This is a genomic window from Flagellimonas algicola, assembly GCF_005937185.1.
Classification (GTDB): Bacteria; Bacteroidota; Bacteroidia; order Flavobacteriales; family Flavobacteriaceae; genus Flagellimonas; species Flagellimonas algicola.
On the sequence record NZ_VCNI01000005.1, the window covers coordinates 1 to 57,671 of the forward strand.

The 57,671-nt window shown below is 42.2% G+C and carries 48 protein-coding genes (1 of these 48 running past the window's edge); 37 read left to right on the forward strand and 11 right to left on the reverse strand.

Features of this window, described 5'->3' with window-relative positions; translation table 11 throughout:
- From FGG15_RS18585 to FGG15_RS18635, 11 genes are all read left to right on the forward strand, one after another.
- A partial coding sequence (locus FGG15_RS18585) for a T9SS type B sorting domain-containing protein (protein ID WP_202619597.1) occupies positions 1-1,324 on the forward strand: 1,324 nt, incomplete at its 5' end.
- Positions 1,325-1,338: 14 nt separating this feature from the next.
- On the forward strand, positions 1,339-2,289 hold the full coding sequence (locus FGG15_RS18590; RefSeq protein WP_138839172.1) for a PorP/SprF family type IX secretion system membrane protein: 951 nt from the start codon (positions 1,339-1,341) through the stop codon (positions 2,287-2,289).
- A gap of 10 nt (positions 2,290-2,299) precedes the next feature.
- Positions 2,300-4,255, forward strand: coding sequence for an OmpA family protein (locus FGG15_RS20465; RefSeq protein WP_138839174.1), 1,956 nt, complete (start codon positions 2,300-2,302; stop codon positions 4,253-4,255).
- Positions 4,256-4,402: 147 nt separating this feature from the next.
- Positions 4,403-8,878 (forward strand): beta strand repeat-containing protein, encoded by a 4,476-nt coding sequence (locus FGG15_RS18600; protein ID WP_237561877.1) that lies wholly within the window; start codon positions 4,403-4,405, stop codon positions 8,876-8,878.
- A 331-nt stretch (positions 8,879-9,209) separates the two neighbouring features.
- Positions 9,210-18,005, forward strand: coding sequence for a beta strand repeat-containing protein (locus tag FGG15_RS18605; protein WP_138839176.1), 8,796 nt, complete (start codon positions 9,210-9,212; stop codon positions 18,003-18,005).
- A 21-nt stretch (positions 18,006-18,026) separates the two neighbouring features.
- Positions 18,027-20,048 (forward strand): T9SS type B sorting domain-containing protein, encoded by a 2,022-nt coding sequence (locus FGG15_RS18610; protein ID WP_138839178.1) that lies wholly within the window; start codon positions 18,027-18,029, stop codon positions 20,046-20,048.
- Between the two features lie 26 nt (positions 20,049-20,074).
- Positions 20,075-21,007, forward strand: a complete 933-nt coding sequence (locus tag FGG15_RS18615; protein WP_138839344.1) for a PorP/SprF family type IX secretion system membrane protein — start codon at positions 20,075-20,077, stop codon at positions 21,005-21,007.
- Positions 21,008-21,080: 73 nt separating this feature from the next.
- A complete protein-coding gene (gene idi / locus FGG15_RS18620) occupies positions 21,081-21,620 on the forward strand; it encodes an isopentenyl-diphosphate Delta-isomerase (RefSeq protein ID WP_138839180.1) in 540 nt (179 codons plus the stop codon).
- Complete coding sequence (locus tag FGG15_RS18625) at positions 21,610-22,017, forward strand: 6-pyruvoyl trahydropterin synthase family protein (RefSeq protein ID WP_138839182.1); 408 nt, start codon at positions 21,610-21,612, stop codon at positions 22,015-22,017. Before idi ends, FGG15_RS18625 begins: the two co-directional genes overlap by 11 nt.
- A 1-nt stretch (position 22,018) precedes the next feature.
- A complete protein-coding gene (locus FGG15_RS18630) occupies positions 22,019-22,987 on the forward strand; it encodes a type I phosphomannose isomerase catalytic subunit (RefSeq protein ID WP_138839184.1) in 969 nt (322 codons plus the stop codon).
- A gap of 24 nt (positions 22,988-23,011) precedes the next feature.
- Positions 23,012-23,284 (forward strand): hypothetical protein, encoded by a 273-nt coding sequence (locus tag FGG15_RS18635; protein WP_138839186.1) that lies wholly within the window; start codon positions 23,012-23,014, stop codon positions 23,282-23,284.
- 3 nt (positions 23,285-23,287) lie between these two features.
- Here FGG15_RS18635 and FGG15_RS18640 read toward each other — a convergent pair whose 3' ends face one another.
- From FGG15_RS18640 to FGG15_RS18655, 4 genes are read right to left on the reverse strand one after another with little or no spacing between them, the layout of a single operon-like run.
- Complete coding sequence (locus FGG15_RS18640) at positions 23,288-23,983, reverse strand: DUF4369 domain-containing protein (RefSeq protein ID WP_138839188.1); 696 nt, start codon at positions 23,981-23,983, stop codon at positions 23,288-23,290.
- 45 nt (positions 23,984-24,028) lie between these two features.
- Positions 24,029-25,291 (reverse strand): DUF819 family protein, encoded by a 1,263-nt coding sequence (locus tag FGG15_RS18645; RefSeq protein ID WP_138839190.1) that lies wholly within the window; start codon positions 25,289-25,291, stop codon positions 24,029-24,031.
- Between the two features lie 34 nt (positions 25,292-25,325).
- On the reverse strand, positions 25,326-26,123 hold the full coding sequence (locus tag FGG15_RS18650) for a Cof-type HAD-IIB family hydrolase (protein WP_138839192.1): 798 nt from the start codon (positions 26,121-26,123) through the stop codon (positions 25,326-25,328).
- A 1-nt stretch (position 26,124) separates the two neighbouring features.
- Positions 26,125-28,323, reverse strand: a complete 2,199-nt coding sequence (locus FGG15_RS18655; RefSeq protein WP_138839194.1) for a DUF5916 domain-containing protein — start codon at positions 28,321-28,323, stop codon at positions 26,125-26,127.
- 164 nt (positions 28,324-28,487) lie between these two features.
- Here FGG15_RS18655 and FGG15_RS18660 point away from each other — a divergent pair, with 164 nt between their 5' ends.
- A complete protein-coding gene (locus FGG15_RS18660; RefSeq protein ID WP_138839196.1) occupies positions 28,488-29,258 on the forward strand; it encodes a S1/P1 nuclease in 771 nt (256 codons plus the stop codon).
- A 3-nt stretch (positions 29,259-29,261) separates the two neighbouring features.
- Here FGG15_RS18660 and FGG15_RS18665 read toward each other — a convergent pair whose 3' ends face one another.
- Both FGG15_RS18665 and FGG15_RS18670 read right to left on the reverse strand, forming a co-directional pair.
- Positions 29,262-29,858, reverse strand: coding sequence for an alpha-ketoglutarate-dependent dioxygenase AlkB family protein (locus FGG15_RS18665; RefSeq protein ID WP_138839198.1), 597 nt, complete (start codon positions 29,856-29,858; stop codon positions 29,262-29,264).
- A gap of 1 nt (position 29,859) precedes the next feature.
- Positions 29,860-30,729: an AraC family transcriptional regulator gene (locus tag FGG15_RS18670; protein ID WP_138839200.1), complete on the reverse strand. Its 870-nt coding sequence runs from the start codon at positions 30,727-30,729 to the stop codon at positions 29,860-29,862.
- Between the two features lie 210 nt (positions 30,730-30,939).
- Here FGG15_RS18670 and FGG15_RS18675 point away from each other — a divergent pair, with 210 nt between their 5' ends.
- Positions 30,940-31,290 carry a hypothetical protein gene (locus tag FGG15_RS18675; RefSeq protein WP_138839202.1) on the forward strand — a complete coding sequence of 117 codons (351 nt, stop codon included), beginning with the start codon at positions 30,940-30,942 and terminating at the stop codon, positions 31,288-31,290.
- 636 nt (positions 31,291-31,926) lie between these two features.
- On the opposite strand, the gene FGG15_RS18680 is transcribed toward FGG15_RS18675, so the two are convergent.
- Positions 31,927-32,562: an MOSC domain-containing protein gene (locus FGG15_RS18680; RefSeq protein WP_138839204.1), complete on the reverse strand. Its 636-nt coding sequence runs from the start codon at positions 32,560-32,562 to the stop codon at positions 31,927-31,929.
- Positions 32,563-32,624: 62 nt separating this feature from the next.
- Positions 32,625-32,978, reverse strand: coding sequence for a DUF6249 domain-containing protein (locus FGG15_RS18685; protein ID WP_138839206.1), 354 nt, complete (start codon positions 32,976-32,978; stop codon positions 32,625-32,627).
- A gap of 320 nt (positions 32,979-33,298) precedes the next feature.
- Here FGG15_RS18685 and FGG15_RS18690 point away from each other — a divergent pair, with 320 nt between their 5' ends.
- Together FGG15_RS18690 and FGG15_RS18695 are read left to right on the forward strand one after the other, a co-directional pair.
- A complete protein-coding gene (locus FGG15_RS18690; protein WP_138839208.1) occupies positions 33,299-33,883 on the forward strand; it encodes an RNA polymerase sigma factor in 585 nt (194 codons plus the stop codon).
- Complete coding sequence (locus tag FGG15_RS18695) at positions 33,870-34,271, forward strand: hypothetical protein (RefSeq protein WP_138839210.1); 402 nt, start codon at positions 33,870-33,872, stop codon at positions 34,269-34,271. Before FGG15_RS18690 ends, FGG15_RS18695 begins: the two co-directional genes overlap by 14 nt.
- 97 nt (positions 34,272-34,368) lie before the next feature.
- On the opposite strand, the gene htpG is transcribed toward FGG15_RS18695, so the two are convergent.
- Complete coding sequence (gene htpG / locus FGG15_RS18700; protein WP_138839212.1) at positions 34,369-36,255, reverse strand: molecular chaperone HtpG; 1,887 nt, start codon at positions 36,253-36,255, stop codon at positions 34,369-34,371.
- Between the two features lie 378 nt (positions 36,256-36,633).
- Here htpG and FGG15_RS18705 point away from each other — a divergent pair, with 378 nt between their 5' ends.
- The gene (locus FGG15_RS18705) at positions 36,634-37,641 is read left to right on the forward strand and encodes a 3-oxoacyl-ACP synthase III family protein (protein ID WP_138839214.1); all 1,008 of its coding nucleotides are present in this window, start codon (positions 36,634-36,636) and stop codon (positions 37,639-37,641) included.
- A gap of 1 nt (position 37,642) precedes the next feature.
- Positions 37,643-38,182 (forward strand): pyridoxamine 5'-phosphate oxidase family protein, encoded by a 540-nt coding sequence (locus FGG15_RS18710; RefSeq protein ID WP_138839216.1) that lies wholly within the window; start codon positions 37,643-37,645, stop codon positions 38,180-38,182.
- Between the two features lie 96 nt (positions 38,183-38,278).
- On the opposite strand, the gene FGG15_RS18715 is transcribed toward FGG15_RS18710, so the two are convergent.
- A complete protein-coding gene (locus FGG15_RS18715) occupies positions 38,279-40,732 on the reverse strand; it encodes a TonB-dependent receptor (RefSeq protein ID WP_138839218.1) in 2,454 nt (817 codons plus the stop codon).
- A gap of 347 nt (positions 40,733-41,079) precedes the next feature.
- Here FGG15_RS18715 and FGG15_RS18720 point away from each other — a divergent pair, with 347 nt between their 5' ends.
- The gene (locus FGG15_RS18720) at positions 41,080-41,439 is read left to right on the forward strand and encodes a CoA-binding protein (protein ID WP_138839220.1); all 360 of its coding nucleotides are present in this window, start codon (positions 41,080-41,082) and stop codon (positions 41,437-41,439) included.
- On the opposite strand, the gene FGG15_RS18725 is transcribed toward FGG15_RS18720, so the two are convergent.
- Positions 41,423-42,904, reverse strand: a complete 1,482-nt coding sequence (locus FGG15_RS18725) for a sodium:solute symporter (RefSeq protein WP_138839222.1) — start codon at positions 42,902-42,904, stop codon at positions 41,423-41,425. The genes FGG15_RS18720 and FGG15_RS18725 overlap by 17 nt on opposite strands.
- Before the next feature lie 76 nt (positions 42,905-42,980).
- On the opposite strand from FGG15_RS18725, the gene recR reads away from it, so the two are divergent.
- The 19 genes from recR to FGG15_RS18820 form a co-directional block, all read left to right on the forward strand.
- Positions 42,981-43,601 (forward strand): recombination mediator RecR, encoded by a 621-nt coding sequence (gene recR / locus FGG15_RS18730; RefSeq protein WP_138839224.1) that lies wholly within the window; start codon positions 42,981-42,983, stop codon positions 43,599-43,601.
- A 93-nt stretch (positions 43,602-43,694) separates the two neighbouring features.
- The gene (locus FGG15_RS18735; RefSeq protein WP_138839226.1) at positions 43,695-45,035 is read left to right on the forward strand and encodes a dihydrolipoamide acetyltransferase family protein; all 1,341 of its coding nucleotides are present in this window, start codon (positions 43,695-43,697) and stop codon (positions 45,033-45,035) included.
- Between the two features lie 65 nt (positions 45,036-45,100).
- Entirely contained in the window at positions 45,101-45,883 is a 783-nt protein-coding gene (locus FGG15_RS18740; protein ID WP_237561879.1) for a carboxylesterase family protein, read from the forward strand.
- 6 nt (positions 45,884-45,889) lie between these two features.
- The gene (locus FGG15_RS18745) at positions 45,890-46,666 is read left to right on the forward strand and encodes a 3'-5' exonuclease (protein WP_138839228.1); all 777 of its coding nucleotides are present in this window, start codon (positions 45,890-45,892) and stop codon (positions 46,664-46,666) included.
- 18 nt (positions 46,667-46,684) lie between these two features.
- Entirely contained in the window at positions 46,685-47,296 is a 612-nt protein-coding gene (locus tag FGG15_RS18750; protein ID WP_138839231.1) for a fumarylacetoacetate hydrolase family protein, read from the forward strand.
- The gene (locus FGG15_RS18755; protein ID WP_138839233.1) at positions 47,296-47,634 is read left to right on the forward strand and encodes an Hpt domain-containing protein; all 339 of its coding nucleotides are present in this window, start codon (positions 47,296-47,298) and stop codon (positions 47,632-47,634) included. The genes FGG15_RS18750 and FGG15_RS18755 overlap by 1 nt, the downstream gene beginning before the upstream one ends.
- Positions 47,635-48,882: a competence/damage-inducible protein A gene (locus FGG15_RS18760; protein WP_138839235.1), complete on the forward strand. Its 1,248-nt coding sequence runs from the start codon at positions 47,635-47,637 to the stop codon at positions 48,880-48,882.
- Positions 48,883-48,955: 73 nt separating this feature from the next.
- Positions 48,956-49,183, forward strand: coding sequence for a 50S ribosomal protein L28 (gene rpmB / locus FGG15_RS18765; protein ID WP_138839237.1), 228 nt, complete (start codon positions 48,956-48,958; stop codon positions 49,181-49,183).
- A 26-nt stretch (positions 49,184-49,209) separates the two neighbouring features.
- Positions 49,210-49,392, forward strand: coding sequence for a 50S ribosomal protein L33 (rpmG, locus tag FGG15_RS18770; protein ID WP_014033526.1), 183 nt, complete (start codon positions 49,210-49,212; stop codon positions 49,390-49,392).
- Positions 49,393-49,436: 44 nt separating this feature from the next.
- Positions 49,437-49,589: a DUF4295 domain-containing protein gene (locus FGG15_RS18775; protein ID WP_073181591.1), complete on the forward strand. Its 153-nt coding sequence runs from the start codon at positions 49,437-49,439 to the stop codon at positions 49,587-49,589.
- Positions 49,590-49,678: 89 nt separating this feature from the next.
- On the forward strand, positions 49,679-50,635 hold the full coding sequence (gene ftsY, locus FGG15_RS18780) for a signal recognition particle-docking protein FtsY (RefSeq protein WP_138839239.1): 957 nt from the start codon (positions 49,679-49,681) through the stop codon (positions 50,633-50,635).
- Between the two features lie 3 nt (positions 50,636-50,638).
- Positions 50,639-51,037, forward strand: coding sequence for an RDD family protein (locus FGG15_RS18785; RefSeq protein ID WP_138839241.1), 399 nt, complete (start codon positions 50,639-50,641; stop codon positions 51,035-51,037).
- A 19-nt stretch (positions 51,038-51,056) separates the two neighbouring features.
- Positions 51,057-51,827: a hypothetical protein gene (locus FGG15_RS18790; RefSeq protein WP_138839243.1), complete on the forward strand. Its 771-nt coding sequence runs from the start codon at positions 51,057-51,059 to the stop codon at positions 51,825-51,827.
- A gap of 44 nt (positions 51,828-51,871) precedes the next feature.
- Complete coding sequence (locus FGG15_RS18795; RefSeq protein ID WP_138839245.1) at positions 51,872-53,275, forward strand: sialate O-acetylesterase; 1,404 nt, start codon at positions 51,872-51,874, stop codon at positions 53,273-53,275.
- Between the two features lie 7 nt (positions 53,276-53,282).
- Complete coding sequence (locus FGG15_RS18800) at positions 53,283-54,158, forward strand: DUF2911 domain-containing protein (RefSeq protein WP_138839247.1); 876 nt, start codon at positions 53,283-53,285, stop codon at positions 54,156-54,158.
- Positions 54,159-54,277: 119 nt separating this feature from the next.
- Complete coding sequence (locus FGG15_RS18805) at positions 54,278-55,882, forward strand: amidase family protein (protein WP_138839348.1); 1,605 nt, start codon at positions 54,278-54,280, stop codon at positions 55,880-55,882.
- Between the two features lie 99 nt (positions 55,883-55,981).
- Positions 55,982-56,827 (forward strand): sigma-70 family RNA polymerase sigma factor, encoded by an 846-nt coding sequence (locus FGG15_RS18810; protein ID WP_138839249.1) that lies wholly within the window; start codon positions 55,982-55,984, stop codon positions 56,825-56,827.
- A gap of 14 nt (positions 56,828-56,841) precedes the next feature.
- On the forward strand, positions 56,842-57,225 hold the full coding sequence (locus FGG15_RS18815; RefSeq protein ID WP_138839251.1) for a RidA family protein: 384 nt from the start codon (positions 56,842-56,844) through the stop codon (positions 57,223-57,225).
- Positions 57,226-57,293: 68 nt separating this feature from the next.
- A protein-coding gene (locus FGG15_RS18820) for an FMN-dependent NADH-azoreductase (RefSeq protein ID WP_161992010.1) crosses the window boundary here: on the forward strand, positions 57,294-57,671 show its 5' portion. 246 nt of this gene lie beyond the right edge of the window; only the first 378 of its 624 coding nucleotides appear in the window; it begins with the start codon at positions 57,294-57,296; the stop codon falls past the right edge of the window.

The window sequence follows — 57,671 nt, forward strand, 5'->3', positions numbered from 1 at the left end:
CACGGATGGGACGGAGGACGTGAACTACCGCGACCTGGACGACGACGGGGACGGTATCGACACCCCGGATGAGGACGTGGACGGTGACGACGACCCCACCAATGACGATACCGACGATGACGGTACTCCTGACTACTTAGATCCTGATAGTCCCAAGACCATTGTTGCGGTAGATGACTCATTTACTACGAATGGGGATGAAGGTGAGATTCCTAATAGCGATGTACTTGCCAACGATACCTTGGATGGAGAATCTGTAACCTTGGAGGATGTCATTTTAATTTCCACACCAACAGATGTATTAACGATTCTTGAGGATGGAACTATTAGAGTGGAGCCGGGAACCCCTGATGGTATTTATACAATAGACTATACCATCTGTGAGCTAGCTAATATGGATAACTGCGACACGGGTACTGTAACCGTTGAGGTGGGCCCTGCAATGATGAATGAAATTATCGCAATGGATGATTCCTATAGTGCTGATACTTCTGGAGGTGAGATTCCGAATAGTAACGTACTTGACAATGATACCCTGGATGGTATGCCTGTATCTTTGGAGAATGTTATCCTAAGTTCCACCCCTACGGAAGAACTCACAATTCTTGAGGACGGGAGTATTCAGGTGACTCCAGGAACAGAAGAGGGAACCTACACCATTGAATACACCATCTGTGAGATGGCTGATGTGGAAAACTGCGATTCGGGTACAGTGACCATAGAGGTAGGCCCAGCCATGGTGAATGAGATTGTAGCTGTGGATGATGCATATGGTTCAACAAGTGCTGGTGGATTGATTACCGGCAGCGATGTGCTCTCCAACGACACCTTAGATGGCGAACCTGCGACGATAATCAATGTGATTCTCACTTCCACTCCAACTGGTGCTTTAACCATTAACCCAGACGGAAGTGTTGACGTGACTCCAAATACTTCTGATGGCATCTATACCATTGAATATCAAATTTGTGAGGCAGATGACCCTGACAATTGTGACACTGCCGTGGTTACAGTATCAGTGGAAAATATTGAGGTGAACCAAATGCTGACACCCAATGGGGACCTAAAAAATGACTTCCTGTTTATAAGGGGGGTAAGAAATATAACAACCAGTACCCTGCGCATCTTCAATAGATGGGGCGTGGCGGTTTATGAAGGAAAGGATTACGACAACATCAACAATGTATTTGATGGTCGATCACGAGGTAGGTCAACCCTAAGTGTGAACGATTATCTTCCGGCAGGGGTATATTTTTATATCTTTGACTATCAAACGGAAGAAGGAAGTTTTACCGACTCCGAATACATTTATATAAGTAGGTAACATATTGAAACAGAATGATTAAAAAGCACTTTTTAATTCCGTTTTTACTTATTGGAATCACAATTCAGAGTCTTGTTGCCCAACAAGATGCCCAGTATACCCAGTATATGTTCAATACGCTGACGGTGAACCCAGCTTATGCAGGTTCTCGGGGGCAATTGAGCTTTGCCGGTTTGTATCGTTCCCAATGGATAGGTTTGGACGGCGCACCAGAGACTTTTAGCCTCAACCTTCATTCACCCATTAGAAACAGTAGATTGGGTTATGGTATTTCCGTAGTCAATGACAATATTGGGGATGGGGTGGTTCAAGAGACCTATTTAGATGCTGTTTTATCATATACCATAGACGTAGCCCTGGATGCCAAGCTTTCTTTTGGACTAAAGGCTGGTGGAAATATGTTGAGCCTGGATTTTAATGGATTGCGGAACTTTGATCAAGAGGTAGTGCAACAGGATAATATTGATAACCAGTTCAACCCTAATTTTGGGTTGGGCATTTACTACCACACGGATAAGTTTTATGCTGGGGTATCGGCTCCCAATATTTTGGAGACAGAGTATTTTGATAACAATGCCAACGATGCCAATTCCGTAAACTTTTTGTCCACGGAACGCATTAACTTCTATTTGATTACGGGTTATGTTTTCGATTTGAATGCAGATTTGCAGTTCAAACCTGCATTGTTGACCAAGGCAGTGGGTGGAGCTCCTTTGCAAGTGGATATTTCGGCCAATTTCCTTTATGCGGATAAATTCTACTTTGGTGGAGCCTATAGACTGGATGCGGCCGTGAGTGCTTTGGCTGGGTTCCAGATAACGGATCAAATAATGATTGGTCTGGCATATGACCGGGAGACAACTGAGTTGGGAGGTACCCAATTCAATGATGGGTCTTTTGAAGTGTTTTTACGACTGGAATTGTTGAAGGCATTCCAAAGAACGGTTTCACCTAGATTCTTTTAATACCTGAACTATGCAAAAAAGAATACTAATCCTTGTAATTGTTTTTCTAGGATATTCTAGCCCATTTTGGTCTCAGGAAGAGGTAAAGGTGAATGAAAAACAAGGGGCCAAAGCCCAAGCAAAGGCGGACGAACGCTATAACGAATACTCTTTCAGTCCGGCCATTGATATTTATAAAAAAGTATTGGACAAAGGATATGTATCCCAGGATTTGTTGAAACGTTTGGGAAACGCCTATTACTTCAATGCCAAATATGAAGAGGCCGCAAATGTTTACAAAAGGTTGGCTGAGGCCTATCCTGATGAAACAGAACCGGATTACTTCTTCAGGTATGCCCAGAGTTTAAAAACCCTTGGAGAGTACGATGCGGCATCTGATATGATGTCCAAGTTCAAGCAAATGACTGCCCAAGGAGAGTTCCCCTCAGATGAGGATTACTTGGCCAAGATAGAGAAGAACTCAGGAAGATTTAGTGTCAAGCCATTCGCTTACAACAGCAAATACTCGGATTTTGCAGCAGCATTCTACGAAAAGGGACTGATATTTTCTTCCGACAGGGATACTGGAAATTTGGCCCGGTATAGACATACATGGAACTCCAAGGACTTCTTGGATTTGTATAAGGTCAATGCAGATAGTGTTTCCAATGATCGTGTGGTCAAGGTTTCTGGAGATGTAAATACAAGATTGCACGAATCCACTTCGGTGGTTTCCAAAGATGGAACGACGATGTATTTTACGAGAAACAACTTCTTGGATGGCAAAAAATACAAAGATGAACAGGGGATTATCAGGCTTAAAATCTATAGCGCGGAATTAATTAATGGCGAATGGACGAAAATAATAGAATTGCCATTCAACAGCGATTCTTATTCTGTGGCACATCCTGTATTGAGTCCGGACGGGAAGAAACTTTATTTTGTTTCGGACATGCCAGGCGCAGTAGGAGAGTCCGATATATTTTATACAGAAATCATTGGTGATGGAACATACGGACCTATCATCAATCTGGGCAAAAATGTTAATACTAGGGCAAGGGAGACCTTCCCTTATATTACCCAAGAAGGGGTGTTGTATTTTTCTTCGGATGGACATCCCGGCTTAGGAGGCTTGGATGTTTTTGCGACCAAAATCACCTTTGGAAACTTCAATGAACCTGTGGTAAATGTGGGGAAACCCATTAATGGAAATCAAGATGATTTTGCATTTATCTTGGATAACGAAACCAAGATTGGCTACTTCTCATCCAATCGGGAAGGCGGATTAGGTGAGGACGACATTTACGAATTTACGGAGAACGAACCCTTGGTCTTGGATTGTATCCAAGAAGTGACCGGAACGGTAAGGGATAGAATTTCAAATGAAGTTTTGGCAGGTGCAACAGTAATGATCATTGATGAGGAAAACAAAGAGGTATCGTCTACCTTAACGGACTCCCAAGGCAATTATGTGTTAAGTTTGGATTGTTCCAAAGGCAATTTTGTGCGGGCTTCAAGAGATGGATATGTACCGGCCGAAGAGTATCTCAATAGGTCTTATGGCAAACCACGAATTGTGGACTTTTATCTGGAGCGTGATGTGGTCACAGGAGGATTCGGCGATGACTTGGCTAAATTACTACAACTAAGTACTATTTACTTTGATTTGAACAAGTACAACATTCGTTCAGATGCCGAAATTGAGATTCAAAAGGTCATTGTGGCCATGGAGAAGTATCCCAGCTTAAAAATCAAGGTGAATTCCCATACGGATAGTAGAGGTAATGATGCATACAACCTGTGGCTGTCCCAGAAGAGAGCGGAATCCACAGTAAATTATATGATTTCCAAAGGCATAGCTGCAGATAGACTGCAAGGAGAAGGCTTTGGAGAAAAACGATTGGTAAACAACTGTAGTAATGGAGTGCGTTGTTCTAGCGACGAGCATCAGTTGAATCGAAGATCGGAATTCATCATATTCGAATAGCGTAATATTTTTACGTAAAATGAAAAAAGGAACCTCAATTGGGGTTCCTTTTTTTGTATATATAGCAATAATCTGTTCCTCCTCACCCCACATTTGTACCTGTTCACTTTATCGATAAGCCCTTTCACAACAATTATTTAGAGGCGCATGGAACTACGGTTACATTTGGTAAAAGTATATTCCACTAACTATATGCTTACCAAAATAAAACCTCAAAAAAGAACAGTTGCGCTAAGTGCAATACTATTTGTATTTGCCTGTTTCTCCATGACGGGACAGGATACCTATCGTGATAACTTTAGTTCCACCTCATATTCCAATAACGATGGTACGCAAAATTTTGCAACCAGTTGGGATGAAACTAACGATGATGACAGCCCAAGTTCGGGACGTATTGAAATTGTTGGGAATGAACTGGAATTCAATAATATAGATAGTAGGACCATTTTCCGGGACTTGGATCTCTCAGGAGCTTCCAGTGTAACCTTGGATTTGGATTATGATGCAACATCTAGGGGTAATGAATCCCTGTTGGTACAACTCTGGAACGATAATACTTCGTCTTACCAAACTGTTTCAACAATCAATAGTACAGCAACAGGTTCGGTTTCCCATAATTTAACAGGAGATCAGATTTCGGCTAATTCATCCATTCGTTTTGTGGGGGGAGACTCCAATTGGAGTGGTGGTGAGACCATTTACATAGACAACGTACTGTTTACCGCTACCTTCAGCCCTACTATCATTGTCAACGACATTACTTTTGATGAGGGAACGGGTAATGCGGTTTTTACCGTTACACATACGGGCGCCAATGCATCAGGGGCATTTACCGTTAATTTTCAAACTGTCGATGGAACGGCAACTTCTGGAAGTGATTATACCTTTACTAGTGGAACCCTTAACTTTAATGGGACCAGTGGCGATACGGACACGATAACGGTACCCATTACGGATGATAGTACGTTGGAAAGTACCGAAACTTTTACCATTCAATTTACCGCTTCTTCAGATGGTTCGGTAGATTTTTCAGATACAGCTACAGGGAACATTACAGATAATGATGGTTTGATCATAACTGATGGTGTTACAGATAATACCTGTAGTGATACCTTTCTGGATACAGGAGGTCAATCTGCAGCATACTCAAACAATGAAGACATAACGTACACCATTTGTCCCGATACAGGCGGTAGTTTTGTCCGTATCAACTTCACTAGCTTTGATGTGGAGGACGGATACGACTTTCTTTATGTTTATGAAGGTACCACCACAGGAGGAACCTTAATAGGACAGTATCACAACGGGAATACTCCACCAAGTACTATCACCTCAACAGATGGTTCTGGTTGTCTAACTTTCCGTTTTACTTCAGATTTTAGCGTTACCAATAATGGTTGGGAGGCTGCGGTTTCTTGTTATGTACCGGGTCCAACTATGACCATCTCGGATGTTTCAGTAGATGAGGATGCGGGCAATGCCGTTTTTACAGTTACACACACGGGAGCAAGCGCCTCTGGAGCGTTTACAGTAAACTTTCAAACTGTGGATGGAACAGCTCTAGCAGGCAGCGATTATACAAGCACCACAGGAACCCTGAATTTTAATGGTACGGTTGGGGATATGGAAATTATTACTGTTCCAATTACCGATGATTCGGTTATAGAATCCGATGAAACCTTTACAGTAGAGTTTACAGCTTCCTCAGATGGAACCGTCGATTTTACGGATACGGCAACGGGAACCATCAACGCACAAATTTCTTCGGATGCGCCGCTGGTGTTATATGAGGAATTCCATGGAAATGTGGATTATGTGGTTACTGGAAACACGTTGAGAACCGCAAACAATGGTACGGATCCCTGTGCAGTTACAAATACCAGTTCAGGTACGTTAATAGCACCCATCCCTGGTACCGCTACCATTAGAAAAGCTTATTTGTACTGGGCGCATTCCAGCTCTACCATGGATGCGGATGTCACCTTTGAAGGACAAGCCATTACTGCAGATTTGGCCTACAACGCCTATTCTGCAACCTATTGGAGTTATTTAAGTGATGTAACATCCATCGTTACAGGCTTGGCAGACCCTTCCACAAACACATACGATTTTGCCGATTTGACTATTGACACCACAAGTAGCTGTGGTAGTCAAGGTGTACTGGGCGGTTGGGCATTGATGGTCTTTTATGACGACCCTACCTTACCTGCATCCAGTATCAACCTGTACCAAGGTTTTCAAAGACTAAGGAATTCTAGTGACTCGTTTACCTTGGATTCCTTTTACGCCATTGCAGGTTCGGGTGCCAAAGCCACCTTCTTGTCTTGGGAAGGAGACGATACCCTTTCTGGTGCTTCGGAAACACTTTCTATTACTAACCAAGCGACTACTACATTTACCTTGAGCGGAGATGGTGGTCAAACCGGAAATAACGCATACAACGGCACCATTTATGATGATACTCAGGCACCTGTCTATAATGATGCTACCACCTATGGTGTCGATTTGGACACTTACGGGATTTCCTCTTACATATCACCAGGGGATTCCCAGGTAACGGCCAATGTTTCAGTAGCTTCGGATGCTGTATTTTTTAACGCAGTTTTAATACGGGTTCAATCCAATTTGGTAGACGGAACTGTCTTTGAGGATGTCAACTACCCTGGAGGTTCAGGTAGGGACATGGCAACCGCATCAGGGGTAGGGGCAAACAATGCTACCCTGGAAATTTATGATTCATCAAACGTTTTTATTGAGAGTACCACCACAGATAGCAATGGTGACTATACCTTTGGAGGAATGGCGGATGGGGATTATACCATTCGTGTGGTAAACTCTACTGTAAGATCTTCAAGAGGGGGCGGAATTGGCTGTACCTCTTGTATTCCAGTTCAAACTTATAGAAATTATAATACCTCAGGTTCCTTTGTAGATGTAACCGGTGAGATTGGCGGTGCTGATCCTTCTGCCGAAGATGTAGGGACGGGAACCTTGACAGGAGCTCAAACCACCTCCGCAGTGACAATTAACAGTGGTGGTATTGTTGGATTGGATTTTGGTTTCAACTTTAATACCATTGTTAATACCAATGAAGATGGACAAGGTTCCTTGGAACAGTTTATTGTAAACTCCAACAACTTGGATGAAACAGGATTGGACATTGAGGCCAATGCAATTTTCAATCCAGCAGCTGGGGATGACACCTCTATTTTTATGATTCCACCTAGCTCGGACGCCTTGGGTAGAACTGCAGATTCCAATTATTCTAGTGGCTTTTTTGATATCACCATAGGCAATGGTAATCCTTTGACCGCAATAACTGGTGACAATACCATTGTAGATGGTCGTACCCAAACAGCTTATTCCGGAGATACCAATTCAGGAACTGTAGGCTCTGGAGGTAGCACTGTGGGAACTTCCGCAATTAGCTTACCAATGTATTCCAGACCTGAGATTCAGGTATATAGAAATCAAGGTGATGTTTTTGATGTACAAGCCAATGCAACTATTAGAAACTTGGCTGTATATGCAAACAATAATGCTGCAGTCCAGATAAATAGTGGTACTGCTAACATTACCTCCAACCTTTTGGGCGTCAATGCCCAAGGTTCAAATGGTGGTAACGTAGATTACGGTATTGAAATTTTGGGAGGAAGCCTAACAATAGATGGCAATTATATTGCCACCAATACAGATACCGGCATACGAATTAATGGAGGAACAAGCAGTTTAATTCAAAACAATCATATAACCTCCAACGGAGACCAAGCCTGTGATGGTAATATTGAGATTTTGGGAGGAAATGGAATTACCATTCAACAAAACCTAATTGAAAACGCCGCTGCTTCAGGCATAGATGCCTCTGCAAGTTCTGGAGCATTGACCATAACGGAAAATGCAATTACGGCCTCGGGTCAAGATGGTGGTAATTGCTCAGGAAATGTGGAAAATATGGGCGTTCTTGTTGCTGGTGATAACTCTCAACTGACCAATAATCAAATTTATAGCAACGGAGGCGCTGGAATAGTTGTAATAGGCGGAACGGGCAATCTAATCAGTCAAAATTCCATTTACGCCAATGGAACTTCCACAGCTGCTCTAGGCATTGATTTGGATGCTACAGCAGGGGATGGAGATGGAGTTACCGTAAACGATAATGGAGATGCAGATAGCGGACCCAATAACTTGTTGAACTTCCCGATTATCGAATCAACCTACCTTTCAGGTTCAAATCTCGTGGTAAAGGGTTGGTCACGACCTGGAACAACCTTGGAGTTTTTCTTGACGGATGTTAGCGAAGGAACCGCTACAAGTGGGGACAATCAATTGGGTCTATCCATAGATTACGGAGAAGGTCAGACCTATCTGGGTAGTGCTGATGAAGGTGGTGGTTCCGATACGGATGACAGTGTTTCAGCCTATTCGGATGCTGATGGAAATACAGATAATACCAATGCATTTGAGTTCTCAATTCCCTTGACGGTTATACCTTCTGGTGGAGATTTGATTACCGCTACGGCTACCTTGATCAACTCAACTTCAGAGTTTTCACCTAGGTCCGTTTTAAACATTCCTACAGTAATAACCAATCGCGGAATTACGTACAGGGTCAATAGGGATTAGACTTTTTTTACATCCAATTCTTACAGCCATTTTATCCAATTTAAGAGCCGAAAAACCATTTTCGCTATGCGCTTTAGCCTTTTACTGTCTTGGTTTAATCGACCAACTACCTCGATTTTTTTACCTCAAAAAAAAAAGTAACCTCAGAATTTAAACCCTATACCGTCGGATTTCAAGCGTACACAACAAATATTTTCCCCCCCTAGAGGTAAAGGTAATTTTGTAAAGTGTAGAAATACTATGCAAAAAGAACAACTGATTTAAAAGCTTTAATAAGCTCTAACAAATACAATAATTCAACCCAGACCCGATGTCTACTAATCATAACCCCATGAAAAAGAGCATCTTAGTTGCAGTCCTAATGCTTTTCACAGGAATTGCATTTTCCCAAACCACAGTAACCCTACAAGATCAATGTAACTGCGAAGTCTTGAGCGGAACTGCGGTCACTACGGCCGGAGCAATAACTCCTGCAGGTGCGGATACAGGAGACGTTTATGTCAATACCAATACAGGAACTATTTATTTCTGGGATGGTGATTCTTGGGAATTGACATCAACAGATGATCAGCAGTTAACTGGGTTTACTTTGGATGGAGCTACGAACGAATTGACACTAACATTGGAAAATGGGGGAAATGTAAGTGTCGATTTAAGCAGTTTAAGCGATACACTTACCGACACCAATACAACAATTACTTCTTTCGGAATTGATGGAACTAACACCAACCTTGAAATTATAGATTCCGAGGCGAACACGTTTTCAGTTGCCTTGGCAGCCTTGGCAGCTTTGATAGATACAGACACCGATGACCAGACCTTGAGCATTACAGGGACAGATTTGTCAATTGCTGATGGAAACACCGTTGATATTTCAGGTGTGAATACAGATTCACAAACGCTTTCCTTAACTGGAAATGACCTTTCCATCAGTGGTGGCAACACCATCGATATTAGCAGCATCGATACCGATACGGATGACCAAACATTGAGTTTGACAGGAAACACCTTAGCTATTGCCGATGGAAACTCTGTTGATTTGAGCGGTTTTGTGGATACTGACGACCAGACCTTGAGTCTTTCAGGTACAGATTTAAGTATAGCAGATGGAAATACGGTAGACATTAGTACGATTGATACCGATGATCAAACCTTGAGCATAACGGGATCAGACCTGACTATAGCTGATGGCAACACTGTGGATATCTCCGGTGTGAACACGGATTCACAAACGCTTTCCTTAACTGGAAATGACCTTTCCATCAGTGGAGGAAATACCGTGGATATTAGCAGCATCGATACCGATACGGATGACCAAACATTGAGTTTGACAGGAAATACCCTTTCCATTGCGGATGGGAACTCGGTTGACTTGAGCGGTTATGTGGATACTGACGACCAGACCTTGAGTCTATCAGGAACAGATTTGACCATTGCAGACGGAAATACAATTGACATCAGCTCTATTGATACGGATACGGATGATCAAACATTGAGCATTACTGGAACGGATTTGAGCATTGCCGATGGCAACACTGTGGATATCTCCGGTGTGAACACGGATTCACAAACGCTTTCCTTAACTGGAAATGACCTTTCCATCAGTGGAGGAAATACCGTGGATATTAGCAGCATCGATACGGATACGGATGACCAGACGTTGAGTTTGACAGGAAATACCCTTTCCATTGCGGATGGGAACTCTGTTGACTTGAGTGGATATGTTGACACGGATGACCAGACCTTGAGTTTGTCGGGTACTGATTTGACCATTGCCGACGGAAACACGGTAGACATCAGCTCTATTGACACAGATACCGATGACCAGACCTTGAGTTTGTCGGGTACAGATTTAACCATTGTTGATGGAAACACCATTGACATAAGCTCCATTGATACGGACACGGATGATCAAACATTGAGCATCACTGGAACGGATTTGAGCATTGCCGATGGCAACACTGTTGATATCTCCGGTGTGAACACGGATTCACAAACGCTTTCCTTAACTGGAAATGACCTTTCCATCAGTGGAGGAAATACCGTGGATATTAGCAGCATCGATACCGATACAGATGACCAGACTTTGAGTCTATCCGGTACAGATTTGAGCATCGCAGATGGAAATACGATAGACATTAGTTCCATCGACACGGACACGGATGACCAGACGTTAAGTTTATCAGGAACTGATTTGAGTATTGCCGACGGGAATACAGTTGATTTAAGCGGTATCGATACCGATAATCAGGATGCTAGTGAAGTAAGTTATGATCCTAGCACAACTACCCTGGTATCAAATAATGTTCAAGACGTAATTGAGGAATTGAAAGCGGAAGTGGATGCCTTTGCAGCTACTTCTGGACAAACGAATACCGCCTCTAATGCTGGGGCAGGGGGTGTTGGACTTTATGCCCGTAAGACTGGGGCAGATCTCGAGTTCAAAAACATCAATGCAGGATCTAATCTTATCAGTATAACTGACGATGTTGCAAATGATGAGGTGGATATTGACTTCAATGTGGCGAACCTTACCATAACAGAAAGCCAAATATCTGACCTTTCCCATACTGTTGATACTGATGATCAAACATTGAGCATCACTGGAACAGATTTGAGTATTGCCGATGGCAACACTGTGGATATATCCGGTGTGAACACGGATTCACAGACACTATCCTTAAGTGGAAATGACCTTTCCATCAGTGGAGGAAATACCGTGGATATTAGCAGCATCGATACCGATACTGATGACCAGACGTTGAGTCTATCCGGTACAGATTTGACTATCGCAGATGGAAATACGATAGACATCAGTTCTATAGATACCGACACAGATGATCAGACCTTGAGTTTGACAGGAAACACGTTAGCTATTGCCGATGGAAACTCTGTTGATTTGAGCGGTTTTGTGGATACAGATGACCAAACCTTGAGCATAACGGGATCAGACCTGACTATAGCTGATGGCAACACTGTGGATATCTCCGGTGTGAACACGGATTCACAGACGCTATCCTTGAGTGGAAATGACCTATCCATAAGTGGTGGGAACACGATCGATATTAGTTCAATTGATACCGATACTGATGACCAGACCTTGAGCATTACAGGTACAGATTTGTCAATTGCTGATGGAAACACGGTTGATATTTCAGGTGTGAATACAGATTCACAGACACTTTCCCTGAGCGGAAATGATCTATCCATCAGTGGTGGCAACACCATCGACATCAGTTCCATAGATACCGACACTGATGATCAGACCTTGAGTCTGACAGGAAACACCTTGGCCATTGCCGACGGTAACTCCGTTGACTTGAGCGGTTATGTGGATACTGACGACCAGACCTTGAGTCTATCAGGAACAGATTTGACCATTGCCGACGGAAATACCATTGACATCAGTTCCATTGATACGGACACGGATGATCAAACATTAAGCATCACTGGAACGGATTTGAGCATTGCCGATGGCAACACTGTGGATATATCCGGTGTGAACACGGATTCACAAACGCTTTCCCTGAGCGGAAATGATCTATCCATTAGTGGTGGCAACACCATCGACATCAGTTCCATAGATACCGACACTGATGATCAGACCTTGAGTCTGACAGGAAACACCTTGGCCATTGCCGACGGTAACTCCGTTGACTTGAGCGGTTATGTGGATACTGACGACCAAACATTAAGCCTAACTGGAACGGATTTGAGTATCGCTGACGGAAATACAGTGGACATTAGTTCAATTGATACCGATGACCAGACCTTGAGTTTGACAGGAACCGACTTGAGCATTGCAGATGGAAATACAGTTGATATCAGCTCCATAGATACCGATGACCAGACCTTAAGTCTGACAGGAAACACCTTGGCCATTGCAGATGGTAACTCCGTTGACTTGAGCGGTTATGTGGATACCGATGACCAAACCTTGAGCATTACAGGTTCGGATTTGACAATTGCTGACGGAAACACAGTTGATATTTCAGGTGTGAACACAGATTCACAGACACTTTCCCTGAGCGGAAGTGATTTATCCATTAGTGGTGGCAACACCATCGATATTAGCTCCATTGACACGGACACGGATGACCAGACCTTGAGTCTGACCGGTAATACACTGGCAATCGCTGATGGAAATTCGGTTGATTTGAGTGGATATGTTGATACCGACGACCAAACATTAAGCCTAACTGGAACAGATTTGAGTATCGCAGATGGTAACACGATAGACATCAGTTCCATTGACACGGACACGGATGACCAGACCTTGAGCATCACGGGCACAGATTTGTCAATTGCCGACGGGAATACAGTTGATTTAAGCGGTATCGATACCGATAATCAGGATGCTAGTGAAGTAAGTTATGATCCTAGCACAACTACCTTGGTATCAAATAATGTTCAAGACGTAATTGAGGAATTGAAAGCGGAAGTGGATGCCTTTGCAGCTACTTCTGGACAAACGAATACCGCCTCTAACGCTGGAGCAGGGGGTGTCGGACTATTTGCTCGTAAAATTGGCGCTGATTTAGAGTTTAAGAATGTAAATGCGGGATCTAATCTTATCAGCATAACTGACGATGTTGCAAATGATGAGGTGGATATTGACTTCAATGTGGCAAACTTAACAATTACAGAGAGTCAAATTTCTGACCTTTCCCATACTGTTGATACTGATGATCAGACATTGAGTCTTACGGGGAACACCCTTTCCATAGCAGATGGAAATTCCGTTGATTTAAGTGGATTTATTGACACGGACGACCAAACCTTGAGCATTACGGGTTCGGATTTGACAATTGCCGACGGCAACACGGTTGATATCTCCGGTGTGAACACGGATTCACAGACGCTATCCCTGAGCGGAAATGACCTGTCGATAAGTGGTGGGAACACCATTGATATCAGTTCCATAGACACCGACACTGATGACCAGACCTTAAGTCTGACAGGAAACACCTTGGCCATTGCGGATGGTAATTCCGTTGACTTGAGCGGTTATGTGGATACCGATGACCAGACCTTGAGTTTATCAGGAACCGACTTGAGCATTGCAGATGGAAATACTGTAGACATTAGTTCAATCGATACAGATGACCAAACTTTGAGTCTGACAGGTAATACGCTTGCCATTGCTGACGGAAATTCCGTTGACTTGAGCGGTTATGTGGATACTGACGACCAGACCTTGAGTTTGACAGGAAACACCTTGGCCATTGCAGATGGTAATTCCGTTGATTTGAGCGGTTATGTGGATACAGACGATCAAACCCTGAGCCTATCCGGTACCGACTTAAGTATAGCAGATGGAAATACAGTAGACATTAGTTCAATAGATACTGATGATCAGACATTGAGTCTAACAGGAAACACCTTGGCCATTGCAGATGGTAACTCCGTTGATTTGAGCGGTTATGTGGATACGGACGACCAGACCTTGAGCATCACGGGTACGGATTTGACAATTGCCGACGGCAACACAGTTGATATTTCCGGTGTGAACACGGATTCACAGACGCTTTCCCTGAGCGGGAACGACCTTTCCATCAGCGGCGGTAACACCATCGATATCAGTTCCATCGATACCGACACTGATGATCAAACATTGAATCTAACAGGAAACATCTTGGCCATTGCAGATGGTAACTCTGTTGATTTGAGTGGATATGTAGATACCGACGACCAAACATTAAGCCTAACTGGTACAGATTTGAGTATCGCAGATGGCAACACGATAGACATCAGTTCAATTGATACCGATACTGATGACCAGACCTTGAGTCTGACAGGGAACACCTTGGCCATTGCAGATGGTAATTCTGTTGATTTGAGCGGTTATGTGGATACGGATGATCAAACATTAAGCCTAACTGGAACAGATTTGAGTATCGCTGACGGAAATACGGTGGACATTAGTTCAATTGATACAGATGACCAAACCTTGAGTTTGTCAGGAACCGACTTGAGCATTGCAGATGGAAATACTGTAGACATTAGTTCAATAGATACAGATGACCAGACTTTGAGTCTATCCGGTACAGATTTGAGTATCGCTGACGGAAACACAGTGGACATTAGTTCAATAGATACTGATGATCAGACATTGAGTCTAACAGGAAACACCTTGGCCATTGCAGATGGTAACTCCGTTGATTTGAGCGGTTATTTGGATACTGACGACCAAACCTTGAGCATCACGGGTGCAGATTTGACAATTGCCGACGGCAACACGGTTGATATCTCCGGTGTGAACACGGATTCACAAACGCTTTCCTTAACGGGAAATGATCTATCCATTAGTGGTGGTAACACCATCGATATTAGCTCCATTGACACGGACACGGATGACCAAACCTTGAGTCTGACCGGTAATACGCTTGCCATCGCTGATGGAAATTCCATTGACTTGAGCGGTTATGTGGATACCGATGACCAGACCTTGAGTTTGACAGGAAACACTTTGGCCATTGCAGATGGTAATTCTGTTGATTTGAGTGGATATGTGGATACCGATGACCAGACCTTGAGTTTGACAGGAAACACTTTGGCCATTGTAGATGGTAATTCGGTTGATTTGAGCGGTTATGTGGATACCGATGACCAGACCTTGAGTTTGACAGGAAACACCTTGGCCATTGCAGATGGTAATTCTGTTGATTTGAGCGGTTATGTGGACACGGACGACCAGACCTTGAGCATCACGGGTACAGATTTGACAATTGCCGACGGCAACACGGTTGATATCTCCGGTGTGAACACGGATTCACAGACACTTTCCCTGAGCGGAAATGATCTATCCATCAGTGGTGGCAACACCATCGATATTAGTTCCATCGATACGGACACGGATGACCAAACATTGAGTTTGACAGGAAACACCTTGGCCATTGCAGATGGTAATTCTGTTGATTTGAGCGGTTATGTGGATACGGATGATCAAACATTAAGCCTAACTGGAACAGATTTGAGTATCGCTGACGGAAATACCGTGGACATTAGTTCAATTGATACCGATGACCAGACCTTGAGTTTGACAGGAAACACCTTGGCCATTGCAGACGGTAATTCTGTTGATTTGAGCGGTTATGTGGACACGGACGACCAGACCTTGAGCATCACGGGTACAGATTTGACAATTGCCGACGGAAACACAGTTGACATTTCTGGTGTGAACACGGATTCACAGACGCTATCCTTGAGTGGAAATGACCTATCTATAAGTGGTGGGAACACGATTGACATCAGTTCTATAGATACCGACACTGATGATCAGACCTTGAGTCTAACAGGAAACACCTTGGCCATTGCTGATGGTAACTCCGTTGACTTGAGCGGTTATGTGGATACCGATGACCAAACATTAAGCCTAACTGGAACGGATTTGAGTATCGCTGACGGAAATACAGTGGACATTAGTTCAATTGATACCGATGACCAGACCTTGAGTTTGTCAGGAACCGACTTGAGCATTGCAGATGGAAATACAGTTGATATCAGCTCCATAGATACCGATGACCAGACCTTAAGTCTGACAGGAAACACCTTGGCCATTGCGGATGGTAATTCTGTGGACTTGAGCGGTTATGTGGACACGGACGATCAAACATTAAGCCTAACTGGTACCGATTTAAGTATCGCAGATGGTAACACGATAGATATTAGTTCAATAGATACCGATGACCAAACTTTGAGTCTGACAGGTAATACGCTTGCCATTGCTGACGGAAATTCCGTTGATTTGAGCGGTTATGTGGATACCGATGACCAAACCTTGAGCATTACAGGTTCGGATTTGACAATTGCCGACGGCAACACGGTTGATATCTCCGGTGTGAACACGGATTCACAGACGCTATCCTTGAGTGGAAATGACCTATCCATAAGTGGTGGGAACACGATCGACATCAGTTCTATAGATACCGATACTGATGACCAGACCTTGAGTTTGACAGGAAACACCTTGGCCATTGCAGATGGTAATTCTGTTGATTTGAGCGGTTATGTGGACACGGACGACCAGACCTTGAGCATCACGGGTACAGATTTGACAATTGCCGACGGAAACACAGTTGACATCTCCGGTGTGAACACGGATTCACAGACACTTTCCCTGAGTGGAAATGACCTATCCCTAAGTGGTGGGAACACGATTGACATCAGTTCTATAGATACCGACACAGATGATCAGACCTTGAGTCTAACAGGGAACACCTTGGCCATTGCGGATGGTAACTCCGTTGATTTGAGTGGATATGTGGATACGGACGATCAAACCTTGAGCCTATCCGGTACGGACTTGACAATTGCTGACGGAAATACAGTTGATATCAGCTCCATTGATACCGATACCGATGACCAGACCTTGAGCCTGTCAGGTACGGACTTAACCATTGTAGATGGAAACACGATTGACATCTCTGGTGTGAACACAGATGGGCAAACGCTAGGTCTTAGTGGAACCAACCTTTCCATTAGCGGAGGAAATACGATTGATATAAGTAGTATTGATACAGATACCGACGACCAAACTTTGAGTCTGTCCGGTACAAACCTGACCATTGTAGATGGGAACACTATAGATATCAGTTCTATTGATACCGATACTGATGACCAGACCTTGAGTTTATCTGGTACCGATTTAACCATTGCCGATGGTAATACCATCGATATAAGCAGTATTGATACAGATAATCAAAACGCCAGCGAAGTAGATCTGGTTACCCCGGTGGATATGGATGAGGCAGGAGAAGCATCACCTACTAACGAAACAACGGTTGAAGAAGCAATCCAGGCGATAGCACCGATTACTTCCAAAGCGGCCAGAATTTTTTATCCGCCATCTATAGCGGTTCCGGCATCTTCTGTAGGACCAGGAACGCCGATAGACTTGCATGCTCAGTATGTTGCACAATATGGAAGTCCTGCAGTGAAAAGCCCATCGGCACCTAATGGTATACCAACCTATACGGCTAGTGAACTTCACTATTATATTACGTATTACGATACCTCGGTGTTTTCCGGAGTTTCAGTAACGGATGCAGGTGTCATGTCATTTACCGTTGATGCTGTGCCAACAGGATACAATTCATTGATCAATGTAGTATTTGTTGTTAAATAAATATAAAGACTATAACAGATTTTGAAATCGAATACCCCACATAAGTCTTTATTATTTGTAGCGCTGACCTTATTGTTCGGAAGTCAGTTTTTGCAAGCACAATTTCTGTTGCAAGCTCCCAACAGCGGTGATGAAACCAACTATCAATGGTATGAAGCCTCCGATTTGGGAACAGTACTTGGTACTGACTTTTTTTATGAAGCTACCCAACCTGGCGTGTATTTTGCCACCTATGACGGAACGCTGTGCGGATCAAATGCCACAGGATACTTTATTTTAACGGATTGTGCTGCTCCTGATAATCAGGTAACTCTGAATATTGCCGCAAGCATTCCCTCTGGAGCCACAGTAAGTTGGAATCCTCCGCTGCCAGGAGATCAGACCCAACCTACAGTCACAAGTACCCAAACCGTGGAACGTTACGTTGCCACCATAAGCAAAGCTGGGAATTCCAGCGAACTCCCTCGATTCACAGTAGTTTGTATGAGTCAAGCGGGTAATTTGGTGGACGATTTTGTTTCTGTGGATGAGGATAACAGTGTGGTAGTGGATATTTTCGCCAATGATACAGACTTACCAACCGACGGCATTCTTACAACAACAGATCCTGCTAACGGAAGTGTGACGATTAACGATAATGGTACGGCCAACGACCCAACGGACGATATAGTGACGTACATACCGGATCCAGATTTCAACGGAACCGACACTTTTGATTATACCTTATGCAATTTGTTTGGGGCATGTAGTACTGCAACAGTCACTGTTGATGTGCTCCCAATTGTGGATGCTTTGGATGATTCCGTAGCTACAGATCAAGATGTTGCTGTTGACATTGATATGTTGGCCAATGACAATGATCTACCAATCACCGGAAGTATTACAACCACAAGCCCTACAAATGGTTCCATCGTTTTAAATGATAATGGAACACCGACCAATCCTTCGGATGATTTCATAACGTATACCCCAAATCCAGGGTATTTGGGAACTGATTCCTTGGATTATACCATTTGTGATGGCGCAGCTAATTGCAGTACTGCCACCATCACCATTATGGTAAATGTTCCAACCATCGATTTAGATGCTGATGATGACGGTATTGTTGATGCTTTTGAAGACTTGAATACGGACAATGATAACGATCCCACTACGGATCCAACCGACACAGACGCGGATGGTATTCCAGATTATCTGGATATAGATAGCGATAATGATGGTATTCCAGATAATGTGGAGGCTCAGACTACATTCGGATATATTCCACCTAGTTTGACCGATGCCAATGACAATGGCTTGGATGATGCTTACGAAAATGGTGGAAATGTGGGATTGATTCCGGTTGATACCGAAGGAGATGGCATTCCTGATTATGTGGATGAGGATAGTGATGATGACAATGTACCGGACCTAATTGAAGGAAATGACCGAGATCAAGATGGAATTGCCGATGTTACCATAACAGGCTCAGACAAAGACAACGATGGACTTGATGATGCATTTGAAGGTTCAACATCCATAGATATTGATGTAAACGATGAAATTGATGATCCTTCCACGGATTTAATGGACACAGATTCTGATGGGCAACTGGACTACCGCGATTCAGATGATGACGATGACGGTATTGAGACCATTGATGAAGATTTGGATTTGGATGGGAACTATGCCAATGACGATTCTGATTCGGATGGAATACCGAACTATTTAGATCCAGATTTGGGGCCAACCCAAGTTGATGTCATTGATGTGATCAATGTGATAACGCCAAATGGAGACGGAATTCATGATGTATTCACCATAAATAATTTAGAAGATTATCCAAACAACACAGTAAAGATTTATAACAGATGGGGTGTGCAGGTCTACGCAACCAAGTCATACAACACCACCGGAAATGTCTTTGATGGCACTTCGGAAGGAAGGGTAACCGTTAACAAGGATAACAAACTCCCAGTAGGTACGTATTTCTATATCATAGACTACCAAGACCCAACTGGAAGAATGAACCAGCTATCAGGCTACCTATACATTAACCGATAAACGAATTTGAAGCTGTGATAAAGGATATTAGGAAAAAAATAAAATGGTTGCGGTTTTTGATAGTATTGTGCTTGGCTCCTTCAATTCATGCACAGCAGGATGCCCAGTATACCCAATACATGTATAATACCGTGAGTGTTAATCCTGGTTATGCGGGTTCTCGGGGGCATTTAAGCATAGCCGCCCTATACAGGAACCAATGGTTGGGATTGGATGGTGCCCCAGAAACCCAAACGCTCAACGTGCATACGCCTTTGGGATATAGAGGTGTTGGCCTTGGTATTTCTGTGGTAAATGACAAAATTGGACCTACCTCGGAAACTTATTTTGATGTGGATTTCTCTTATACCATTCAAACTTCTTTTGATGGAAAACTAAGCTTTGGTCTGAAGGCCAGCGCCCATATGTTGGACATTAGATATTCGGAATTGGATGAATTTGAGATTGACCCACAATTACAGGCCCAGCAGGACATCCGTAACAAGTTTTCGCCAAATATTGGAGCTGGTGTGTATTATCATACGGATCGATTTTATGCCGGTGCTTCTGTACCCAGATTGCTGGAAACAACGCATTTTGATCAAGCCTCGGTATCCACTGCCAAAGAACGTATCAATTGGTATATGATCACCGGATATGTTTGGGATATTAACCCATTCTTAAAGTTCAAACCAACAGTTTTGGGAAAAATGGTCCAAGGGGCTCCTTTGCAAGTAGATCTTTCTGCCAATTTCATGCTCAACGAGAAATTTGTTGGAGGAATTGCGTATCGTTGGGATGCCGCTTTTAGCGGACTTGTAGGCTTCCGGCTATCCGATGAAATCTTTTTGGGACTGGCCTATGATCGGGAAATTACGGATTTGGGCGCTGCCACATTTAATGATGGATCTTTCGAAGTAATCTTCAGATACGATTTTATCAAGAATTTGGGGAACCTAAAATCACCCAGATTCTTCTAGACAAATCAACAAAATCAACATTTTTTAGAAACTCTTAGGGTTTAAATCCTGACAAAGGTCATATTTTTACCCTATGGAAGAGGAAAAGGTAATATTGGTCAACACCAAGGATGAACCCATTGGTTTGATGCCCAAGATGGAAGCCCATGAAAAAGCAGTGCTTCACAGAGCTTTTTCCGTTTTTATCATGAATAACAAAGGGGAAACCATGTTGCAACAACGGGCCAAGGACAAATACCATTCCCCGCTTTTATGGACCAACACCTGTTGCAGTCATCAACGTGATGGCGAGACCAACATTCAAGCTGGTAAACGACGGTTGATGGAGGAAATGGGATTTTCCACAGAGCTTCGTGAGCTGTTTTCCTTTATTTACAAAGCTCCATTTGACAATGGGTTAACTGAGCATGAACTAGATCATGTGATGATGGGCCACTACAATGATTCACCTCAAATAAATCCCGAGGAGGTTGAAGGTTGGAAATGGATGCAGCCTTCGGAGATCCAACAGGACATTGCCCAAAATCCGGATACGTATACGGCTTGGTTCAAGATTATTTTTGAGCGTTTTTATGATTATTTAACCGATAACAAATCTGCTCATGAAAGTTAAGGCAAGTAGAAAGGCAAGTTTCAACGCTGCACATCGATTGTTTAGAGCGGATTGGAGCGATGAAAAGAACGATGCTATCTTTGGAAAATGTAACAATCCCAGATACCATGGGCACAACTATGATCTCATTGTAAGCGTTACAGGGGAAATTGATCCTGAGACCGGGTTTGTTATGGATTTAAAGATTTTGAAAGAATTGATCAAGGAGCATGTGGAAGAGGCTTTAGATCACAAAAATTTGAACTTGGATGTTCCGGAATTCAAGGATTTGAATCCTACCGCAGAAAATATTGCTATCGTAATCTGGAATAAAATTAGACCGCACATACATAAGGACAAAGAACTTGAGGTGGTACTATATGAGACCCCTCGAAATTTTGTAACATACGCAGGATAAAATGAACAATTACCCTCTAAAATTCACCCCCATTCTTAAAGAACGACTTTGGGGCGGCACCAAGCTAAAAGATGTACTGAACAAATCCATAGAGAGTGATATCACCGGTGAAAGTTGGGAGCTTTCCGGAGTCGACGGCGATATTTCCATGGTTGAAAATGGGGATATGAGGGGCACTTCACTGCAAGAACTCATTCAAAGTAATGGAGAGGCCTTGTTGGGGAAAAGCGTGGTTGAGCGTTTTGGATTGGATTTTCCCATTTTGATCAAGTTTATTGACGCCAAGCAGGACTTGTCCATTCAGTTGCACCCCAATGATGAATTGGCAAAAAAAAGGCATAACTCCTTTGGAAAAACCGAAATGTGGTATGTGATGGATGCAGATCCAGGTGCCAAACTGATTGTGGGTTTTAACAGGGATGTGGAAAAGGAAGAGTATGTAAAAAGTTTGGAGGAGGGAACCTTGGAAAGTTTAATGAACTATGAGGAAGTATCTGAAGGAGACACCTTTTTTATCAATACGGGCAAAATCCATGCAATCGGAGCAGGGGTTTTACTGGCAGAAATCCAGCAGACTTCAGATGTTACCTACAGGGTTTTTGACTTTAACCGTAGGGATAAAAATGGAAATCTCCGGGAGCTGCACACCGAATTGGCTTTGGATGCCATGGACTATGCCAAGAAGGATGATTTCAAAGTGAATTATTCCAATGAACAGAATAGGGTAAATGAAATGGTGGATTGCCCGTATTTCAAAACCAATTTTTTGAAACTCACCAATTCCCTGGAGCAGGATGTAACAAATAGGGATTCCTTTACCATCTACATGTGTGTGGGAGGGGATGCACAAATAACCAATGAAAGTGGCAGCGCACACATTAAGAAAGGTGAAACGGTATTGGTTCCCGCTACCAGCAACAAAATAAACATAGCAACTGAAGGAGTCAAACTTTTAGAAGTTACCATTTAATAGTACATTTGAAAAAACACTAATATGGCAAGTATTCGCGATTTAAAGAAAGATGTCAATTTTGTCTTGGGAGACATTATTGAGGCGGTTTACCTGTGGGAAGCTGGTTCTGACAAAAAAGATTCAGAAGAGGGAACCGTGATCATTGACAAAGCCATTAACGTTTTTGATGAGCTTATGGCTAAAATCCATCAGAAGGATGTGGATAACCATAAAGCCCATTTTAAAAATATCCGAAATCTGTTGGAGGAAAAGGCGACTGCCTTGGTTCAAGAGTTCAACAAACTCTCCAATTAGATACTATTGGCCATCCAATTGCGCCCTTAATATTTTCCCGTATTTGGAGGAAGCTACATTGGGCTCCAATACCTTGTAAACGGAATCCAAATATATAGGATTTACCACATCTGCTACCGTTGTCATAAGATAGGGGGTAACATAGGAATCCCCATTGATCAACCCAAAATTTAGAGCATATCTGTAGGTGCCAAGTACGTTTCTATCGATAAGTCTTTGAATGGAATCCTGTTTCAGCGAATCTTCTTGAAACTCTGGTTGGGCAACCAACTGAAACAATTCCAGTTCTCGAATTCCGAATTGGGACATCATGGAGTTGAATTCCTCCAGTTTTTTATTGCTGTTGGAACCAGAAATTTCAGGGTTTAGATCAAAAGTGTTCCAATTGGTGTTGATGGTTATGTTTCCGGATTCACCAAAAAAGGTAATACGATCGTTGAGTTCGTTATTGTCTTGTTTATTCAGATAGAGATAGAACACATCGGGTTCTTCCAGTTCATGGGCGAAGACAAAGTTTCCATCACCCTGAATCTCCACGGAATCCAAAACAACTAAATTAGAGTCCTTAAAATGTTGCAAGTATAAGGTTCCCTTTTTAAGCCCTTTGATGTTCCCCGAGACCGTCATTGTATTTTCGGTTTTGCTTGCGCAGGAAATCAAAAGCACAAGGAGGGTCAAAACTGATAAAATCCGTTTCATGAATAACTTTTTTGCGTGGCAAATATGCATAAACTTATGGAATAATTAAACCTTGGAAGCAACTTCCATGAGCAAAGCACATAAATAGGCACCCGCAGTTCCCACCACATATCCAAAAACGGCCAGCAAAATCCCTACTGAGGTCAAAGAGGGGTGAAACTCTGCCGCCACAACTGGTGCCGAAGCAGCTCCGCCCACATTGGCTTGACTGCCCACTGCCAAAAAGAAATAAGGTGCCTTGATCAATTTGGCTACCAAGATTAACAAACCTGCATGGATGGCAATCCAAACCAGACCAATGGCAATGAGTCCAGGATTTTCCATGACCCGGCCCAAATCCATTTTCATTCCAATGGTAGCTACCAAAATGTAAATGAACATGCCACCAATTTTACTGGCACCGGCTCCTTCGTAGTTTTTGGCTTTGGTAAAGGAGAGTCCTATCCCAATAGTCGTGGCAAATACCACCATCCATAGAAATTTGGAACCTAGGGATGACAGAATTTTTTCTTTGTTACGAATGACTTCAAAATTGGCTTCCAAAAACTCCGCAAAATAATGTCCCACCAAATGGGCAATTCCAACCCCGGCAAAAGCATACAGTAACATCATCATTAAATCATGTAGTGAAGTCACACGGGCTATTTTGGCTGTATGTGTACTGACTTTTTCTTTCAGTTCTTCAATGGATGAGGTGTCCGCTTTCAACCAATTATCTATTTTTTTGGTTTTACCGATACCCAATAACAGTATGGCCATCCAAAGATTGGCTACTACAATGTCCACTAGCACCATTCCTCCATATTTCTCCTGGTTAAACTGGAAAACTTCCAACATGGCCGCTTGATTGGCCCCACCGCCTATCCAGCTCCCTGCAATGGTGGCCAAACCACGCCAGACGGCGTCAAATCCATTGCCGCCTACCGTTTCCGGAGAAAATATAGACACAATCAATATGGCAACGGGCCCTCCAATGATGATTCCCGCAGAGCCGGTCAAAAACATAATCAATGCTTTGGACCCCAAGTTGGCAATAGCCTTTAGATCTATACTCAAGGTCATAAGGATCAAGGCTGCAGGCAATAAGTACCGGCTAGCCATATAGTAGGTATTGGAGGATTTTTCATCCACGATGCCCGTACTGGCCAAGATAGCAGGCAACAAATAGCACATAAGTACTGTTGGCACAATGCCATAGAATTTTTTCCAAAAGCCTGTCTTAATGGATGAGGTATAAAAAACAAAACCGAGACACAAACAGAGAAGCCCAAAGATGATGGTATCTTCGGTAAAGGGTAGTTGGTTCATACTATAAATCTTGTGACTCCCAAATATAGGAAAATCAAAGATGGTCCTTGATAAATTGGGCTACCCCATGTTCTTTATTGCTCAAAGTGACCCAATTGGCCACTGCTTTTGCTTCGTCCCTGCCATTGGCAACCGCAACCCCACAGCCTACCTTTTGCAACATCTCAACATCATTGAAATTATCACCGAAGGCGATTACATCTTCGAGGGTTTCATCCGAATGCAATAAAGATTGAATGGCGCCCAATTTGGAAACTGCTTTAGGTGCAATTTCTATCAAGGTGTCATTGGATCGATAGCAATTCATGGTATCGGAAAAATGGGATTCCAAAACCGGGGTTATTACATCCATCATGCACTTTGTACCCATGAGCATGATTTTGTGCGGACCGATGTTGTTTTGTTCCCATCGTTGCAGTGTTTTAATTGTGGATTCAAATATGGGTTGAGCCTTGGTATTGAAAATTTCTTTTTCCACACGTTCTGAAGTCGCCTCCACACACCATTCGTCATTTTGATACAGCCCTAACTTTATTCCATGCCGATCACAAATAGTATGGAGTTCTTTAGTTAGATCAATCGAAATCATGATGTTGCATAATTCATCCGCATTTTGCAAAACCAAGGCACCGTTATAGCAAACCAAGGGATTGCCTCCAATACCCATCCTATCCTGGAGATACCTCATGGCCTTGGGCATTCGCGCAGAAACCAATACCACCCGCATACGGTTCTTTATCCGATTGATTTCCGAAACCGTAAAATCGGAAACGTCATTCTTGCTGGACAGGAGGGTGCCGTCCAAATCCGAACAAAGTATCTTAAAATTCATGCTAAATATTGAGCCAATAGGTAAGCTTTAGGTTAATGGACCTATTTCTGGGCATAAAGGTATTTACAAAATAGTTGTCATTGTAGACCAAAAACAAATCAGAAAGGGGCGCAAAACGCCATTGCAGTCTGGAGTTGAAACCAAGATTGTCCCTCTGGTTGCTATACTGCACCAAAGTTGACCAAAAAATGGATTTGCTAAAAGTGATGTCCACCCTTGGGGCTAAAAGCCAAATATCTGCTCTTGCATAGGGAGCAGGAAGGTCTATATGGTCATAATTGAACATCATGGACAAATTCACTTTGGGTTGGAAGCGAAGCATCATATCACCTTCCAACGAAAATCGTTTCCCATTGAAAAATTCTCCATAGGATGGTTCTACACTAAAGGAAAGTGTTTTTCTTCTATCTGATTGATATTCCAGTTCCGCTGAGGTAAAATAATACCCATTATTTTCAGGTAGGGGTATGGCGCCATCCTTTCCTGTGGGATCAAATTCTTCCGTTAGATAGATAAAACGGTGTTCCAGCTCGGCACTGAACTCCGAAAGGTTGTTAAACATGGCTTCCCAGCTTAGGTTATAGAAGTAATCTGTATTTTGATAGTCTAATTGAGGCCTCCAAGTATATACAGAGAAAAGGCTGATGGAATGGCTGTTGAGCGCTCCATTTTGAGGCCAAAAGTTTCGGTTTAGGCTAGAAGCAACTTTAAAAATATCCTTTCTGGGAATAAATCCTAAATCAGACTCGAACTCCTCATCAATATAGACGATATCCAAAAACCCTCCGTAATTCTTTGCGTTATAGTTTGCAAATCCTCCAAAGGAATAATTTCCCTCACTGTCATTGGGTTGAAATGATTTATGGCCATAAAATTTACCGTTCCATGTATTGTCGGCGCTGGCCAAATTATAGTCCAAGCCCACTACGCGGTTGTATTCCTCACTTTCATCCAGAAATTCCGGAGAGTCAAAAGACTGCCTGTTAATAAAGAACATGCTCACATTTGATCTTGAAAAAACCTTTTGCTGCAAGGCCAACATCATATTGTTGTTAGAGGCTATTTCATTGGCTTCATCTTCCTCAGTCTGAATATTAAGAAACCCAAGTCTAAGATTATTGTTGAGTTTACCACTTAAACGCACTCCGCCAATAATTTTGTTCTCTATGGTATTATCATCGGCATCTTTGGCAATTCCAATTCGTCTGGAGAAAAATGGATTGGCATCCCTACCTCCCCCAAAACTGGAAAAGAGGTCACTGTTGTCAATAAAAAACTGTCGTCTTTCCGGAAGCGACACCTCAAAACGGGTAAGGTTGGTGATAAAATTATCTACTTCTACCTGCGAAAAATCCGGATTTAGGGTAATATCCAAATTCATTCCGTTGCCAATGGCTACTTTGGCATCCCCTCCAATTTTTACGTTGTTTTCGGAAATATCGTTTTCAAAATCCCTACCTGAAATCCCATTGATATAAGGAATTAAAGCCAACGGTGTTCTGGATTTGCCCAATGGTTTTTCAAAATGCATATCGCCCATAAAGGCCAAATTGAAGACCCATTGGTTTTGGGGTATTTTGGTCCAATTGCTACGTTCATTGCTTTGTAAATCAAAACGATAGCTGTTGAATCGCCATTTGGTCTCACCTTCCCTAAACTTAAATGAAGTTAGTGGAATGGCCATCTCGGAAATGTAATAATTATCGTGAATTTTAGATTCACCACGCCATTTTACATCCCACGAAGTGGTAAACCCTCTAAGGTCGTTGCCCCCGCCAGAAATTAGGGCTTCTCTACGTACGCCCAAAGGGTTAATCCCAAACAGAAAAGCATTGGTCCCGTCATTGAACGTATCAAACAACAAGGTTATATTATCGCTGTTTCCTGCCCTGTAGTCCCTTCGTAAAGAAGGAGTAATGTAATCTCTTCCTTCGGCTTCCTGTCGAATCCCAATATACAACGTGGTATCATCAAAAAGCATTTTGATTTCCGTCTTTTGCTCAGCCAAAATAGAATCCGTTGGAAAGTACTGTTGAAAACCATGCGCACTTTCTGCAGTTTCCCAAACGGATTCGTCCAGGACTCCATCCACTGTTATGGGTTGGGTAATGTATTTTACGGTAAAACTCTTCTCGTTGGATTGGGCGGTTAGGAGCAAAGGCGATATGGCCAAAGCCAGTACCAAGCGAAGTTTCAACATAAGGGTGTTTGAGTTAGATTGACAAATTTAAGGGCAACCGTCGTTAAAAAAATCCTAAAAAATACAATCGTTTGGTTTCAATTGAGGAATGGCCCTTTTGAATTAATCGATGAGGGGTTACAAAGTTTAATTTGTAGTTTTTACATTTGAAAAAATCATCAATCATGAGAAACCTCACTTTTCTTTTTTTGCTTGTCCCCACTTTACTTTTCAGCAATACTTTTTGGGGCAAAACCGGACATCGCGTTACGGGACATATAGCCCAAAATCATTTGACCGGAAAGGCGAAAAGGGCATTAAAAGACTTGTTGGATGGGCATAGCTTGGCCTATGTCTCCACCTTTGCAGATGAAATAAAAGCAGATCGGAGTTATTCCAAATTCTTTGCTTGGCATTTTGTCAATTACCCTTTGGATCTGCGCTATGAGGATTCTGATAAAAGTGAGCATGGCGATTTGATTACGGCTATTGAAGAGTGTACACGAATAGTCAAAAACAAAAACAACAAAAGGGAAGATAGGGTGTTTTATCTGAAAATGCTGGTGCATTTGATTGGTGATCTGCACCAACCCATGCATGCCAGTAGGGCGGAGGACAAAGGTGGTAATTCCATTCAAGTGCAGTGGTTTGGGGAAGGAAGCAATTTGCATAGGGTATGGGATAAGAACCTGATTGAATCTTATGGAATGACCTACACGGAATTAGCCACGGAATTGGATCATTTAACAGGTAAGGAGCGCAAAAAAGTTCAGGAGGGGACCATATACGACTGGGTGCAGGAATCCCATGAAATATGTGCGAATATTTACGATTCTGCCAAAACAGGTGACAAACTTGGCTATCAGTATGGGTATAAATACAACAAAGTACTCTTCCAGCAACTGCAAAGAGGAGGCTTGCGTTTGGCCAAAGTACTCAACGAACTTTTTGAATAATCCCTATTGAATTACCCTAAAGGTTAGATTGATTCTACCTCCAATTTTTTTCGAGGTCTTTGGGAGCTGATGCTGCCAATAATGTTGTGTTGCCCCTTTCATGATCAATAAGCTCCCATGCTGCAATAAAATCTTGGACTTTATTCGTTTGTCTGCCTTGTTTCTTAAATGAAAAAAACGTTCGGCTCCCAAACTAACTGATGCAATCAACGGGTTTGTCCCCAGTTCCTTTTCGTCATCGGAATGCCAACCGTTGCTATCTTTTCCATCCCTATAAAAATTGAGTAGGCAGGAGGTAAAGGTGTTCTGTGTCAATTGTTCCACCTCCTTTTTAATTTGGTGCAATACCGGTGTAAAGCCGTGGGGCTTCATCGTAATTCCGGAATAGGAATAGGTTTTGTCATTATCGGCATACAAGGCCGTTAGTCTTGGTTGCGGATGGGTTTTGCCAAAAACAGTGATTTGGTCCTGTTGCCAGGGGATGGTTTCGCCAAGCGTTTGATAATATTGATTGGCCCTTTCATGACTTAGAAATGAAGGGTGGTAGACAATATTGGCGTCGGGTAAATCCAGGATTAATTTGGTTTCAAAAAGTTCCATGTTATTTGAGGACTTTTCTCAGTTGGTTTCTGTACTCCGATGGATTTTGACCTGTAAAGGCCTTGAAACTTTTATTAAAGTGGGAAAAATTGTTAAATCCACTTTCATAGCATACCTCTGTTATGCTGATGGGCTGTTCCGCCAAAAGTTTGGAGGCATGCACCAATCGATACTCATTCACAAATTGTGTAAAGGTTTTATGGGTTATTTTTTTAAAGTATCTGCAAAAGGAAGGAACGGTCATACTGACCAAATCTGCAATTTCTTCCAAGCTTATATCCTCCTTGAAATTAGCTTTTACATGGTTAAAAACAATATTGATTCGGTCATTGTCCTTGACCTCGGTTTCCATAGAAAAACCTTCGGCATTCAACACTTTGATTTCTTCCGAGGTGGCCAATTGGTTTAAAATGTTCAGGATAGAGAGCAAGCGCTGAAAATCGGTCTGATACTCCAAGATTTCCATTTTTTCACCCACCTTGACTTTGGTTTTACCGGAAAACGCAATACCTCCTTTGGCTACCTCAAACAGTTTTTGGATGTTCTTCATTTCCGGGATGTCAAAGAAGTCATTTCCCAGAAAATCCAATTTCATCTGTACAATGGTTTCACTTTTATTGCCAGTTAATTTATCGGTAAAACCACAATGGGGTAGATTGGACCCGATCAAGATCAAATCTCCGTTCCTGAAATAGGAAACATGGCTACCAATTTGCCTTTTTCCCGATCCTCCGTTTATATATACCAACTCCAATTCTGGGTGATAGTGCCAGGCATTGTTTTTGTTTTCGTTGTTCTCGTTAAACTTTTGGTAGGTGAACGAGTGCCCAAAAGTAGGTTCAATAGCTTCAAAAGCGGGCTTTTGTTTCATCGCGTTCAATTTTATTTGGTACTGTAAAGTTAAGGTGCTTTAAACCAAGCTGCTATGCAAAATTACCTAAAATATGTGCTATTTTAACCTTAACGTCAAATTAACATGCCCAGTAGGGTAAAATTGAACATAAATTGGAAAATGGGGTAGTGTTGGAAGCTGAATTGCCATAGTAGTTTTGTCTTGTAATTATTAAAAAAACGAAACGTTATGAAATCAGTTTTGAATTATGTTACAGTAGCAGCATTCCTTTTGGGTACAATGGGATATGCAAACGGACCTGCAAAAAGCGAGGTAGAGAAAAATTTGATCAACATTGAACTTGATCCTGTATTTGTAAAGAAAGGGGAAAAATTGTTTGTGAACCTTTTGAACCTATCCAAGGAGAAAGTAACTCTAAAAGTATATGACAGTCAAAACAGGCTGGTTTTCAAAGAAACTGTGAGCGGAGAACTTGTGGTTGAAAAAGCTTTCAATTTTGAAAAGGCCTTTAAAGACAGCTATACTGTAGTAGTAGTGGACGAATCTGGTACCTATAAGGAGACCATCAGCGTAAAATAAGTTTGTTTAGTTAAATTCAGTTTTGAGGGAGGCCCAGTTTTGGGCCTCTTTTTTTTATGGAGAAACAAAAAAGACCTGCCGGGAAAAGAAAAGCCCATTGCACCCGACAGGCCAAAAAGAACACTAACTAATTACATCACTTCAATCGTAATCTTGGATTGCAATGGTTCTGTTGCACTAAGGTCTAAAAGTACACAAGCCGCGTACTATTTTTACAGCCAAATGGACGTATACCCTGTTTGAATTGACGGATGCCCGTTTTCAATTGACGGATGCCCGTTTTCAATGAGCAGTTAACAATGAACAAGGAGTAATTTTAAATTTTGAGTTTTCAATTAGCTGGATGCTTGATATCTGTTGGGATGAGCCGTTTTCAACTTTTCATTTTCCATTTTCAATCAACGGACATCGGACATCGGACATCGGACATCGGACATCAAACATCAGACCCAAGACAAGAGATGCTGGATGCCGGATGTTCGTTGGGGTGAGTCGTTTTCAACTTTCCACTTACAATCATCGGACATCGGACATCAGACCCAAGACAAGAGATGCTGGATGCTGGATTCTGGATATTTGTTGGGATGAGCCGTTTTCAACTTTTCATTTTCCATTTTCAACTATTTGAGCTTGAACTTATTTCAGAAACCTCCGAAGTTTGTCCCTTTTCCGTTGTGGTAAGGCCTCATTTTCTAAAGCCAACTGTATCTGCTCCGGATCTTTTTTCCGACTAAAAAGCAGTTGATAAAATTGCTGGGTAGTCAATGGGTTGGGTGATTCCTCGACCAAAACAAATTCATCTCCTACCTGGACTTGACCAACTTGTAAAACCCGTATATAAGTTCCTGGATACCCGTGATCAATGAAGGTTTTTAAGATGTCCTGGTCATCAAAACGGATTCCTAATTTAAAGCAAGGCTCCCGAGGTTGGGTAACTTGAACCAAGGCAGTGCCTACTTTGTAGACATTTCCAATTTTAAGGGTGGCCTCGTCCAAGCCTTCCACAGTCAAATTCTCGCCGAACATGCCCCAATCCCAATCCAAGTGTGGGTATTTTTCCTCCCAATAGGGATATTGCTCTTTTGCGAAAAGATAACAGGCTTTGAAGATGCCTCCATGTACGTTTCTGTCGCTAATAGTGTCTTTGGCAACGCTTTCTGATTCCAAGGTAAGCGGCTGGTCCACGGGGAATTTAAAGATTCCGGTAGTGGTTTCCTGTCCGTTCCAGACTATAGGGGTGGGTTTTCCCAAATTGGTAGAGGTGATTCGCATAGGATGAAAATAAAAAAACCACCGGGATTACCGATGGTCTTTAACAGAAAGATATTCTTTATTTATCCCTTTTTCTCGAACCTTTTGGTGATGAAAAAGCCTACCATAAGACCCACACCTGACATTAGAAAAATGGTTCCAGGAAAGGCTATCTCTTCATCCAAGTCCAAACCGTTAACCATGGAGGAGCCTAAAAAGATGGCAATTCCTATACTCATGAGAAGAACCGCAAAATTGATCAATACAATTTTCCAGGTGGATAGTTCGCTATCGTCCTTGGATTTAAAAAAGATACTGGCATCCACCCCTTTTTCTATTAAGGCCAATCGTTCTTTATTGCGAGTGGAAAAATAGAGGTAACAAATTGCGAAAACTACCAGAAAAAAACTGATTGGAATTAAAATTGCTTCTGCCATTGTGTTCGTTTTTTAATTGATTAATAAACTCGTTTTGCCATAGGACGACACTTTTTTTGTTGAGGTTACAGTTCAGGTGATTTTTTTTCCAGAGGTGCATTTTGGATAACAATTCGTCAAATCGAGTGGTTTTTTAGGGCTTTACCCTGAAAAACTGTTTCGAGAATTAGAATTTTAGATCAAAACCCATGTTCTCGATACTTTTTCCATCGGAAAAAACTCGAACTGACGGTTTTATAAATTATGGAATATCCAAAAGCACGATGGTTTTTTTAACTTTAATGTAACCTAGGGCCTTCCAACATCGTCTTACTCTACAAATGAAGCAAACGAAAAACCAACCGGATATTGCTGCCATTCTAAATGGGGATACACAGGAATTTTCCGTCCTTGTAGATCAGTATAAGGACTTGGTGTTTACGGTTGCCATACGTACCTTGAAAAATAGGGAAGAGGCGGAGGAAGTGGCCCAAGATACCTTTATAAAGGTGTTTAAGTCCTTAAAGAATTTTAAGGGCGATGCCAAACTTTCTTCCTGGATTTATAGAATTGCATACAATACTTGTTTGGATCGAGTTAAAAAGCATAAAAAAGAGCTTAAAAATATGCCCATTGATGAGGTTAGAAGTGAGGCGGTGATGGAAATGGGCAATGCCCTTGACGGAATGGTGATGCAAGAACGGGCTGCAACCATTAAAAGATGTATACAGCAATTGTCGCCGGTAGATGCTGCTTTGCTTACTCTATTTTATTTTGAAGAAAAAGACCTTAAGGAAATGGCCAAGGCATTGAATCTAAGTCCTAACACGGCCAAGGTAAAACTGTTTAGGGCCAGAAATCGGCTAGGAGCTATTTTAAAGAATCAATTGGAACCAGAAACAATACAAAGTTATGGACAAGGATAAAGAATTGGAAAGACTAGTGGATAAAATGATGGAAGAGGCCCCGTTGGAAACTCCATCATCCAATTTTACTTACGTGGTAATGCAGGAAGTGACCAAGCTTCAGCAATCTATGGCCGAATATAAACCCGTGATGTCCATGCAGTCCATTTTAATTGCTCTGGGCATGTTGGGAATTTTTGGGTTCTATCTGTTCACCACCAATTCGGCAACAACCCCTGCTGAGGGACAAGTTATTCAGCTATTGTCCGATGCAAAAAGTTGGTTTTCAACAAAAATGCCACAACTTCAGATCTCAAAAACCTTTAGCTATATGATAGGAGCTATAGGAATCATGGTGTGTTTCCAAGCCTTTGTCCTTAAACGCTACTTTAATAAGAGGTGGGCTTAAAAAGAAGGAAAAATGTCAGTTCGAGTGGAGCCAAGATATGTTTGGATAGTCATTTAAGACGTTCTCGACTGCGCTCGAACTGACATCATCTGTATATCTACTTGATCATATCATAGCTACGAGCAATGAAGTTGGTCAACTCCTCACCTTTGAGCAATCCTTTGGACAAACGTGCCAAATCCAGGGATTGATTGATCAAACGCTCCCGTTTTTTAGCCGTTTTGGTACTTAGGATTTCACCCACCAATTCGTGGTTGGTGTTTACGATCAAATTGTACATTTCTGGCATATTGCCCATCCCGAACATTCCACCACCACCAGTTTGCTGCATTTCCTTCATGCGGCGCATAAATTCTGGTTCCGTAATGATAAATGGGGAAGCGCTGCTATCCATGGCCTCCATTTGTATGGTATAACCTTTTTCCTGGACAACTTTTTCCAAATCCTCCTTGAGACGTTCTTTCTCTTCGTCGGAAAGTTTGGAAATAGCGGTATCCTCTTTTTTGATCAAGTTGTCCAAGTGGTCCGCATCCACACGGGCAAAAGAGAGATTCTCTTTAGAAGTTTCCAGCTTTTGCATAAGATGCGAAACAATCGGGGAATCCAACAGCAATACCTCATAACCTTTGGCTTTGGCAGCTTCTATATAGCTGTGCTGAGCCTCTTGGTCCGAAGCATATAGCACTACCAATTTGTCGTCTTTATCTGTTTGATTGTCCTTGATTTTGTTTTCCAATTCCTCAAAAGTGAAGAAGGAACCATCAACGGTAGGGTACAGGGCAAATTTGTCCGCTTTTTCAAAGAATTTCTCTTCGGAAAGCATACCATACTCGATCACTACCTTGATATCGTTCCATTTTTGTTCAAAATCCTCGCGGTTGTTCTTAAAAAGGGAACTCAGCTTGTCCGCAACTTTTTTGGTGATATAGGATGAAATCTTTTTCACTGCACCGTCAGCTTGAAGATAGGAACGGGAAACATTCAATGGAATATCAGGGGAATCAATGACTCCACGAAGCATAGTCAAGAATTCGGGTACAATTCCCTCTACATTATCGGTAACAAAAACCTGGTTTTGGTAGAGTTGGATTCTATCTTTTTGAACGTTGAGGTCGTTGGTCAATTTGGGGAAATACAAAATCCCGGTTAGGTTGAAAGGGTAGTCCACATTCAAATGAATGTTGAACAAAGGCTCTTCAAACTGCATGGGGTATAACTCCCTGTAAAAATTCTTATAGTCTTCTTCCTTTAAGCCTGTGGGTTTTTTAGTCCACGCAGGATTGGGGTTGTTGATGATGTCATCCACTTCCTGGGTTGGAGCTGGATCATCTTCCTTGGCATCTTCCGGTTTTGGAAGCGTTTCGGTTTTGGTTCCAAATTTTATAGGGATGGGCATAAACTTGTTGTACTTGGTCAACAACTCCCTTATTTTGGCATCTTCCAAAAATTCCGTGGAATCTTCGGCAACATGAAGAATAATTTCCGTTCCTCGTTCTTCTTTTTGAGTTTCGTCCAGGGTAAATTCCGGTGATCCGTCACAGGTCCAATGAACCGCTGGTTCATCCTTAAAACTCTTGGTGATGATCTCTACCTTATCTGCCACCATAAAGGCTGAGTAGAAACCAAGTCCAAAATGCCCTATAATTCCTGAATCTTTTCCGGCGTCCTTGTATTTGTCCAAAAACTCCTCAGCTCCGGAAAAAGCCACCTCGTTGATGTACTTTTTTACTTCCTCAGCCGTCATACCGATACCTTGATCAACAATAAGGATTTGCTTGTTGTCCTTGTCCACTTTGACCTCAATCTGAGGGTTGCCATATTCTACTTTGGCCTCACCAATGGAAGTGAGGTGTTTCAATTTTAAGGTTGCATCCGTGGCGTTTGAAATAAGTTCCCTAAGGAAGATTTCATGGTCACTATATAGAAATTTCTTGATTAAGGGAAATATGTTCTCTACGGAAACATTGATTTTGCCTGTAGCCATTGTTAAATAGTTTTCTTTTTCCAAAGCATGACAAAAAAAATACCAGAATTACAAAGCTGACAAACTGACATCGCAGGGCAACGTTAAACTTTAACATAATTTTGTTTAACAAAAATAGAAAAAGAATAAACAAAATTGTATATTTGTACTGTTATGGAGGAAGATTGCTATGAAAACTTCATGCTATAACACGTTTGTTTATTGGTTAGGTTGTTGGAAACGCACTATCGCCCGGTAGTGCGTTCTCCGTTATGGCCTATTGGGTGGCAATCCCTTATTCTATTTTTTGTGAGATATAACTACTAGCTTGAATATATTTTTTACTTTTCCACGAAATAGCTTTTGCTGGTTTGGCAAGAGTTGATTAAAGCATACTTTATGTACAATTCCAAAATAGCTGGACTCGGGTATTATGTTCCCGAAAATGTGGTTACCAATAATGATTTGTCCAAGGTGATGGACACTAGTGACGAATGGATACAGGAACGAACAGGAATCAAGGAGCGTCGTCATGTGGTAAAAGGAACGGATACCACTACTTCCATGGGTGTGAAGGCGGCCAAGGTTGCCATTGAACGTGCTGGAATAGATAAAGATGATATTGACTTTATTGTTTTTGCAACCTTAAGCCCAGACTACTATTTTCCAGGGCCAGGAGTGTTGGTCCAAAGGGATTTGGGAATCAAAACGGTTGGGGCGCTTGATGTTAGAAACCAGTGTTCTGGTTTTGTATATGGGGTTTCTGTAGCAGACCAATACATCAAAAGTGGCATGTACAAAAATGTACTTGTTATTGGTTCTGAATTACATTCCTATGGTTTGGATATGACTACCCGGGGCAGGGGTGTATCCGTAATCTTTGGCGATGGGGCAGGTGCAGCCGTACTGACGCGCGAGGAGGATACCTCCAAAGGAATTCTTTCGTCCCACCTACATTCCGAAGGTCAACATGCAGAGGAACTTTCCTTAATTGCCCCTGGAATGGGCAAAAGATGGATAACCGATATTATTGACGACAAAGATCCAGAGGACACTTCATACTATCCATACATGAATGGCCAGTTTGTCTTTAAAAATGCCGTGGTACGCTTTAGTGAAGTGATTATGGAAGGACTTCAAAAGAACCAGCTTGGACCACAAGATATTGATATGCTGATTCCACATCAAGCCAATTTACGCATCTCCCAATTTGTTCAAAAGAAATTTGGACTCTCCAATGATCAAGTCTTCAATAACATCATGAAATATGGGAATACTACAGCTGCATCTATTCCTATTGCCTTGACCGAGGCATGGGAGGCTGGCAAGGTAAAAGCAGGTGATTTGGTAGTCTTGGCAGCTTTTGGTAGCGGGTTTACCTGGGGAAGTGTTATCATAAGATGGTAGTATGGGCAGGCAACTAAATAGTCTAACTCCGCCCTTGACCGAATTCATAGAAAAGCAAAAAATGTTCTTCGTGGCCACGGCCATGAAGGAAGGTAGCATCAATCTTTCGCCAAAAGGTCTGGATTCGCTAAGGGTATTAGATCCAAACAGGGTTATATGGCTCAATCTTACCGGAAGTGGTAATGAAACGGCCATTCACCTCAGTCACCATAACCGAATTACCCTTATGTTTTGTGCTTTTGAGGGAGATCCAATAATTCTACGACTGTACGGAAAAGCAAAGGTATACGGTACCGAAAATGAAAACTGGAACAAGTACATCCAGTTGTTTCCAAAAATAGCTGGAAGCAGACAATTAGTGGATGTGGCTATAGAAAAAGTACAGATTTCTTGTGGGATGGGGGTACCGCTAATGGAGTATCAAACCCAACGACAAGGACTTCTGGACTGGGCTGAAAAACAAGGTGATAAAGGTTTGGAAAAATACTGGCAAAAAAAGAATACGACCAGTATAGATGGTTTTGAAAGTAACAAGAAGTAAAACAAAACCCCAACTTCCGAAGGAAATTGGGGTTTTTAAATGATAGACCTTGAAGACTAACCAACCAACACTCTGTCAAGGAATACCAAGATTATGCTATAGAATTCCTCCGCCTGATTGCTTGGTATTGTCATCTCTTCGCTTACGTTGTTTGGCTCTGTATTTTCCACCACCAAATCGGTAGGATAGCCCGGCGTACACGTTATGACTTTCCCAATTGAAACCACCGTCCTGCACATAAGGACGTTGCCCATCAAATTGGAACATCATACTGTTGAAGATATCATTGTAATTCAAGCTGATGGTGCCTTTTCCTTGTGCAAAGCTGTATCGTGCACCTAGGTTCACAAAGTACATAGGCTCTATGGTAAACTGTATGTTTTGATTTTGTCCACGGTAAAAACCGAACAACTGCATGGTAAGTTTTTTGGTAACCGTAAAGCTATTGTTCATCCTCAGGTTCCAGGCATTATTGTCTACCTCTACGTTTTCAACCAGAATATCATTTTCCGTTGGGTCTGGATTATCACCCACTAAACTTTCCGTAATCCCACGATTGGTTTGTGAATAATAGTCAAAACTTCCATTTATGCTCCACCATTTTACAGGCTTATAGTTAACAGACATTTCAAAGCCATAGGCTGATGTCTTGGCAAAATTATCGAACGTTAAGATCAATTTGTTGAAGTCCAATCGGTCTACGTAAACAGCTCGGTTGATTTCATCAGAAATAGATCTATAGAAAACTCCCGCAGTAATGCTACCATTTTTGATTCGCTTAGTGTAGTTGGTCTCATAGGAATTGGTGAACTGTGGCACCAAACTAGGATTACCAAAAGACGAAATCAGTGGAGTGGCCCATTCCCTTATGGGATTTACCTGCCCAAGACCTGGCCGATCAACCCTTCTACTATAGCTCACCTGCAATTGATCTTTATCATTGGGCTTATAGGTCAGGAAGGCTGAGGGGTATATTTCCGTGTATTTATCCGTAAATGCACGAAGTCTATTGGTATCGGCCTGCACCTCTACGTTTTCTATTCTTGCTCCAACCTGGTATGACCACTTTTCCCTGTTCTGACCGAAGGTCACATAAGCAGAATACACATCCATATTATAATCGAAATCGGTGCTTGGGGTTGGCACTAGATCTCCATCGGAATTAAAGGACAATCCTGTGGAATTGTAGCCCACATTGGTTTCAAAATTTCTTGATTCCACACCAATCTCCAGTTTGGAGATGCTATCGAGCGGATTCACATAATCCAAGTTGGCAATGGTTTGTGTACGTTCGGTGTCCACAAAATCCATATAATTCGGGAACAAACTGGCTCCAGTGGTCCTAAAGTCGGCATCTTGATTGTTTTCAAAACGGTTGTGGTCTACTTCCAACTCAATATTGTGACCCTCCTTTTTGAAATCCAGTTTGTAATCAAAGTTGTACTGCTCGCTGCGATTGTCGCTAACGTCAGAGAAAAATTGTGTTAGGTTTCTGGCTAGGTCATCCCTATAGGTTATGGCCGTGATTCCTTCTCCCTCCCCGTCAAAAATGTTCTGATTGGTGAAAACTGAGATAGTGTTTTTGTCATTCAGGTAAAAATCAACCCCAACCTTGTACAAATGTGATTTGTTGTTGTTGAAAAAATCAAAGTCCTGAACAGAGTTCTCGTCTACTCTTAGAATATGCCCATCGTTCACGTATTTACCAATATTGTTACCATAGTTGCCATAAAAATTGAACTTGCCATTTCTGTAGTTCATATCGATGGAACTATTGAATTTGGCCTCAATACCCTTGGTCAATCCTGTGGTAATACTACCATTGAAACCTATGTTGGCATTTTTGTGCAACACAATATTGATGATGCCGCTCATCCCTTCAGGGTTATATTTGGCTGAAGGATTCGTGATCAATTCGATGGATTTAATGGATGTAGATGGAATTTGACGCAGTAATTGCGCAACAGGAACATTGGAGAGCTTTCCGTCTACCATCACTCTTACGTTGCTGTTTCCCCTCATGGTGATATCCCCAGTTTGGGAATCAACGTTTACGGAGGGAATGTTGTTCATTATGTCTGAAGCCGTAGCTCCAGCAGTGGTCAGGTCTTTTCCAACATTGATTACTTTACGGTCTACACGTTGCTCAATTGTGGTGCGTTCCGCAACTACCTCCACCTCTGAAAGTTCTTCTGTCTCTTCCACAAGGGTAATGGTTCCCACATCCACTTTTCTATTCCTTTTGGTAATAACCAATTTTTGGGAATGCGTTTTGTAACCAATAAACTGGACTTCCAACACGAAATTTCCCTCTGGAAGCTTTTTGATTTCGAAAGTACCATCTTCTGTGGTGATTCCTCCAGTAATGGTTTCGGAACCATCCTCAGATTTAACCACAATGGCCGCATAGGCCACAGGTTGGTTCAGGGCGTTGTCCACAACAGTTCCGGAAATGGAACCCACCGGCGGTTCGTTATCATTATTGGCTTTAAGGTTTTCAGGTAAAATGATGCACAGGAGTAGTGCAAAAAGAAAGATTACTCTTTTCATGAGCTGTTTGTTTTTGATTGATTGATGTTGTCTACAAGACGACGTTAAACGGGGAATGTTACATTTCTATTTGGGTTTAACATATTTTAACAACCACAAAAAAGATAATGGCTTGTAAGGCAGGGAGTTTTATGCTGACAAAAATCGAAGTTTGTGAAAAAAATAGGCCCTGACTTTCAGTATAAACCGAAATGCCAGGGCCAAATACATTGATAAGCTATACTAAACACTAACCATTAACTATAAAAAAATACAGACTTACCAATGCTTAATTTTGTACGTACAATAGACGGGCTTTTTTTTTAATAGTTACATTCTTTATGTCAGTTTAACATATAAATTAACAAATGCTTATGACACTTGTTTTTGGGGCGTCCTTAAATCCCGCTAGATATAGCAATCTTGTAATTCGTAGATTAGTTGAAAACAACCTTGAGACAATGGCCTTTGGGGTAAGGGAAGGGAACGTTTCCGGAATACAAATTAAAACCAAGCTGGATGATTTTCCTAATGTTGACACCATTACTTTGTACCTCAATCCTTTGCGGCAGAAAGAATACTACCAAGACATACTGGATTTAAAGCCCAAACGGGTGATTTTTAACCCAGGTACAGAAAACCCTGAATTTGTTAGAATTTTGGAAGATGCCGGAATATTGGTGGAAAATTCCTGCACCTTGGTCTTGTTGGCTACTGGACAGTACTAACTTTTTCTCCTTTTTTTCGGATAAGCCAAAGTCCAAAAAAGGTCAAAAGGCCGTTTAACGGCAATAATTCATATCCCAAAACATATCCACCCAAGTATTCCGAAGGTATATTGGCCACTACCCAAATAATCGCAACAGAAAGAGCACTTACCAACCACACCCACCGATCGTGAATCTTTTGTTTGGTGAGAATCCCAAAGGCAAACAGACCCAACAGTGGGCCATAGGTGTATCCGGCCACAGTAAGCAAACTATCAATAACATTGCTGTTGAGTATGTACTTAAATGCGATGATAACCAAAATAAGCATTATGCTCATGATGATATGCGTTCGCTTACGTATTTGTTTTTGACGGGATTCCTCTTTTTTCTCTACCTCCAAAAAGTCCACACAAAATGACGTAGTCAAAGAGGTGAGGGCACTATCTGCACTACTGTAGGCAGCAGCCACAAGTCCCAACATAAAAGTAACGGAGAGTGTTATGCCCAAACCGCTGTTCAAAGCCACCTCAGGAAACAATAGGTCAGATTTGGGTTTACCGTCCATTAGCGGGATGGAAATCCCATTTTTGCCCGCGTAGATGAATAATAGAGCACCCAGAAGCATGAACAGAAAAGTGACCCCAACCAAGACCAAACTAAAGGAAACCATATTCTTTTGGGCATCTTTTAGAGATTTGCACGTAAGGTTTTTTTGCATCATGTCCTGATCAAGCCCCGTCATGCAAATGGTAACGAACATACCCCCGATAAAGGACTTTACAAAGTGGTTTCTATCCAGAAAACTCTCGGTAAACAGGAATTTATCATAGGCTTTTAGTTCTTCTGAAACTAAAAACTCGCCAAAGCTCCAGTCCAGTTCCCTATTGATCAGGATAATGGAAAGCACAACGGCCAATATCATGAACAAGGTCTGAAGCGTATCCGTCCAAACAATCGTCTTTATGCCACCTCGGTTGGTATAGATCCAAATCAAAAGAATGGATATAACTACAGTAAATTCAAACCGAACTCCCAAATCGTCGAAGACGAACTGTTGAAGCACTATAGCGACCAAATACAACCTAAAGGCCGCTCCCAACACCCGGGAAATAAAGAAAAAGAAAGCTCCTGTCTTGTGGCTTACCACACCAAATCGTTCCAGGAGGTACTCATAAATGGAAGTCAGGTTCATTTTATAGTAGAGGGGCAGAAGCACGTAGGCCACCACAAAATAGCCAAACAGATACCCCAAAACTACTTGCATATACCCAAATTGGGAAGCTTCTATCCATCCGGGGACCGATATGAAAGTTACCCCGGAAAGTGAGGCTCCCACCATGCCAAAGGCCACTAGGTACCAAGGTGATTGTTTCCCAGCTTTAAAAAAATCTGCGTTACTATCGTTTTTACCTGTAAAATACGAAATGAGCATCAGCACCATGAAATAGGCGCCAACGAGCAAGAGGATCTGAAATGCGGACATAAGAGGAATTTGAATTGCAAAGTACAAAAGTAAATTGGTAACCGTAAAATCGTAATTTTGTGGGATAACCAGAACTATGGATTTTTCATCTAAGCTTTTGGAGAATGCCGTTTACGAAATGTCCCAATTGCCGGGCATTGGCAAACGTACGGCCCTTCGATTGGTCTTGCATTTGTTGAAGCAGCCCGAACAGCAGACAAATCACTTGGTGGAGGCTTTGTCCAAACTGAGAAACGAGGTGAATTTTTGCAAAACATGCAACAATATCTCAGATACGGAGATTTGTGAGATATGCGCCAGTCCCAAACGTGACCGTACCTTGGTTTGCGTTGTGGAGGACATCAGGGATGTTATGGCCATTGAGAGTACTTCCCAATACAAAGGGCTGTACCACGTGTTAGGCGGGAAAATATCTCCTATGGAAGGTGTTGGGCCGCAAGATTTGAATATTGTTCCTTTGATCAACAGGGTGAAACAAGGGGAAGTACAGGAACTGATTTTTGCCTTGAGTTCCACTATGGAAGGAGATACCACCAATTTCTATATCTATAAGCAACTGGAGGGATTAAAAGTTGCTACCTCTACCATTGCCCGTGGGATTTCAGTAGGAGATGAACTGGAATATGCAGATGAAGTCACTTTGGGTAGGAGCATCTTGAATAGAATTCCGTTTGAAAACGCGATCAAGGCAAGTTGATAGTGACAGAATAATGCATAAAAATTAAGAATAAGCGGATTTCTTTATTATTTTTGCAAAATAAAGGTCGATATCCGTTCGTTAAATAAGAATATGTCAAAATTTGAATTGAAGTTACCGCAGATGGGAGAAAGTGTTGCCGAGGCAACATTGACTACATGGTTGAAGGAAGTGGGCGACACTATTGAAATGGATGAAGCCATCTTTGAGATTGCCACGGATAAGGTGGATTCTGAGGTGCCCAGTGAAGTAGAGGGTGTACTTTTGGAAAAGCGTTTCAACGTGGACGATGTGATCAAAGTTGGTGAGGTAGTAGCTGTTATTCAAACTGATCAAGTTGTGGAGGCAGCGTCAAACGGACAAGATACTACAACACCCGAAGAAGCGATTGAGGTTCCGGCAGCGGAACTTGAAAGCCAGATATCCCAAGTACAAGAATCCATTGCAGCCCCAACCCCTGATTTTGGGTCTTCCGAAAGATTTTACTCGCCCCTGGTACGGAACATTGCCAAGGAAGAGGGCGTTTCCATGGAAGAATTGGAAACTATAATAGGAACAGGCAAAGAAGGCAGGGTCACAAAAAACGATATCAAGGCATTTTTGGAACATCGTTCATCCAACGGTAGCCCAGTTACTGCTGCTGCCCCTGAAACTACAGAAGCTGCACCTTCTCCTGTAAAACCTAAAAAGGAGGAGTCCAAGGCTGCACCGATACCGGTATCCAGCGGGGATGAGATCATTCCGTTAAGCCGTATGGGCAAGTTGATTGCCCACCACATGGTAGAGAGCATAACCACATCAGCCCATGTACAAAGTTTTGTAGAAGTGGATGTGACCAATGTGGTGAACTGGAGGAACAAAATGAAAGACTCGTTCCAGAAAAGGGAAGGGGAGAAACTTACCTTTACACCCATTTTTATGGAGGCGGTTGCCATGGCGCTCAAAAAATATCCTTTGATGAACATTTCCTTGGATGGGGACAAAGTCATCAAAAAGAAGAACATCAATTTAGGTATGGCTGCTGCTTTAGCGGATGGCAATCTTATTGTTCCGGTCATTAAAAATGCCGACCAACTTAATTTGGTGGGTATGGCCAAAACCGTAAACGATTTGGCAAACAGGGCCAGAAACAACCAATTAAAGCCAGATGAGGTTCAAGATGGAACCTATACCGTGACCAACGTAGGATCTTTCGGAAGTATTTTTGGTACCCCCATTATCAATCAGCCCCAAGTAGGTATCCTTGCCTTGGGCGCCATCCGAAAAATGCCTTCCGTAATTGAAACCGATCAAGGGGAGTATATTGGTATCCGAAGTAAGATGTTCCTCTCCCATAGCTATGATCACAGGGTGGTCAACGGTGCTCTAGGCGGCATGTTTGTGAAGACCGTTGCCGATTATTTGGAAGCTTGGGATATTAATCGGGAAATCTAGACCGCAAAAAAGGCCTTTTTCATTTCACTATGCTTATTTTAGGGGTTGAATTAATTCATCAATCCATGAAACAGTTTATGCCCCTAGCTTTAGGGTTTCTTATTTTGTTCTGCTTCTCAATGAACGCCCAAGACTTATCAGTTTACCAGAAAAAACATTTTGTGAAAGATGGGGATAGTTTACCCTATAGGCTTCTTTTGCCAAAAGACTATAATCCAAAGCAAAAGTACCCTTTAATACTGTTCCTACATGGCTCGGGGGAGCGAGGTAACAATAACGAGTCGCAACTGGTCCATGGTTCAGGGCTGTTTTTAAAAAAGGAGGTAAGGGAACGGCAGAAGGCCATTGTGGTGTTCCCTCAATGCGCCGCCAAAAGTTCTTGGGCCAAAATAGATGTTAGAGGGGATTTCGGGAATCGGGAATTTATCTTTTACGAAAATGCCAAACCCACAAAGGATATGCTGTTGCTTGAAGGCCTTATAAAATATTTGAAAAAGAACTACAAGCTGGATAAAAATAGGTTGTATATAGGCGGACTCTCCATGGGTGGCATGGGTACGTTTGAATTGGTGCGAAGAAATCCAAAAATGTTTGCCGCCGCATTTCCAATTTGCGGTGGAGCCAATCCCAACATAAGTAATAAATTGAGCAAACCGCATTGGTGGGTATTTCACGGAGATGCAGATGAAGTAGTACCTGAAAATTGTTCGGGAGACATGGTGAAGGCCATGGAGCAATCAGGGGTTAATGTGAAATATACCGTTTATCCCGGCGTAGGTCACAATAGTTGGGACAACACCTTTGAAGAACCTGAATTGCTAACTTGGTTATTTTCTAAATCGAAGTAAAATTTTATGGAGTTAAAACTTACCAAGCCAATCTGTTTTTTTGATTTGGAAACTACAGGAATTAATGTGGCCAAGGACAGAATTGTAGAAATTTCCATACTAAAGGTTTTTCCCAATGGTAACAAAGAAAGTAGGACCTGGTTAGTGAATCCGGAGATGACCATCCCACCAGAAGTGGTGGCAGTGCATGGTATTTCCAACAAAAAGGTGGCCAATGAACCAACATTTAAACAGCTGTCCAAGGAAATCTATAAAATGATTAAGGATAGTGATTTGGCGGGATATAACTCAGACCGATTTGATATTCCCTTGCTAGCCGAAGAAATGCTTCGAGCCGAAGTGGATTTTGATATGAAGAATATGGTTTCCGTAGATGTTCAGACTATCTTCCATAAAATGGAAAAAAGGACACTGGAAGCCGCCTATAAATTCTATTGTGATAAAAATTTGGATGATGCCCATAGTGCTGAAGCTGATACTTTGGCAACTTATGAGGTGCTCTTATCACAATTGGACCGATATCCAGAGCTGGAGAACAATGTGAAAAAGCTTTCGGAATTCACTACACGGAAACAGTCTTTGGATTTTGCGGGATTCATCGGTATAGATGATCAAAAGCGACCCATATTTGCCTTTGGGAAGCATAAGGGCAAAACGGTAGATGAGGTGATGGAATCTGAACCAGGTTACTTTGGTTGGATATTAAATGCAGATTTCCCTTTGTACACCAAAAAAGTACTTACCCAAATAAAGTTGAGCAAACTGAACAATAAATTGTCATAATCAAAATCACAAAAGGGAATGAAGCTGATATGCATTGGAAGGAACTATGCTGCGCATATTGATGAGTTGAACAACGAACGACCGGAAGAACCAGTAGTATTTATCAAACCCGATTCCGCCATCTTGCCCAAGGAGCAGGATTTTTACATCCCAGAATTTTCAGAAGACATCCATTACGAAGTAGAGGTCTTGGTAAAGATCAAAAAAGTGGGGAAGCATATCGCACCACAATTTGCCCATACCTATTATGATGAAATTGGATTGGGAATCGATTTCACCGCAAGAGACCTTCAATCCAAGTTAAAGGCAAAAGGTTTGCCCTGGGAAAAAGCAAAGGGATTTGACGGCTCAGCAATCGTTGGTAGGTGGAAGCTGAAAAATTCGTACGAAAATGTTGACAAATTATCATTTCAATTAATAAAAAATGGAACGGAAGTGCAAAATGGCAATACTTCCTTGATGCTGTGGAAAATAGATGAGCTTATTGCCCATGTTTCCACCTATTTTATGCTGAAAAAGGGCGATATTTTGTTCACGGGCACCCCTGCGGGTGTTGGTAAAGTAAGCCCAAATGATTACCTTGTAGGGATGCTGGAAGGAGAGCAGTTATTTGAAATTAATGTGAAATAATGATTTACAACCTCGACAAGATTAATGAAATGGCGGAAGGCGACCAAGATTTCGTAATATCTGTTATTTCTGTGTTTTTGGAAGAAGTTCCCGTTGACTTGGAAGGCCTGGAAACGGCCATAGGAGCGCGGGACTATGAAAATGTTTACAAGCTGGCCCACAAGATAAAACCCAATGTGGATCTTTTGGGAATGGAACAGACCCGTGCTACCGCTCTTGAGATTGAAACCCTGGGCAAGAATACGGCCAATATGGACGAAATTGAGCAAAAATTTCCCCTCCTAAAGAAGGATGTGCTTCAGGTAGTGTCCGAACTTCAAAAAGATTTTGATCTTTAAATGCAGGCAGAAATCATAACCATTGGGGATGAGATTCTCATTGGACAGGTGGTGGACTCCAACTCTACATTTATAGCAAAAGAACTCAACAAAATTGGTGTATCCGTTCATCAAATAACCTCCGTGCAAGATGATCGGGAGCAAATTTTGGATGTTCTGGAAACTGCAGGAACCCGATCTTCCATTGTGATAATGACTGGGGGATTGGGGCCAACCAAAGATGACATTACCAAACATACCCTTTGTGAGTTTTTGGATGATGAACTGGTACAAGATGACGCCGTACTTAAAAATGTGGAGGAACTCTTCAAAAAGTACTTTTCCACACCCATTTCCGAATTGAATAGAAAACAGGCTTTGGTGCCTTCTAAATCAGTCGTTCTTCAAAATCCCAATGGAACGGCACCAGGATTATGGATGAAACGCGGAGAAACGGTCTTTGTTTCCTTACCTGGAGTGCCTTTTGAAATGAAACACCTGATTCGCAGTTTGGTTATTCCCAAGATTACGGAGGAGTTTGAGCGGCCACATATATATCATAAGACCATTGTTACCTATGGAATGGGAGAAAGTGCGTTGGCCGATAAAATTGAAGACTGGGAGGACAACCTTCCCAACTATGTAAAACTGGCCTATTTGCCCAATTTGGGAAAAGTTAGACTTCGTCTAACGGCTAAAGGCCCAGATATGCATGCGCTTGTCAGTGCTGTGGATAAAGAGGTAAAACACCTTTACACATTAATTGGGGATATTATTTATGGGGAGGAGGATGGAGATTCCATTGAGCAACAGATAGGAAAGGTCATGACCCAAAAAAAATTGACCTTGGCCACCGCTGAGAGTTTTACCGGGGGAAAAATAGCAGAAAAAATTACGGCTGTTCCAGGGGCTTCGGCCTATTTTAAAGGGAGTGTGGTAAGTTACGCGACGGAAACCAAAATTAAGGTACTGGAAGTTCCACAAGATATGGTTGAAAAGCATTCGGTGGTGAGCGAACAAGTAGCCATAGCCATGGCAAAAAATGTCCAAAATCTGTTGGATGTTGACTTTTCCATAGCCACAACAGGTAACGCTGGACCCACCAAAGGGGATTCCGACGCTGAAGTGGGTACGGTTTATATCGCCATTGCCACTCCAAATGATACATTTGCCCAGAAATTTACCATTGGCAAGAACCGGGAACGTATCGTGAACCGCTCAGTAAATAGAGCGTTTGAAATGCTTTGGAAAGAAATTTTAAATTTCTGAAAAAGAATTTTGTCCGTCCCGCATAAATGGCATAAATTTGCAGCCTCAATAAAATCACTCAAAAGTTAGGGAGATGTCTAAAGTTTGTGAAGTTACAGGAAAAAAGGTGATGTTTGGAAATAACGTTTCCTTCTCTATCAATAAAACCAAGAGAAGGTTTGACTCGAATATTTCCAAAAAGAAATTCTACATCCCGGAAGAAGACCGTTGGGTAACCCTTAACGTTTCATCCAAAGGTTTAAAAATCATCAATAAAAAAGGAATCTCTGCTGTTTTAAAGGAAATCAATTCCAAAAAATAGGTTGACAAGATTTTAAGTTCAAGACAATGGCAAAGAAAGGAAATAGAGTTCAGGTTATTTTGGAGTGTACAGAGCACAAGGAGTCTGGTATGCCAGGTACTTCTAGATATATCACAACCAAAAACAAAAAGAACACGCCAGATAGAATGGAGATCAAAAAATTCAATCCCATTCTTAAGCGTATGACAGTTCATAAAGAAATTAAGTAATTCGGATTTTACGAAGTAAGATTCAAAGTAATAATAAGTAAGCCATGGCAAAGAAAACAGTAGCAACGCTTCAGTCATCATCCAAAAGATTGACCAAGGCCATTAAAATGGTCAAGTCTCCAAAAACAGGAGCCTATACTTTTGTGGAGTCAGTTATGGCACCAGAATTGGTAAACGACTGGTTAAATAAAAAATAATCAGTAGTCGAAGAAATTGAAAGCCGCTTAGTAAGCGGCTTTTTTTATGCCTTTACTTTCCTATCTTTGGAGCTTGATGAAGATTGCTTATGAGCCTATTTAAAAACATTTTTTCCTCTGATAAAAAAGAGACTTTGGACAAGGGTCTGGAAAAGTCGAAAACCAGTTTTTTTGGAAAATTGGGGAAGGCCGTTGCAGGTAAATCCAAAGTAGATGATGAGGTGTTGGATAATTTGGAGGAAGTTCTGGTGACATCAGATGTTGGAGTGGACACCACGCTGAAAATTATTGAACGAATTGAAGAGCGGGTATCCAAGGACAAGTATTTGGGAACAGATGAACTCAACACGATCCTACGGGAAGAAATTGCTAGTTTATTGTCTGAAACCCACGTGGGAGAGGATACAGAATTTGTAGTTCCAAAAGACAAAAAGCCCTATGTGATCATGGTGGTTGGCGTAAATGGAGTTGGGAAGACCACCACAATCGGGAAGTTGGCGCACCAGTTCAAAAATCAAGGACTAAAGGTTGTACTTGGAGCCGGGGATACCTTTAGGGCGGCTGCCATTGACCAGTTGCAAGTTTGGGCCGATCGGGTGGACGTACCCATAATAAAACAAAAAATGGGAAGTGACCCGGCTTCCGTTGCTTTTGATACCCTAAACTCTGCCGTGGCCGAGGAGGCTGATGTTGTACTTATAGATACAGCTGGCAGATTACATAACAAAGTCAACCTTATGAATGAGCTTTCCAAGGTGAAACGGGTTATGCAAAAGGTGATAGTAGATGCCCCGCATGACGTGCTCTTGGTTTTGGATGGTTCAACAGGACAAAATGCTTTTGAACAAGCAAAGCAGTTTACCAAGGCAACAGAAGTTTCCAGTTTGGCGGTCACCAAATTGGATGGTACGGCCAAAGGTGGTGTGGTCATCGGAATTTCTGATCAATTTCAAATACCCGTCAAATATATTGGAGTGGGAGAAGGCATAGAAGACCTGCAGGTATTCAATAAATATGAATTTGTAGATTCCTTTTTTAAAAGTTAACCCATGGAATATGCTATTTTACCTAATCGGGTCAAAGCTGTAGTAATAGATGGGGTTGTTTTAATTTGCTGCATGTATCTTGTCTCAGAACTGTTTGCCTCATTTGAGTCAGTACCGGACTATGTCCGGATGGCGGCTTTTGTTGTAATCTTCGTTTTGTATGATCCAATTTTCACCAGTGCTTTTGGCGGAACCTTGGGGCATAGCTATAGTGGAATTGTAGTAAAACGCGAAAATGATACCAAAAAGAACCTTATTTTTCCCTTGGCAGTAATAAGATTCCTGGTTAAATCCTTATTGGGATGGCTTTCATTGCTCACGGTTACAGGATCGGATAAAAAACAGGCGATTCATGATCGCATTGTAGGGTCTGTAGTATTGGATTCGGAATCAAAAAAGTAATTTTTTATCTTGCCCAATTATGGGAAGAATTCATCTGTTCGAATTTGAGGATCAAAAGTGGTTTCCCGCTTTTCTGCGCAATTACGGTACAGATTTTCTGCAATTTCTTTCCAACAAAACCAAAATGTACAAGCCCATTGTTCCAGTATTGGAAAGAGGGCTGAAAACTTGCGGTGAAGATACCATTGTGGATTTGGGTTCTGGCGGCGGTGGTGGCCTTCTTTGGTTGAATTCGGAATTGTTGAAATCCAATCCCGGCTTAAAAATAGTTTTGACCGATTTTTACCCCAACATCAGTGCATTTAAATATACCCAAAAGCAGGCGGAAAACTTTGATTTTATGGACGCCCCTGTTGATGCCAGGAATGTGCCTGACAATCTACAAGGTTTGAGAACACAGTTCCTCTCCCTGCATCATTTTAAACCAGACGATGCTAGAAAAATTCTCCAAAATGCGGTGAATGCCGGTTCAGGTATTGGTGTTTTTGAAGCTCAGGAAAGAAGTGTTCCGAGTATTTTGGCCATGTTGTTCTCACCTATCAGTGTTGTGTTGACCACCCCTTTTATAAGGCCCTTCAAGTTGGGTCGTTTGCTGTTTACCTATCTCATTCCTATTGTTCCCTTGTTTGTGCTGTGGGATGGCATTGTATCCTCTCTTCGAACCTACTCTGTCAAGGAAATGGAAGCTTTGGTGGCTTCTTTGGAACAAGGTGATACCTACCATTGGGAAATCCAAAGGGTTAAATCCGGTCCCGGAGTTATTTTGTACCTTTTGGGAATCCCCAAATAGGGGAATAACTTCATTTCTAAAATAGCAACCAATTAAACCTCATTATGGGAAGACTAGCTTTTTTCATTTTTCTATGCTGTACAAATTTGGCCTTGGCCAAGATTTGGACCCCGACCATTATTTCGGATAACATGGTACTCCAACAACAATCCACTACAACCATTTGGGGATGGACTACCCATACAGGTGAAACGATTACAATTTCTGGTTCTTGGGACAATATTGAGGTCAAAACCAAGGCCAATCAGGGTGTTTGGTCGGCTCAATTGCCCACCCCAACCGCAGGTGGACCTTATACGGTCACCGTCAAAGGACACGAAGAGCTAATTTTGTCCAATGTTATGATTGGGGAGGTTTGGATAGCTTCGGGCCAATCCAACATGCAGTGGACTCCCAATATGGGTTTGGATAATGTCAAAGAAGAAATAGCGGCTGCCCATTACCCGAACATTAGATTTTTTCAGGTACCGCAGCGAAAATCCGATACCCCACAGGATGATACACCTGGTCAATGGTCTGCTTGTACACCCGAGTCCATGCAGAACTTTAGTTCTGTGGCCTATTTTTTTGGGAGAAAACTACACAATGATTTATCCGTACCAGTGGGTTTGATCAGTTCCAATTGGGGAGGAACTCCAGTGGAGGTCTGGATTCCAGATGCTTTGATAGAACAGGATGCCGACCTTGGACCTGCGGCAAAAAAGGTTCCCGCAAATCAATGGCGGCCGGAAAAGCCTGGGGATTGCTATAATGCTATGATTCACCCATTGAGCAAGTTTAATATCGCAGGAGCCATTTGGTATCAAGGCGAATCCAATAGAGCCAATTCCAAATCCTATTACAAATCGTTCCCTTTACTCATCAAATCTTGGAGAGAACAATGGAATAAGGAGTTTCCCTTCTACTTTGCCCAAATTGCCCCATTCGATTATGACAAGGAGAAAAAAGATATCAAAGCCGCAGTGGTTCGAGATGCCCAGTTGTACACCATGAAATCCGTACCAAATTCAGGCATGGCCGTTACCAATGACATAGGTAATCTGAAAGATATTCACCCCATCAATAAACAGGAAGTGGGCAGGCGATTGGCATTATGGGCTTTGGCCCAAACCTATGGTGTAAAGGATTTAACCTATAGTGGCCCTGTGTATAAAAGCATGGAAATCAAAAAGAATAAGATAATATTGGATTTTGAGCATGCTGAAAATGGTCTGAAGATGGAAGGCAAAACTTTGCAGGAGTTTTATATTGCTGGTGAGGACAAGGAGTTTCACGAAGCCAGGGCACGAATCAAGGGAAACAGGGTGGAAGTTTCTTCACGAAATGTAAAGGTGCCCGTAGCGGTAAGGTTTGCTTTTTATGACAAGGCGTTACCAAACTTGTTCAACCAAGAGGGCTTACCTGCTTCAGCTTTTAGAACAGATGATTGGGAAATTGACTTAGATTGATATCAGAATGGGGCAACGAAAACTGACTTTGAGCATTTTTGGATTGCTGTTTGTATTGTCAATAACGGAGCTCACAGCACAGCTCACACATCCTAAAGCCAGTCCAGCATCAGTGGTCGAACAAGCGGTTGGACTTTCTAAGATCACAGTCCGCTATTCCAGGCCCGCCGTTAGAGGCAGAACTATTTTTGGAGGTTTGGTGCCTTACGGCCGGATTTGGCGTGTTGGGGCCAATGAGTCCACAAAAATTACTGTGGATACAGAAATGGAGGTAATGGGAAAAGTCCTTCCCAAAGGGACTTATGCGCTATATGCCTTTCCGGAATCCAATGCTTGGGAAATTGCATTCCATACCAATTTGACTCATTGGGGGGATGGTCGAAAAAACTATAATCCAGTGGAAGATCTTTTTCGTATTTCGGTGCGGCCAAAAAAAATGGCGGGCCATCAAGAGAACTTTTTAATCACTTTTGATGACATATCCCATAATTCCGTGCAAATGAAATTGGTTTGGGCAAACACTCAAGTTGCAATCCCCTTTAAAGTGGATACGCATGCCCAGATGGAAAGGGAAATTTCAATAAAGTTGAATGAATCGCCTACTGCTCAAACCTATTATGAGGCGGCACGCTATCTCCAAGAACAGCATAAAGACCCCAGAAGAGCTTTGGACTATTTGAACAAGGCCCTGGAACTAGGAGGTGACACCTATTATTTTCATAGGGTGAAATCTTTGGTGGAAGCTGAATTGGGGGATTACAAATCTGCAATTGCTTCAGCTAAGAGGTCCTTAAAAATTGCTGAAAAACTGGAAAAAGATGAGTTTGTTCGGATGAATCAAAAGAACATTGCCAAATGGGAAAACTTATTGGAACAAAAATGAAAATGACAAGGCTTGCCCTTGGTGTGTTAACAATGTGTTTTGCGTTGCAATCCTGCCAATTCTTTGATAAGAAGAACGAAGAGGTGGAGAATGAAAGCACATCCACAGCTGTTAAACCAATGGAAGATTTGCCGGAAACTACCAAACAACCCCTTTGGACTCCATATGATGAGACCGTGGAAATTCAGGAGAATGCCAATCATGAAAATGAGCGAATGCGATACAAATTCATTCAATCCAAAATTTTGGACAAGAATGAGGTTTTTGCTCCGCTTAATGCCGAGGTTGTCAAGTTTCCAAAGGAAAAATATGAAATGATGAAACCGTTGGTGTTGGAGCAGGACATTCCAACCATTCAAAACGCGGTTAAGGAGGGCAAATTCAACTATACTGAATTGGTGCTGTTCTACCTCTATAGAATTTATCACTATGAGCTGGATAAAGCCACCTCTTTGAACACGGTAATTGCGCTTAATCCCCATGTTTTGGATGAAGCTAATAAATTGGATTCGAATGCAGAAGGACATCATCCTATCTACGGAATGCCAATTTTGCTGAAGGACAACATTGGTGCTTCGGGAATGAATACCACTGCTGGAGCCATAGCGCTACAGGACAACCAAACGAATGACGCATTTATAGTACAACGATTAAAAGAAAACGGCGCACTTATTTTGGGTAAGGTAAACCTAAGTGAATGGGCCAATTTTATTTGTGAGTGCCCCAACGGACAAAGTGCTGTTGGTGGGCAAACCTTGAACCCCTACGGCCGTCTTGCCTTTGATACGGGCGGATCTAGTGCTGGAAGCGGGACCTCGGTGGCGGCCAATTACGCCGTGGCTGCCGTTGGAACCGAGACCTCAGGCTCTATCTTGTCTCCTTCGGGCCAAAACTCGGTTGTGGGAATGAAACCTACTATAGGTCTGCTAAGCCGCACTGGTATTGTACCCATTTCGAGTACTTTGGATACCCCTGGCCCTATGACCAAAAGCGTAATTGATAACGGGATACTTTTAGACGCTATGAGAGGGTTTGACATGGAGGACGAAAAGTCGGTCAAAGCGGATTGGGATGAAAATTGGTATGCTGAAGATGTGAGTTTGAAGGGTAAAAGATTTGGTGCCTTTAAAAATTACATGAAAAGTGATTCCATTTACAGGGAAACCATGGAGCAATTGAGAGCAGCTGGGGCAACAATCATTGAATTTGAACCCCCTGAAGTTAATTTTGATGGATTTCTTTCCATTCTGAATATCGATATGAAAAACGACCTGCCATCATATATTAAAGCGCATGTGAAAGACTCAAATCGAGTTGCTGTACGAAGTGTACAGGATGTAGTGGACTTTAACCAAAAAGATAGCTTGACCAGAATTCCCTATGGACAAGCTCGTTTGGATGGGATTTTGACGGATACCACATCTGCAGAAGGACTTAAAGGCATCAAACAAAGGACAAGAAAGGCTGGCCGCACCTATTTTAATACCCCTATGAACGATTATGGCTTGGATGCCATTCTGTCCATAAACAACCATGACGCTGGTGCAGCGGCCACCGCTGAATATCCCGCTCTCACTGTTCCGATGGGATATAAAGTTTCTGGAGAACCCATAAATTTGACCTTTATTGGAAAACAATTTCAAGAGGGAAAACTATACGCCCTCGGGGCCGCTTTTGAATCCCTCATCCAAGCACGTAAAATTCCAAAAGCATATATGGATTGATTCCATGGTCACCCAGGTTTTTTGCTCGAGTACCCTGTTGAAAAGGAATTCTTTTTCAAAATGATGTCACGTTTTTTGGTTTTGTTTTGTCATTAAGTCATGGAAGATTATCAAAATAAGTTATTTCCCTATGCCTACAATATTTTAGGCTCTGCAGATGATGCCAAGGACGCCATACAGGAAATCTTGATCAAATACCAGGACGTAAAAAACCAAGCTGTCCAAAATGAAATGGGATATCTTGTACGGTCTGTAATCAACGAGTCCATCAACCTTAAAAAGAAACGGCAAATGGGTTTGTCCAATGCCTTATGGCTTCCAGAACCCATTGCCACCGATGCCACCGATGAACAGATAGACAGCTCAGCGATCATATCCTATTCCATGATGGTGCTTTTGGAAAAACTTTCGCCTAAAGAAAGAGCTGTTTTTATCCTTAAAGAAGCATTTGGGTATTCCCACCAGGAAATTGGTTTGGTGTTGGAAATGACCCTTGAAAATTCAAGAAAGCTATTGAGCAGGGGACGGAGTAGGTTGCGTTCCCTAAAAAAAGGAGTTTCCATAGACCATGCCAAGGTTCCCAAAGCGTATTTAGAGCGGTATGTGGACAGTATTCGAAGTGGGGATATCAAGAACTTAGAGCAAATGCTGTCCGAAGATATTATGGTTTCAGCCGATGGTGGTGACGAAATCCAGGTGGTTCGGGAACTTACCCGTGGTCTTAAAGCGGCTGTTAAGCTCCTTCTTTACGTGTTTAAGACGTATCAACAAAAAAACAAGATAGTTGTTACCGAGGTTAACCATCAACCCGCCTTGCTCTACTACCAGGATGGGGTGTTGGTCAATTGCCAGATATTTCAAATTGAGGATGGGAAGATTGTCCAAATCCATGCGCAACTGGCTTCTAATAAATTAAAGGCACTCAAATCGGCCATTAATCCATAAACCCAAAAAATAACATGATTAGAGAACGAATTAGCTCAGGTTCAACCTTTGAGCAACAGATTGCCTATTCCCGAGCTGTAGTGGATGGCCGTTGGGTATTTGTTTCCGGTACCACAGGTTTTGATTACACCAACATGACCATTTCAGAAGATTTAACCGAACAAACCCGGCAATGCCTTAAAAATATTGAAGAGGCACTGGTAAAAGCCAAATCCGGTTTGCAGGACGTGGTACGCGTACTGTACATACTTCCAAATGCCGAGGAATTTGAACAGTGTTGGCCCGTACTTCGCGAATATTTTGGAACGGTTCGTCCAGTGGCCACCATGATTTCGGCTGGGCTATCGAATCCTCGGATGAAAATTGAAATCCAAGTAACCGCTTTAAAGAAAAAGTAAAAAATACTATGGGAGCAGTGTCACGTTTTCCGTTCGGATTTTGTCCTATTCATATAAAGCAAAATACTATGAAGACATTGTTACGAATTGACTGTAGCGCCAGAAAGCTAGGTTCCCATTCCAGGGAATTGGCAGATTACTTTGAAGCAAGATGGAAACAATCCAACCCGGAAGGTTGTGTTGTCCATAGGGATTTAACACGTGAACAATTGCCCCATATCCAAAACAATACCATAGAGGGCTTCCATGTTTCTCAGCACGAGGCAGATGTCCATCAGAAAAATGCAGTAGCGCTTTCTGATCGGCTTATTAACGAACTTAAAAAGGCTGATGAGGTGGTGGTGAGTAGCCCCCTTTACAACCTCAATGTGCCTTCCAACCTTAAAGCATATATGGATCAGGTGGTACGTGCAGGACATACCTTTGGTATGGATGAACAGGGGTAT

What these genes read in the sequence shown, in the direction of transcription:
- FGG15_RS18810 (WP_138839249.1), top strand. Translation starts at nt 55,982, where the DNA reads ATGGAAGATTATCAAAATAAGTTATTTCCCTATGCCTACAATATTTTA.
- FGG15_RS18660 (WP_138839196.1), top strand. Translation starts at nt 28,488, where the DNA reads ATGAGAAACCTCACTTTTCTTTTTTTGCTTGTCCCCACTTTACTTTTC.
- FGG15_RS18645 (WP_138839190.1), bottom strand. Translation starts at nt 25,291, where the DNA reads ATGAACCAACTACCCTTTACCGAAGATACCATCATCTTTGGGCTTCTC.
- FGG15_RS18590 (WP_138839172.1), top strand. Translation starts at nt 1,339, where the DNA reads ATGATTAAAAAGCACTTTTTAATTCCGTTTTTACTTATTGGAATCACA.
- FGG15_RS18670 (WP_138839200.1), bottom strand. Translation starts at nt 30,729, where the DNA reads ATGAAACAAAAGCCCGCTTTTGAAGCTATTGAACCTACTTTTGGGCAC.
- FGG15_RS18665 (WP_138839198.1), bottom strand. Translation starts at nt 29,858, where the DNA reads ATGGAACTTTTTGAAACCAAATTAATCCTGGATTTACCCGACGCCAAT.
- rpmG (WP_014033526.1), top strand. Translation starts at nt 49,210, where the DNA reads ATGGCAAAGAAAGGAAATAGAGTTCAGGTTATTTTGGAGTGTACAGAG.
- FGG15_RS18680 (WP_138839204.1), bottom strand. Translation starts at nt 32,562, where the DNA reads ATGCGAATCACCTCTACCAATTTGGGAAAACCCACCCCTATAGTCTGG.
- FGG15_RS18655 (WP_138839194.1), bottom strand. Translation starts at nt 28,323, where the DNA reads ATGTTGAAACTTCGCTTGGTACTGGCTTTGGCCATATCGCCTTTGCTC.
- FGG15_RS20465 (WP_138839174.1), top strand. Translation starts at nt 2,300, where the DNA reads ATGCAAAAAAGAATACTAATCCTTGTAATTGTTTTTCTAGGATATTCT.
- FGG15_RS18715 (WP_138839218.1), bottom strand. Translation starts at nt 40,732, where the DNA reads ATGAAAAGAGTAATCTTTCTTTTTGCACTACTCCTGTGCATCATTTTA.
- idi (WP_138839180.1), top strand. Translation starts at nt 21,081, where the DNA reads ATGGAAGAGGAAAAGGTAATATTGGTCAACACCAAGGATGAACCCATT.
- FGG15_RS18800 (WP_138839247.1), top strand. Translation starts at nt 53,283, where the DNA reads ATGGGGCAACGAAAACTGACTTTGAGCATTTTTGGATTGCTGTTTGTA.
- FGG15_RS18685 (WP_138839206.1), bottom strand. Translation starts at nt 32,978, where the DNA reads ATGGCAGAAGCAATTTTAATTCCAATCAGTTTTTTTCTGGTAGTTTTC.
- FGG15_RS18750 (WP_138839231.1), top strand. Translation starts at nt 46,685, where the DNA reads ATGAAGCTGATATGCATTGGAAGGAACTATGCTGCGCATATTGATGAG.
- FGG15_RS18725 (WP_138839222.1), bottom strand. Translation starts at nt 42,904, where the DNA reads ATGTCCGCATTTCAGATCCTCTTGCTCGTTGGCGCCTATTTCATGGTG.
- FGG15_RS18705 (WP_138839214.1), top strand. Translation starts at nt 36,634, where the DNA reads ATGTACAATTCCAAAATAGCTGGACTCGGGTATTATGTTCCCGAAAAT.
- htpG (WP_138839212.1), bottom strand. Translation starts at nt 36,255, where the DNA reads ATGGCTACAGGCAAAATCAATGTTTCCGTAGAGAACATATTTCCCTTA.
- FGG15_RS18605 (WP_138839176.1), top strand. Translation starts at nt 9,210, where the DNA reads ATGAAAAAGAGCATCTTAGTTGCAGTCCTAATGCTTTTCACAGGAATT.
- FGG15_RS18795 (WP_138839245.1), top strand. Translation starts at nt 51,872, where the DNA reads ATGGGAAGACTAGCTTTTTTCATTTTTCTATGCTGTACAAATTTGGCC.
- FGG15_RS18675 (WP_138839202.1), top strand. Translation starts at nt 30,940, where the DNA reads ATGAAATCAGTTTTGAATTATGTTACAGTAGCAGCATTCCTTTTGGGT.
- FGG15_RS18650 (WP_138839192.1), bottom strand. Translation starts at nt 26,123, where the DNA reads ATGAATTTTAAGATACTTTGTTCGGATTTGGACGGCACCCTCCTGTCC.
- FGG15_RS18745 (WP_138839228.1), top strand. Translation starts at nt 45,890, where the DNA reads ATGGAGTTAAAACTTACCAAGCCAATCTGTTTTTTTGATTTGGAAACT.
- FGG15_RS18735 (WP_138839226.1), top strand. Translation starts at nt 43,695, where the DNA reads ATGTCAAAATTTGAATTGAAGTTACCGCAGATGGGAGAAAGTGTTGCC.
- FGG15_RS18635 (WP_138839186.1), top strand. Translation starts at nt 23,012, where the DNA reads ATGGCAAGTATTCGCGATTTAAAGAAAGATGTCAATTTTGTCTTGGGA.
- recR (WP_138839224.1), top strand. Translation starts at nt 42,981, where the DNA reads ATGGATTTTTCATCTAAGCTTTTGGAGAATGCCGTTTACGAAATGTCC.
- FGG15_RS18710 (WP_138839216.1), top strand. Translation starts at nt 37,643, where the DNA reads ATGGGCAGGCAACTAAATAGTCTAACTCCGCCCTTGACCGAATTCATA.
- ftsY (WP_138839239.1), top strand. Translation starts at nt 49,679, where the DNA reads ATGAGCCTATTTAAAAACATTTTTTCCTCTGATAAAAAAGAGACTTTG.
- FGG15_RS18790 (WP_138839243.1), top strand. Translation starts at nt 51,057, where the DNA reads ATGGGAAGAATTCATCTGTTCGAATTTGAGGATCAAAAGTGGTTTCCC.
- FGG15_RS18630 (WP_138839184.1), top strand. Translation starts at nt 22,019, where the DNA reads ATGAACAATTACCCTCTAAAATTCACCCCCATTCTTAAAGAACGACTT.
- FGG15_RS18625 (WP_138839182.1), top strand. Translation starts at nt 21,610, where the DNA reads ATGAAAGTTAAGGCAAGTAGAAAGGCAAGTTTCAACGCTGCACATCGA.
- FGG15_RS18600 (WP_237561877.1), top strand. Translation starts at nt 4,403, where the DNA reads ATGGAACTACGGTTACATTTGGTAAAAGTATATTCCACTAACTATATG.
- FGG15_RS18755 (WP_138839233.1), top strand. Translation starts at nt 47,296, where the DNA reads ATGATTTACAACCTCGACAAGATTAATGAAATGGCGGAAGGCGACCAA.
- FGG15_RS18805 (WP_138839348.1), top strand. Translation starts at nt 54,278, where the DNA reads ATGGAAGATTTGCCGGAAACTACCAAACAACCCCTTTGGACTCCATAT.
- FGG15_RS18695 (WP_138839210.1), top strand. Translation starts at nt 33,870, where the DNA reads ATGGACAAGGATAAAGAATTGGAAAGACTAGTGGATAAAATGATGGAA.
- FGG15_RS18760 (WP_138839235.1), top strand. Translation starts at nt 47,635, where the DNA reads ATGCAGGCAGAAATCATAACCATTGGGGATGAGATTCTCATTGGACAG.
- FGG15_RS18775 (WP_073181591.1), top strand. Translation starts at nt 49,437, where the DNA reads ATGGCAAAGAAAACAGTAGCAACGCTTCAGTCATCATCCAAAAGATTG.
- FGG15_RS18785 (WP_138839241.1), top strand. Translation starts at nt 50,639, where the DNA reads ATGGAATATGCTATTTTACCTAATCGGGTCAAAGCTGTAGTAATAGAT.
- FGG15_RS18720 (WP_138839220.1), top strand. Translation starts at nt 41,080, where the DNA reads ATGCTTATGACACTTGTTTTTGGGGCGTCCTTAAATCCCGCTAGATAT.
- FGG15_RS18740 (WP_237561879.1), top strand. Translation starts at nt 45,101, where the DNA reads ATGAAACAGTTTATGCCCCTAGCTTTAGGGTTTCTTATTTTGTTCTGC.
- FGG15_RS18815 (WP_138839251.1), top strand. Translation starts at nt 56,842, where the DNA reads ATGATTAGAGAACGAATTAGCTCAGGTTCAACCTTTGAGCAACAGATT.
- rpmB (WP_138839237.1), top strand. Translation starts at nt 48,956, where the DNA reads ATGTCTAAAGTTTGTGAAGTTACAGGAAAAAAGGTGATGTTTGGAAAT.
- FGG15_RS18690 (WP_138839208.1), top strand. Translation starts at nt 33,299, where the DNA reads ATGAAGCAAACGAAAAACCAACCGGATATTGCTGCCATTCTAAATGGG.
- FGG15_RS18640 (WP_138839188.1), bottom strand. Translation starts at nt 23,983, where the DNA reads ATGAAACGGATTTTATCAGTTTTGACCCTCCTTGTGCTTTTGATTTCC.